The 57,671-nt window shown below is 30.4% G+C and carries 54 protein-coding genes and 1 riboswitch (1 of these 55 only partly in view); of the genes, 30 read left to right on the forward strand and 24 right to left on the reverse strand.

Features of this window, described 5'->3' with window-relative positions; translation table 11 throughout:
• Positions 1-2,396, forward strand: the 3' portion of a protein-coding gene (locus ACIQ16_RS01010) for a glycosyl hydrolase 2 galactose-binding domain-containing protein (protein ID WP_396148150.1). The gene continues 76 nt to the left of window position 1, outside the view; 2,396 of the gene's 2,472 nt are visible here — the last part of the coding sequence; the start codon falls outside the window, past its left edge; the stop codon is at positions 2,394-2,396.
• A 37-nt stretch (positions 2,397-2,433) separates the two neighbouring features.
• On the opposite strand, the gene ACIQ16_RS01015 is transcribed toward ACIQ16_RS01010, so the two are convergent.
• Both ACIQ16_RS01015 and ACIQ16_RS01020 read right to left on the reverse strand, forming a co-directional pair.
• On the reverse strand, positions 2,434-3,048 hold the full coding sequence (locus ACIQ16_RS01015) for a deoxynucleoside kinase (protein ID WP_396148151.1): 615 nt from the start codon (positions 3,046-3,048) through the stop codon (positions 2,434-2,436).
• 3 nt (positions 3,049-3,051) lie between these two features.
• Positions 3,052-3,813 (reverse strand): hypothetical protein, encoded by a 762-nt coding sequence (locus ACIQ16_RS01020; RefSeq protein ID WP_396148152.1) that lies wholly within the window; start codon positions 3,811-3,813, stop codon positions 3,052-3,054.
• An 87-nt stretch (positions 3,814-3,900) separates the two neighbouring features.
• On the opposite strand from ACIQ16_RS01020, the gene ACIQ16_RS01025 reads away from it, so the two are divergent.
• The 3 genes from ACIQ16_RS01025 to ACIQ16_RS01035 are packed head-to-tail and all read left to right on the forward strand — an operon-like array spanning position 3,901 to position 8,446.
• Positions 3,901-4,818 carry a GLPGLI family protein gene (locus ACIQ16_RS01025; protein ID WP_396148153.1) on the forward strand — a complete coding sequence of 306 codons (918 nt, stop codon included), beginning with the start codon at positions 3,901-3,903 and terminating at the stop codon, positions 4,816-4,818.
• A 30-nt stretch (positions 4,819-4,848) separates the two neighbouring features.
• On the forward strand, positions 4,849-5,721 hold the full coding sequence (locus ACIQ16_RS01030; protein WP_396148154.1) for a GLPGLI family protein: 873 nt from the start codon (positions 4,849-4,851) through the stop codon (positions 5,719-5,721).
• A 13-nt stretch (positions 5,722-5,734) separates the two neighbouring features.
• A complete protein-coding gene (locus ACIQ16_RS01035) occupies positions 5,735-8,446 on the forward strand; it encodes a carboxypeptidase regulatory-like domain-containing protein (RefSeq protein ID WP_396148155.1) in 2,712 nt (903 codons plus the stop codon).
• A 72-nt stretch (positions 8,447-8,518) separates the two neighbouring features.
• Here the strand turns inward: ACIQ16_RS01035 and ACIQ16_RS01040 are convergent, their stop codons facing one another.
• Complete coding sequence (locus ACIQ16_RS01040) at positions 8,519-9,769, reverse strand: ABC transporter permease (RefSeq protein WP_396148156.1); 1,251 nt, start codon at positions 9,767-9,769, stop codon at positions 8,519-8,521.
• 155 nt (positions 9,770-9,924) lie between these two features.
• Between ACIQ16_RS01040 and purH the strand changes: the two genes are divergently transcribed.
• The 6 genes from purH to rodA all read left to right on the forward strand — a co-directional run bounded on the left by purH (position 9,925) and on the right by rodA (position 17,372).
• Positions 9,925-11,451, forward strand: coding sequence for a bifunctional phosphoribosylaminoimidazolecarboxamide formyltransferase/IMP cyclohydrolase (gene purH, locus ACIQ16_RS01045; protein ID WP_396148157.1), 1,527 nt, complete (start codon positions 9,925-9,927; stop codon positions 11,449-11,451).
• A 141-nt stretch (positions 11,452-11,592) separates the two neighbouring features.
• Positions 11,593-12,621 carry a rod shape-determining protein gene (locus tag ACIQ16_RS01050; protein ID WP_291240904.1) on the forward strand — a complete coding sequence of 343 codons (1,029 nt, stop codon included), beginning with the start codon at positions 11,593-11,595 and terminating at the stop codon, positions 12,619-12,621.
• Between the two features lie 11 nt (positions 12,622-12,632).
• Positions 12,633-13,466: a rod shape-determining protein MreC gene (gene mreC, locus ACIQ16_RS01055; RefSeq protein WP_396148158.1), complete on the forward strand. Its 834-nt coding sequence runs from the start codon at positions 12,633-12,635 to the stop codon at positions 13,464-13,466.
• A 2-nt stretch (positions 13,467-13,468) separates the two neighbouring features.
• Entirely contained in the window at positions 13,469-13,975 is a 507-nt protein-coding gene (locus ACIQ16_RS01060; protein WP_396148159.1) for a rod shape-determining protein MreD, read from the forward strand.
• The gene (gene mrdA, locus ACIQ16_RS01065) at positions 13,972-15,924 is read left to right on the forward strand and encodes a penicillin-binding protein 2 (protein ID WP_396148160.1); all 1,953 of its coding nucleotides are present in this window, start codon (positions 13,972-13,974) and stop codon (positions 15,922-15,924) included. The genes ACIQ16_RS01060 and mrdA overlap by 4 nt, the downstream gene beginning before the upstream one ends.
• A 191-nt stretch (positions 15,925-16,115) precedes the next feature.
• Positions 16,116-17,372, forward strand: coding sequence for a rod shape-determining protein RodA (rodA, locus tag ACIQ16_RS01070; RefSeq protein ID WP_396148161.1), 1,257 nt, complete (start codon positions 16,116-16,118; stop codon positions 17,370-17,372).
• Positions 17,373-17,438: 66 nt separating this feature from the next.
• Here rodA and ACIQ16_RS01075 read toward each other — a convergent pair whose 3' ends face one another.
• A complete protein-coding gene (locus ACIQ16_RS01075; RefSeq protein WP_396148162.1) occupies positions 17,439-19,655 on the reverse strand; it encodes a carboxy terminal-processing peptidase in 2,217 nt (738 codons plus the stop codon).
• A 134-nt stretch (positions 19,656-19,789) separates the two neighbouring features.
• Between ACIQ16_RS01075 and surE the strand changes: the two genes are divergently transcribed.
• Positions 19,790-20,545 (forward strand): 5'/3'-nucleotidase SurE, encoded by a 756-nt coding sequence (surE, locus tag ACIQ16_RS01080; RefSeq protein ID WP_396148163.1) that lies wholly within the window; start codon positions 19,790-19,792, stop codon positions 20,543-20,545.
• A 44-nt stretch (positions 20,546-20,589) separates the two neighbouring features.
• Here surE and ACIQ16_RS01085 read toward each other — a convergent pair whose 3' ends face one another.
• Positions 20,590-21,624 (reverse strand): LacI family DNA-binding transcriptional regulator, encoded by a 1,035-nt coding sequence (locus tag ACIQ16_RS01085; protein WP_396148164.1) that lies wholly within the window; start codon positions 21,622-21,624, stop codon positions 20,590-20,592.
• A 211-nt stretch (positions 21,625-21,835) separates the two neighbouring features.
• On the opposite strand from ACIQ16_RS01085, the gene rplM reads away from it, so the two are divergent.
• The 5 genes from rplM (at position 21,836) to ACIQ16_RS01110 (ending at position 25,622) form a co-directional block, all read left to right on the forward strand.
• Complete coding sequence (gene rplM, locus ACIQ16_RS01090) at positions 21,836-22,291, forward strand: 50S ribosomal protein L13 (RefSeq protein WP_353150478.1); 456 nt, start codon at positions 21,836-21,838, stop codon at positions 22,289-22,291.
• Positions 22,291-22,677, forward strand: a complete 387-nt coding sequence (rpsI, locus tag ACIQ16_RS01095) for a 30S ribosomal protein S9 (protein WP_091310242.1) — start codon at positions 22,291-22,293, stop codon at positions 22,675-22,677. The genes rplM and rpsI overlap by 1 nt, the downstream gene beginning before the upstream one ends.
• A 247-nt stretch (positions 22,678-22,924) precedes the next feature.
• A complete protein-coding gene (gene rpsB / locus ACIQ16_RS01100) occupies positions 22,925-23,722 on the forward strand; it encodes a 30S ribosomal protein S2 (RefSeq protein WP_396148165.1) in 798 nt (265 codons plus the stop codon).
• A 115-nt stretch (positions 23,723-23,837) separates the two neighbouring features.
• Complete coding sequence (tsf, locus tag ACIQ16_RS01105; protein WP_396148166.1) at positions 23,838-24,662, forward strand: translation elongation factor Ts; 825 nt, start codon at positions 23,838-23,840, stop codon at positions 24,660-24,662.
• Between the two features lie 66 nt (positions 24,663-24,728).
• Entirely contained in the window at positions 24,729-25,622 is an 894-nt protein-coding gene (locus ACIQ16_RS01110; RefSeq protein WP_396148167.1) for a DMT family transporter, read from the forward strand.
• A gap of 2 nt (positions 25,623-25,624) precedes the next feature.
• On the opposite strand, the gene ACIQ16_RS01115 is transcribed toward ACIQ16_RS01110, so the two are convergent.
• The 3 genes from ACIQ16_RS01115 to ACIQ16_RS01125 form a co-directional block, all read right to left on the reverse strand.
• Positions 25,625-26,167, reverse strand: coding sequence for a hypothetical protein (locus ACIQ16_RS01115; protein ID WP_396148168.1), 543 nt, complete (start codon positions 26,165-26,167; stop codon positions 25,625-25,627).
• Between the two features lie 82 nt (positions 26,168-26,249).
• Positions 26,250-28,310, reverse strand: coding sequence for a M16 family metallopeptidase (locus ACIQ16_RS01120; protein ID WP_396148169.1), 2,061 nt, complete (start codon positions 28,308-28,310; stop codon positions 26,250-26,252).
• 7 nt (positions 28,311-28,317) lie between these two features.
• The gene (locus ACIQ16_RS01125) at positions 28,318-29,643 is read right to left on the reverse strand and encodes a pitrilysin family protein (protein ID WP_353078122.1); all 1,326 of its coding nucleotides are present in this window, start codon (positions 29,641-29,643) and stop codon (positions 28,318-28,320) included.
• Between the two features lie 179 nt (positions 29,644-29,822).
• Here ACIQ16_RS01125 and rplU point away from each other — a divergent pair, with 179 nt between their 5' ends.
• Both rplU and rpmA read left to right on the forward strand, forming a co-directional pair.
• Positions 29,823-30,275 carry a 50S ribosomal protein L21 gene (gene rplU, locus ACIQ16_RS01130; protein WP_396148170.1) on the forward strand — a complete coding sequence of 151 codons (453 nt, stop codon included), beginning with the start codon at positions 29,823-29,825 and terminating at the stop codon, positions 30,273-30,275.
• An 18-nt stretch (positions 30,276-30,293) separates the two neighbouring features.
• On the forward strand, positions 30,294-30,554 hold the full coding sequence (gene rpmA, locus ACIQ16_RS01135) for a 50S ribosomal protein L27 (protein WP_291242975.1): 261 nt from the start codon (positions 30,294-30,296) through the stop codon (positions 30,552-30,554).
• A gap of 147 nt (positions 30,555-30,701) precedes the next feature.
• Here the strand turns inward: rpmA and ACIQ16_RS01140 are convergent, their stop codons facing one another.
• The 3 genes from ACIQ16_RS01140 to ahcY all read right to left on the reverse strand — a co-directional run bounded on the left by ACIQ16_RS01140 (position 30,702) and on the right by ahcY (position 34,553).
• On the reverse strand, positions 30,702-32,711 hold the full coding sequence (locus ACIQ16_RS01140) for an N-acetylmuramoyl-L-alanine amidase (RefSeq protein WP_396148171.1): 2,010 nt from the start codon (positions 32,709-32,711) through the stop codon (positions 30,702-30,704).
• Positions 32,708-33,079: a BlaI/MecI/CopY family transcriptional regulator gene (locus tag ACIQ16_RS01145; RefSeq protein WP_396148172.1), complete on the reverse strand. Its 372-nt coding sequence runs from the start codon at positions 33,077-33,079 to the stop codon at positions 32,708-32,710. The genes ACIQ16_RS01140 and ACIQ16_RS01145 overlap by 4 nt, the downstream gene beginning before the upstream one ends.
• Positions 33,080-33,236: 157 nt before the next feature.
• The gene (gene ahcY, locus ACIQ16_RS01150; protein ID WP_396148173.1) at positions 33,237-34,553 is read right to left on the reverse strand and encodes an adenosylhomocysteinase; all 1,317 of its coding nucleotides are present in this window, start codon (positions 34,551-34,553) and stop codon (positions 33,237-33,239) included.
• A gap of 147 nt (positions 34,554-34,700) precedes the next feature.
• On the opposite strand from ahcY, the gene ACIQ16_RS01155 reads away from it, so the two are divergent.
• The 5 genes from ACIQ16_RS01155 to ACIQ16_RS01175 all read left to right on the forward strand — a co-directional run bounded on the left by ACIQ16_RS01155 (position 34,701) and on the right by ACIQ16_RS01175 (position 40,384).
• Positions 34,701-35,369 (forward strand): 4'-phosphopantetheinyl transferase family protein, encoded by a 669-nt coding sequence (locus tag ACIQ16_RS01155; RefSeq protein ID WP_396148174.1) that lies wholly within the window; start codon positions 34,701-34,703, stop codon positions 35,367-35,369.
• 2 nt (positions 35,370-35,371) lie between these two features.
• Complete coding sequence (pnuC, locus tag ACIQ16_RS01160; protein ID WP_396148175.1) at positions 35,372-35,977, forward strand: nicotinamide riboside transporter PnuC; 606 nt, start codon at positions 35,372-35,374, stop codon at positions 35,975-35,977.
• Positions 35,953-37,506, forward strand: coding sequence for a DUF4301 family protein (locus ACIQ16_RS01165; RefSeq protein WP_396148176.1), 1,554 nt, complete (start codon positions 35,953-35,955; stop codon positions 37,504-37,506). Before pnuC ends, ACIQ16_RS01165 begins: the two co-directional genes overlap by 25 nt.
• Entirely contained in the window at positions 37,506-37,907 is a 402-nt protein-coding gene (gene arfB / locus ACIQ16_RS01170; protein ID WP_396148177.1) for an alternative ribosome rescue aminoacyl-tRNA hydrolase ArfB, read from the forward strand. Before ACIQ16_RS01165 ends, arfB begins: the two co-directional genes overlap by 1 nt.
• 106 nt (positions 37,908-38,013) lie before the next feature.
• Positions 38,014-38,106, forward strand: a riboswitch (TPP riboswitch).
• A gap of 100 nt (positions 38,107-38,206) precedes the next feature.
• Positions 38,207-40,384 (forward strand): TonB-dependent receptor, encoded by a 2,178-nt coding sequence (locus tag ACIQ16_RS01175; RefSeq protein ID WP_396148178.1) that lies wholly within the window; start codon positions 38,207-38,209, stop codon positions 40,382-40,384.
• 103 nt (positions 40,385-40,487) lie between these two features.
• Here the strand turns inward: ACIQ16_RS01175 and ACIQ16_RS01180 are convergent, their stop codons facing one another.
• Positions 40,488-41,021, reverse strand: coding sequence for a glutathione peroxidase (locus ACIQ16_RS01180; RefSeq protein ID WP_396148179.1), 534 nt, complete (start codon positions 41,019-41,021; stop codon positions 40,488-40,490).
• Complete coding sequence (locus tag ACIQ16_RS01185; RefSeq protein ID WP_396148180.1) at positions 41,021-41,452, reverse strand: hypothetical protein; 432 nt, start codon at positions 41,450-41,452, stop codon at positions 41,021-41,023. Before ACIQ16_RS01185 ends, ACIQ16_RS01180 begins: the two co-directional genes overlap by 1 nt.
• A 149-nt stretch (positions 41,453-41,601) precedes the next feature.
• On the opposite strand from ACIQ16_RS01185, the gene greA reads away from it, so the two are divergent.
• Positions 41,602-42,078 carry a transcription elongation factor GreA gene (greA, locus tag ACIQ16_RS01190; protein WP_396148181.1) on the forward strand — a complete coding sequence of 159 codons (477 nt, stop codon included), beginning with the start codon at positions 41,602-41,604 and terminating at the stop codon, positions 42,076-42,078.
• 41 nt (positions 42,079-42,119) lie between these two features.
• Positions 42,120-42,509 carry an HIT family protein gene (locus ACIQ16_RS01195; RefSeq protein ID WP_396148182.1) on the forward strand — a complete coding sequence of 130 codons (390 nt, stop codon included), beginning with the start codon at positions 42,120-42,122 and terminating at the stop codon, positions 42,507-42,509.
• A 41-nt stretch (positions 42,510-42,550) separates the two neighbouring features.
• Here the strand turns inward: ACIQ16_RS01195 and ACIQ16_RS01200 are convergent, their stop codons facing one another.
• Positions 42,551-43,699: a sensor histidine kinase gene (locus ACIQ16_RS01200; protein WP_396148183.1), complete on the reverse strand. Its 1,149-nt coding sequence runs from the start codon at positions 43,697-43,699 to the stop codon at positions 42,551-42,553.
• Between the two features lie 276 nt (positions 43,700-43,975).
• Between ACIQ16_RS01200 and ACIQ16_RS01205 the strand changes: the two genes are divergently transcribed.
• The 3 genes from ACIQ16_RS01205 to aat all read left to right on the forward strand — a co-directional run bounded on the left by ACIQ16_RS01205 (position 43,976) and on the right by aat (position 45,992).
• Complete coding sequence (locus ACIQ16_RS01205; protein ID WP_396148184.1) at positions 43,976-44,851, forward strand: flavin reductase family protein; 876 nt, start codon at positions 43,976-43,978, stop codon at positions 44,849-44,851.
• A 12-nt stretch (positions 44,852-44,863) separates the two neighbouring features.
• Entirely contained in the window at positions 44,864-45,244 is a 381-nt protein-coding gene (locus ACIQ16_RS01210) for a DUF3127 domain-containing protein (RefSeq protein WP_353076799.1), read from the forward strand.
• Positions 45,245-45,356: 112 nt separating this feature from the next.
• Entirely contained in the window at positions 45,357-45,992 is a 636-nt protein-coding gene (gene aat, locus ACIQ16_RS01215; protein WP_396148185.1) for a leucyl/phenylalanyl-tRNA--protein transferase, read from the forward strand.
• Positions 45,993-46,078: 86 nt separating this feature from the next.
• Here aat and ACIQ16_RS01220 read toward each other — a convergent pair whose 3' ends face one another.
• The 9 genes from ACIQ16_RS01220 to mutY all read right to left on the reverse strand — a co-directional run bounded on the left by ACIQ16_RS01220 (position 46,079) and on the right by mutY (position 54,496).
• On the reverse strand, positions 46,079-46,300 hold the full coding sequence (locus ACIQ16_RS01220; protein WP_396148186.1) for a VF530 family DNA-binding protein: 222 nt from the start codon (positions 46,298-46,300) through the stop codon (positions 46,079-46,081).
• Between the two features lie 60 nt (positions 46,301-46,360).
• The gene (locus tag ACIQ16_RS01225) at positions 46,361-46,669 is read right to left on the reverse strand and encodes a GIY-YIG nuclease family protein (protein WP_396148187.1); all 309 of its coding nucleotides are present in this window, start codon (positions 46,667-46,669) and stop codon (positions 46,361-46,363) included.
• A 78-nt stretch (positions 46,670-46,747) separates the two neighbouring features.
• The gene (locus ACIQ16_RS01230; protein ID WP_396148188.1) at positions 46,748-47,221 is read right to left on the reverse strand and encodes a hypothetical protein; all 474 of its coding nucleotides are present in this window, start codon (positions 47,219-47,221) and stop codon (positions 46,748-46,750) included.
• Positions 47,222-47,330: 109 nt separating this feature from the next.
• A complete protein-coding gene (locus tag ACIQ16_RS01235; protein WP_396148189.1) occupies positions 47,331-47,888 on the reverse strand; it encodes a DNA-3-methyladenine glycosylase I in 558 nt (185 codons plus the stop codon).
• Entirely contained in the window at positions 47,881-48,549 is a 669-nt protein-coding gene (locus ACIQ16_RS01240) for a queuosine precursor transporter (protein WP_396148190.1), read from the reverse strand. Before ACIQ16_RS01240 ends, ACIQ16_RS01235 begins: the two co-directional genes overlap by 8 nt.
• Positions 48,550-52,326, reverse strand: a complete 3,777-nt coding sequence (locus ACIQ16_RS01245; protein ID WP_396148191.1) for a TraB/GumN family protein — start codon at positions 52,324-52,326, stop codon at positions 48,550-48,552. It lies immediately after the preceding gene.
• A gap of 81 nt (positions 52,327-52,407) precedes the next feature.
• Positions 52,408-52,959, reverse strand: a complete 552-nt coding sequence (gene gldD / locus ACIQ16_RS01250) for a gliding motility lipoprotein GldD (protein WP_396148192.1) — start codon at positions 52,957-52,959, stop codon at positions 52,408-52,410.
• Positions 52,960-53,017: 58 nt separating this feature from the next.
• Entirely contained in the window at positions 53,018-53,431 is a 414-nt protein-coding gene (locus ACIQ16_RS01255; protein WP_291242426.1) for a single-stranded DNA-binding protein, read from the reverse strand.
• Positions 53,432-53,467: 36 nt separating this feature from the next.
• On the reverse strand, positions 53,468-54,496 hold the full coding sequence (gene mutY, locus ACIQ16_RS01260) for an A/G-specific adenine glycosylase (protein WP_396148193.1): 1,029 nt from the start codon (positions 54,494-54,496) through the stop codon (positions 53,468-53,470).
• A gap of 133 nt (positions 54,497-54,629) precedes the next feature.
• Here mutY and ACIQ16_RS01265 point away from each other — a divergent pair, with 133 nt between their 5' ends.
• Positions 54,630-54,923 (forward strand): HU family DNA-binding protein, encoded by a 294-nt coding sequence (locus tag ACIQ16_RS01265; RefSeq protein ID WP_291242428.1) that lies wholly within the window; start codon positions 54,630-54,632, stop codon positions 54,921-54,923.
• A gap of 347 nt (positions 54,924-55,270) precedes the next feature.
• Positions 55,271-56,818 (forward strand): Rne/Rng family ribonuclease, encoded by a 1,548-nt coding sequence (locus ACIQ16_RS01270; protein ID WP_396148194.1) that lies wholly within the window; start codon positions 55,271-55,273, stop codon positions 56,816-56,818.
• A gap of 62 nt (positions 56,819-56,880) precedes the next feature.
• Here the strand turns inward: ACIQ16_RS01270 and ACIQ16_RS01275 are convergent, their stop codons facing one another.
• Complete coding sequence (locus ACIQ16_RS01275; RefSeq protein WP_396148195.1) at positions 56,881-57,648, reverse strand: SIMPL domain-containing protein; 768 nt, start codon at positions 57,646-57,648, stop codon at positions 56,881-56,883.
• Positions 57,649-57,671 lie beyond the last annotated feature (23 nt).

Consider the following 57,671-nt stretch of genomic DNA (forward strand, 5'->3'; position numbering starts at 1 on the left):
CAACTGAAAATTGGACATTCAATAAGCAAAACGAAACAAAAAAACACAAGGCATCTATTCCTGGAAACGTTCACACCGATTTATATGAAAACCAGTTAATTCCTGATCCATTTTACGGAGCCAATGAAAAACAATTACAATGGATTGAAAATGAAAATTGGGAATACGAATCCACATTTTCCTTATCTGAAAAAGAAATTTCCAATGAAAATATCGAATTAGAATTTGATGGTTTAGATACTTATGCTACTGTTTATATAAATGGAAAAATGGTTTTAGAAGCGGATAATATGTTTCGAAAATGGTTAATTTCAGCTAAAAATCATCTTAAAAAAGGAAAAAATCATCTAAAAATTGTATTTCTATCAGCCGTTCAAAAAGGAAAAGAAGAAGCCGCAAAATTACCTTATACCTTACCCGAAAAAGAACGTGTTTTTGTAAGAAAAGCACAATATCAGTTTGGTTGGGATTGGGGTCCACGATTTGTAACAGCAGGAATTTGGAAAAAAGTGCAATTGAAATTTTGGAATTCGGCTACAATCGAAAATATAAAATTCAGTCAAGTCGAATTGAATGACAAAAAAGCGATTTTAGAATTTACAACTGAAATTCGTGTTTCTGAAGTAAAAACAATTCAACTAAAAATTAATGAAAAATCAGAAACATTTCATCTTAAAAAAGGAACGAATACTGTAAAAATGCCATATGAAATTTCGAATCCAAAATTGTGGTGGTGCAACGGATTAGGATTTCCACATCAATATGAATTTCATTTTTCATTGAAACAAAATCGTGAAATTTTAGATAAAAAAGAACTAAAAATAGGTCTTCGAACCATTGAATTAATTCAAGATAAAGATGAATTTGGAACAAGCTTTTATTTCAAATTAAACGGCAAAACAGTTTTTTTGAAAGGGGCAAATTATATTCCGCCAGATAGTTTTATTCCAAAACAAACGCTATCAAGTTATCACGAGACAATTCAAAACGCCAGAAAAGCAAATATGAATATGCTTCGCGTTTGGGGTGGTGGCGTATATGCCGATGACGAATTTTACAATGCTTGTGATGCTAATGGAATTTTAGTTTGGCAAGATTTTATGTTTGCTTGCGCGATGTATCCAGGTGATGAAAAATTTTTAGAAAACGTAAAACAAGAAGTAATTGATAACGTAAATCGTCTTCAAAATCATCCAAGTATTGCGCTTTGGTGTGGCAATAACGAAAACGACGAAGGTTGGCACAATTGGGGCTGGCAAAAACAATTTAATTATTCAAAAGCAGATTCGACTCAAATTTGGAACGATTATAAAAAAGTATTTCAAGAACTCATTCCTCAAACATTAGATAGTATTTTATCCAAAGAAAAAAATCTGTATTGGCCTTCTTCTCCCTCTATTGGTTGGGGTAGAAAAGAAAGTTTAACTCAAGGCGATTCGCATTATTGGGGCGTTTGGTGGGGCAAAGAACCGTTTGAAATGTATAAGAAAAAAGTAGGCCGATTTATGAGTGAATATGGCTTTCAAGGGATGCCAAATTTAGAAACGTTGCAAAAAGTAATTGCTAAAGAAGATTTTAATTTTACTTCAGAAGCGTTTAAAAATCATCAAAAACATCCTACTGGTTTTGAAACTATTACAGAATATATGACCCGAGATTTTCCTGTGCCAACTTCTATGGAAAAATACAATTATGTCTCGCAATTACTGCAAGCTTATGGAATGAAAATCGCAATTGAAGCGCACCGATTAGCGAAACCATATTGTATGGGATCTTTATATTGGCAATTAAACGATTGTTGGCCTGTGACTTCTTGGAGCACTTTGGATTATTACGGCAATTGGAAAGCGGCGCATTACCAAGTCAAAGAAAGTTTTGCTCCGATACTTTTAGCAGTAACAGAAAATGCGGATGGATATTCAATTATTGGAAGTAACGATAATTTGGAAGTAAAAGAAGGATTGGTAACCGCTAAGTTACTTGATTTTTCTGGAAATGAACTTTGGACTGCTTCAAAGGAATGTGTTTTGAACGTTGAAAGAAATACAACTTGTATGCAGATTTTGAATACAGAATTGCCAAAATTTGTAAAAGAAAAAACAGTTTTGCAGATTGAATTTACTAGCAATCAGAAAAAAACTGTTGCGCATCATTACTTTGTAAAACCAAAAGAGTTACAACTAGAACAACCAACCATTGAAGTGAAAATTGTGGGTGAAACACTTATCGAGCTTAAAACAAATACACTTGCAAAAAACGTGTACTTACAAGCAAAAGATACTTTTTTTGAAGAAAATTATTTTGATTTACTTCCTGGAATCCCAAAGATAATTAAGACCGAAAAACCAACTCAAGAAACTAAGGTATTGTCTTTATTTGATGTTATGAATGAATAAAACATAAAATAACACCTCAATTGAGGCGTTTAAATTTTTAAAATAAACCGTTTATTTCGGCATCTATTCTATTTATGATGTTTCCTAAATCTTCAGGATTGTTTACAAAATCTATATCATCCACATCTATAATTAATAATTTTCCTTTTGTGTATGTAGTAACCCAAGCTTCGTAACGCTCATTCAATCTGCTTAAATAATCGATTGAAATTGAATTTTCATAATCCCTTCCGCGTTTATGAATTTGCCCTACTAAATTTGGTATTGAACTTCTTAAATATATAAGCAAATCTGGTGCTCCAACTAAACCTTCCATCAAATCAAAAAGTAATTTATAATTGGTATAATCTCTATTTGACATTAAACCCATCGCGTGTAAATTGGGTGCAAAAATAAAAGCATCTTCATAAATGGTTCTATCTTGTATGGTTTTTTTACCTGATTTTCTTATCTCTAAAATTTGTCTGAAACGACTATTTAAAAAATAAATTTGCAGATTAAAACTCCAACGCTCCATTGAATGATAAAAATCATCCAAATACGGATTATCATCTACATCTTCAAAATGCGGTTCCCATTTAAAATGTTTGGATAACAACTTTGTTAATGTAGTTTTTCCAGCGCCAATATTTCCTGCAATAGCTATATGCATATGTTATTTATTTATTTGAAAAGTACTTAATTGATAGTTTGTAAAAATAGAAAAAAATCCATCTGTATAACAAAAATTTTCAATCAATTTTTCATTAATATTAATTCTTGTTGATAACTGATTTTCAAAGGTATAATAATGTATTTTATCTTCAAAAAGATAAAACAAATCGGTTTGACTTAAAAAGAATACTTTTTCAAAAGGCATTATTTTACCCAAACTTTTTATTTTTCCAAATTTAGAAATCGAAAAGGTGTTGTTTTCATTATCAATCCAATACAAATAATTATAATCCGATTGCGAACACTTAATGTTTTTAATTGGGTTAGATAAAAATTTAAATATTTTAGAATTTAAATTATACAATCCTATTTGTTGACTTAAACTGTCATAAAACCACAATTCATTTTGAGAAGCGGGCTTTAAAAACTCGCAATTAATTTCCGAAAAAATAGCAGTCTTAATTTCGTTAAGCTGAGCATCTAACAAAACAAAAGCGTTATTTTCTTTATAAAAAACAAGCGTTTGTAACATATTAAACGTTTCTACACTTGAAATTTTTCCAAAGTTATTATTTGCGTAGTTTAACGTATCGGATTTACTAACTTTATATAATGTATTACTCTTTGAAAAAAAATGTTTACCTGAAAGGTCATTTCCCCAAAACACTTCATAATTAAATAGCTTTGATGCTATCTTAACTGACTCAATATTTTGAGCTGAAGAATAAAAAGTGATAAATAAAAAAAATAGTGAAATTCGCATATAATGAATATTAACACAAAAATAACAAATTATAATGTAACTAATAGCTATTTTTAGAGTCTAATAGTGAATAAAATTAACTAAAATATGAAAAAAATATTTTTAGCCGTATTGAGTTTAACAACTTTTATGGCCACTGCACAAAAAGATTTCCAAGGAATGGCGGTTTACGAATCTAAAACATCAACATCAGAATTTGCAAAAAACTTTGATGGAAACAAAGATATGACGCCAGAAATGAAAAATCAAATTATGGAAAGAATGAAAAAAATGTTTGAAAAAACATTCGTTCTTAATTTCGATAAATCGGCCTCGATATATAAAGAAGAAGAAAAACTTGATGCGCCTGGACAAGGAGGTGGCGGAAGAATGATGGCGTCTTTTATGGGCGGTGGGGGAACGTATTTTAAAAACGTTAAAGAAAAACAATACACGGTTGATAAAGAAGTATTTGGAAAAGAATTTTTAATTAAAGATTCCTTACCAAATTTAAAATGGGTACTAAGTGACGAATCTAAAAAAATTGGCGATTATACTTGTTTTAAAGCAACAGCAGTAAAAGAAGCTAGTAAAACGGATTTTAGAAATTTTAGAAGAAAAAAAGAAGAACCAAAAAAAGATACTGAAGAAGGCAAAACAGATGAAAAGGCTACCGAAGAGAAAAAAGAAGAAAAGAAAACCAACTTTTTTGCCGAAATAGATATGCCTAAAGAAGTTACTGTTACCGCTTGGTACTGTCCAGAAATTCCTGTAAACCAAGGTCCAGATGAATATTGGGGTTTACCAGGATTAATTATGGAAGTTAATGACGGAAAAACCATAATTATGTGTTCGAAATTAGTATTGAATGTGAAAGAAAAAATTGAAATTAAAGCGCCAACTGGTGGTGATAAAGTCACTCAAAAAGAATACGACGATATTATGATTAAAAAAATGAAAGAAATGAGTGAAATGGGCGGCGGACCTGGATCAAGAGGTGGTATGCAAATGAGATTTTCTAGATAAAATAGTAACTTTAATTAATACCCAAATAATATGAAAAACTTACCTAAATTCTGTTTATTACTTTTCTCTGCAACGCTTTTTGGGCAAGATTTTTATGGAAAAGTAGAATATCAAACCATTCAAAATAAATCTAAAAAAGAAGCTGTATCTATTTCAAAAGAATCTGAAAAAGATGCAGCGGAAGATGCTATAGTTGGTATAGATAAAGAAGCATTTGAAGAAGCTATGAAAAAAGCATTTCAAAAAAACTACCTTTTAACATTCAATAAAAACGAAGCGCTTTTTGAAGAAGTTGTAGCATTAGAAAAACCAAAACCAGGACAAGGCGGTGTGTCTTTTTCTGTTAGTGTTAGTATGTCTGGTGATGGAGATAAATATATGAATACAAAAGATAAAATTTCATACACTGAAGAAGATATTTTTGGTGATGAATTTGTGATAAAAGATTCGTTACCAAAAATTGCTTGGGAAATTTCTAACGAAACAAAAATAATTGGTGATTATAACTGCGTAAAAGCAACTTATACTGAACCCGTTTCTAAAAATGATTTAGAAGCATACGAACGTTATCAAGAAAAAACAAAGAACGGAAAATCTTCATTATTTGAAATGAAAAAACCCGAACCACAAACTATTACAGCTTGGTACACCAGTGAAATACCTGTTAGTTTTGGTCCAAATGGCGTATGGGGTTTGCCGGGATTAATTTTACAACTTGAAAATGAAAATTATATTTACTTTTGTACGAAAGTAAGCATAAAAAACAACGAAACAGTAAAAATAAAAATTCCAAATTCTGGTAAAGTCATTTCCAAAAAAGAATATGAAAAATACGAGAAAAAAATGCAAAAACAAATGGAAGACAATGGCGGCACAATTATGTTTCGTGAAACAAAAAATTAACAAACAGACTTAAATGAAAAAAATAATTTTAGTACTAAGCTTATTTCTTATCGGAATGAGTTACGCACAATCGGTAAAGGTTTCAGGGATACTGAAAGATAGCGACAATTTGGTTATAGAAACAGCCAATGTAATGGCTATTAACCAAGTTACAAAAGCGATGGATGCGTATAATATTACCAGTGAAAAAGGGGAATTTTCATTAAACTTAAAAGCCAATACAGAATATATTATCAAAGCCGGTTATATAGGTTATGCGCCTTTTGAACAAAAAATTACAACTACAAAAGAAAACCAAACTTTTAATATTGTTTTATCAAGTTCAAATACCATTGAAACCGTTGAGATTGTTCGAGAAATGCCTGTAAGAATTAGCGGTGACACCATTATTTATAACTCAGATTCGTTTACAAATGGTACCGAAAAAAAGTTAGAAGATGTTCTTAAAAAACTACCTGGCGTATCTGTTAACAAAGACGGTGAGATTTCTGTAGAAGGTAAAACGGCCCAAAAGTTAATGGTTAATGGAAAAGATTTTTTTGATGGCGATACGAAATTAGGTGTGAAAAATATACCTGCAGATGCTATTGATAAAGTACAAGTTTTAAGAAATTATAATGAGGTTTCTAATTTGAAAGGATTGGAAAATAATGAAGAAAATATTGCTATCAATATAAAATTAAAACAAGGTAAAACTAACTTTTGGTTTGGTGATGTGCTTGCTGGAGAAGGCATTATCGACTCGAAAAACAGAAGTATCGTGAATCCAAAATTATTTTATTATAGTCCAAAATACAGTGTTAATTTAATAGGTAATTTAAATAATATTGGTGAGTTACCGCTTACCACGCAAGACTATTTTAAATTTACAGGCGGATTTAGAAATATGATGCGAAAAGGGGGTTCTAGTTTTAATGTTTCTTCAAACGATTTGGGAATTGGGGGATTGAGAAACAATCGTGCAAAAAATATTGATACGAAATTTGGCGCGGCTAACTTTTCCTATAACCCATCGAAAGTATTGACAATTAGTGGATTTGGTATTTATTCGTACAATAAAACCGATTTACAAACCGATAATGTTTACAATCGTGTAGATAGATTGCCAAATGGATCAACCGTAAATATTACAGAAACACGTCAAGACATTTCTAGACAGAGAAACAATTTAGGATTGTTTAAATTAAGTAGTAGCTATGTGCCTTCTACTAAAATGCACCTGGATTACGATGCATTACTAAAAACATCTGATCAATTGGATAGACAAAATGTAGTATCAAGTTTACAAGGGAATATTTTAACCGAAAAAAACCAACAACCTATTTCATTAAATCAAAACTTAAACTACTATTATACGTACAACGACAAAAATGTATTTGCTTTTGAAATGCAAAATTTATTTCAACAAGAAGATCCGTTTTATAATGCCAATTTACAAATACAACCATTTATTTTGGCAGGATACAATAGTACTCAGTCAAGAAACAGCATCAATCAAAACCGATTTATTAAAACAAATAAAACGGATGCAAAATTTGATTACTATTATATGGTAACACCAAAAAGTAACATTAACGTTACCATTGGAAACACGTATTCGTATCAAAACTTTAACTCAAATATGTTTCAAATATTAGATAATGGCACACAAAATAATTTATCTGATAGTCAAAACACCAATAAAGTAAATTATGTATTTAACGATGCTTTTGTTGGCTTACATTATAAAATGTTGGTTGGGAAATTTACTTTTAATCCAGGAGTTACTTTACACCAATTTAATACCAGTGACACCCAATTGAACAGCGTAAATAATATGAGTTTCAATAGAGTTTTACCTGATTTCTTTGCCTTGTGGCAAATGAAAAAATCACAAACATTATCCTACAATTTCTCATTAACCAATAATTTTACAGATGTCGTAAAATTGGCACAAGGGTATGTGTTTTCAAATTATAACAGTTTATTTAGCGGAAATAGATTCTTAGAAAATTCAATTTCACAAGTACACTCTTTGCGTTTCTTTAAATTTAGTATGTTTAATATGGAAAATATTTCTGCTAATATTACCTATTCAAAACAAACTGAAATTATTACCAACCGTGCTTTATTAACAGGTATTAATCAAGTTTCAAGTTCGGTAAATATTAATTCAAATTTTCCAAATGAGTCGCTTTCAGGAAGAATTAATTATGGAAGATCTTTTGCAAGATATTTTAAAGCAGATGGAGGCGCAAGCATCAGCAGAAGTACAAATAACAATATTCGTGTAAATCCAGATAATTCTGAGTTTATTCAAAATACAAAATCGTTTACACAAAATTATAAAATTGGGTTTTCAACAAATTTTAAAAAAATCCCTAATATAGAATTGGCATATGATTATACGGTTAATGATTTTCAAAATCAGATAAATTATGTAGATAATCCATCGGTTACATTAGAATATTTCTTTTTAGATGCCTTTTCTTTTACGTCTGAATACAATTTTTATCACAATAGAGATAAAGCGAAAACTTTTGATACTGAATATGATTTCTTAACCGCATCCTTATCATATCAAAAAAGAGATAGTAAATTTGAGTATAAAGTAAGTGCAACCAATTTATTAAACACAACAGCACTAAACGACAATAGTTTTAATGCCTTAGGTGGTTCTACAAACTTTTCGAGTTTTTATGTACAACCTCGTTTTGTAGTTTTTAGCTTAAAATATGTGTTATAATTAATACAAGTATAAAACCCAAAAACCCGATTTGTATCAAAAACAAATCGGGTTTTTTATTGAATAAAAGAATTACATCCCTGTTCGTATGGCTTCTACAGGATCTAATCTTGAAGCTGAAATAGCAGGTAAAATTCCTGAAATTAATCCGATAATTATTGACAAACTTGAGCCTAATAAAATATTAAAAGAACTCAATACAAACTCAAAATCTAGAACGTTTGTTAAAACTAAGGCAATTAACCAAACCAAAACGATTCCAATTAATCCACCAAACATTGCCAAAATAACAGCTTCAAATAAAAATTGAAACAAGATAAATCGGTTTTTTGCCCCTAATGCTTTCTGAATTCCAATTAAATTGGTGCGTTCTTTAACAGAAACAAACATAATATTTGCAATTCCGAAACCACCAACTAAGAGAGAAAAAATACTAATTCCCCATCCCGCAAGATTCATTTTACCTATAATGTCATCAATAAAACCAGTAAATCCAGACAGAATATTTACAAAAAAACTGTTAATTTCACCTGCTCGTAAACCTCTACTATTTCTCATTTTATTGGTTAATTCTGCTTTAAATTCATCAATATCAACACCTGCTTTTGGTTTAATTAGAATAGCTGGTGTAAAATTTATACTGTTGTCACCATATAATTTTCTAATATTATTTACAGGTAAAAAAACCGCAACATCATTAGAATCTCCAAAGGCATTTTGCCCCATTTTTTTTAATACGCCTATTACAGTAAAACGTTGACCATATAACCGAATTTGCTTTCCAATTGGTTCGTTACCTTTAAATAAGCCATCTGCAACTTCACTACCAATTACAATTACGGAAGTTCCTGAATTGGATTCCGCTTCATTAAATAACCTTCCTTTATCTACTTTAAACGGTTCAATTTCAAAAAATTCATTTGTAGAAGGCTTCACTCTAATAGAATTTACCGTATTGTCGTCATATTTTATACTTTGATTTTTCGTAAAAAAATTAAATGATATTTTATCAATGTCGGCCATACTTTTTTGCAAATATTGATATTCATCATATTTTACGTGCGGAAATTGATCTCGCTTCCATTTTTCAACTTCCGTTGGTCCAAAAGAATATTTGAATAAATAAATGGTGTTTTTATCCATCCCATCTAAACTATCAACAATATTTTTCTTCAATGAATCAACTGCTGCTAAAACCGCAATAATAGAAAAAATACCAACTGTAACTCCAAGTAAAGAAAGAAACGTTCGTAATTTATTACTTCTCAGTGCATTAAAAGCAAAAGCAAAACTTTCTTTAAGTAAACGAATATATAGTATCATAAAATGTATATCTTAAATATTTGTAGTTAAAAAGGAATATTTGTTACAATTTTTAGACGAAAATTATTTAGAAATGTTTCTCATTTACAGTTTATAACTATTGGATTTTCTTAATCAAATTGTTACTTTTGCAGTTCAAAACAAACAACAACATAATGACTCACACAAAACAAATCAAATCGGCATTAATTTCTGTATTTGACAAAACTGGTTTAGAACCAATTATTAAAGCACTTCATCAAAATAATGTAACAATTTATTCTACAGGTGGTACCGAAGATTTTATTAAAAATTTACAAGTTCCTGTTGTAGCTGTAGAAGATGTAACTTCTTATCCTTCTATTTTAGGCGGTAGAGTAAAAACCTTACATCCAAAAATTTTTGGTGGAATTTTAAACCGTCAAGATCACGAAGGCGACGTAGCCCAAATGACAGAATTTGATATTCCTCAAATTGATTTGGTAATTGTAGATTTATATCCATTTGAAAAAACGGTTGCTTCAGGAGCAAGTGAAGCTGATAGTATCGAAAAAATTGATATCGGTGGGATATCATTAATTCGCGCTGCAGCGAAAAACTTTAAAGATACTGTGATTGTGGCATCTGTAGATGAATATGCTACTTTCTTAAATTTTTACACTGAAAATCAAGGCGCTACTTCTATTGAACAAAGAAAACATTTAGCGACAAAAGCGTTTCATACTTCATCAAACTACGATACGGCCATTTTTAATTATTTCAATACTGAAGACACGTATTTAAAAATTAGCGAAGAAAAAGGACAAATTTTACGTTATGGTGAAAACCCACATCAAAAAGGGTTTTTCTTTGGAGATTTCGATAAAATGTTTACGAAATTACACGGAAAAGAATTGTCTTATAATAATTTATTAGATGTTGATGCCTCTGTAAATTTAATAAATGAGTTTAAACATAACGATCCCACTTTTGCTATTTTAAAACACAATAACGCGTGTGGTTTGGCTACAAGAGCTACGATGAAAGAAGCCTATTTAGATGCATTAGCAGGTGATCCTACTTCAGCATTTGGTGGCGTGCTTATTGCAAATGGAAACATTGATGTAGCAACAGCTGAAGAAATAAACAAACTATTTTGCGAAGTGGTTATCGCACCTTCATACGACCAAGAAGCAATTGATATTTTAGAAGAAAAAAAGAACCGTATTATATTAGTAATTAATGATGTTGCGTTACCTGCAAAAAATGTTCGTACGTGTTTAAATGGAATATTAGTTCAAGATAAAGACAATATTACCGATTCAGTTGAAATATTGAAAACAGCCACAAAAACAGCTCCTACAGCAGAAGAAATTGAAGATTTATTATTCGCGTCAAAAATTTGTAAACACACCAAATCAAACACAATTGTTTTTGCAAAAAATCGCCAACTTTGTGCTTCTGGAACAGGACAAACCTCAAGAGTTGATGCCTTAAATCAAGCCATTGAAAAAGCCAAAACATTTGATTTTGATTTAACTGGAGCAGTTATGGCAAGTGATGCTTTTTTCCCATTTCCTGATTGTGTAGAAATCGCAAATAAAGCAGGAATTACAGCAATTATACAACCTGGAGGGTCTATAAAAGACGAATTAAGTATAGATTATTGTAACGCTAATAATGTGGCGATGGTGATGACTGGAGTACGTCATTTTAAACATTAAAAAACGCTAAAAAATATCGCTATTTTAAAACGCATTAAAAAATATTTTTTTAATGCGTTTTTATTTTAAATAATTCCAATTTATTTTTATACTTTTGTTAGTTGAATAGATTTACACAAAATACTAAACCCTTCAATAAATATGGGATTTTTTGACTTTATGACTGAGGACATAGCAATTGACCTTGGTACCGCAAATACACTAATAATTCACAACGATAAAGTTGTTATAGACTGTCCTTCAATTGTTGCGAGAGACAGAATAACTGGAAAAATAATTGCTGTTGGTAAAGAAGCCAATATGATGCAAGGAAAAACCCACGAAAATATAAAAACAATTCGTCCACTAAAAGACGGAGTAATTGCCGATTTTGATGCGTCTGAAAAAATGCTTCAAATGTTAATTAAAAGCATTCCAGCATTAAAGAAAAAACTTTTTACACCGGCATTGCGTTTAGTAATTTGTATTCCTTCTGGAATTACAGAAGTGGAAATGCGAGCTGTAAAAGAATCTGCAGAGCGTGTTAACGGAAAAGAAGTATATTTAATTCACGAACCGATGGCAGCTGCAATTGGTATTGGAATTGATATTATGCAACCAAAAGGAAATATGATTGTCGATATCGGTGGTGGAACTACAGAAATTGCAGTAATAGCATTAGCAGGAATTGTTTGTGATAAATCTGTAAAAATTGCTGGTGACGTGTTTACGAACGACATCATTTACTATATGAGAACACAACACAATTTATTTGTAGGAGAAACTACTGCAGAAAAAATTAAAATACAAATTGGTGCTGCGATTGAAGACTTAGAAAGTCCTCCTGAAGATATGTCGGTTCAAGGGCGTGATTTGTTAACTGGAAAACCAAAACAAGTTGATGTTTCTTATAGAGAAATTGCTAAAGCATTAGATAAATCGATTCAAAGAATTGAAGATGCTATTATGGAAACGTTATCTCAAACACCACCAGAATTAGCAGCAGATATTTACAATACAGGTATCTATTTAGCCGGTGGAGGTTCTATGTTAAGAGGTTTAGATAAACGAATTTCATTAAAAACAGATTTACCAGTTTATATCGCCGAAGACCCTTTAAGAGCGGTAGTAAGAGGAACTGGAATGACACTTAAAAACTTAGCGAAGTACAAAAATATTTTAATTAAATAAGCTCGTAATACATGCAGCAAATTATAATTTTTCTTATAAAAAACAGCTATAAATTGCTGTTTTTGCTGCTTTTGGGTATTTCATTAACGCTTACAATTAAATCACATTCTTATCATAGAAGCCAGTATATTAATTCTTCAAATGCGTTTTCAGGTTACACGTATAGCCAAATTAATAGCGTTAAAGAATATTTTGGCCTGCAACAAAAAAATGAAGATTTAGCGAGAGAAAACGCACGTTTAAAAGAAATTTTATTCAATAAAAAAGACACTGTTTTAGAAAGTAAAATTGTAGTGCCAAATATTTTATCGGATTTTGTAGTGAGACAAGCAAAAGTGATAAAAAATTCTTACACCAAACAAGAAAATTTTTTAACGTTAAGTAAAGGTTCGTTTGAAGGTCTGAAAACCGATATGGCTGTGATTAGCGATAAAGGTGTGGTTGGAATTATTGAAAAAACATCAAAAAACTTTGCTACAGTAATCAGTATTCTTCATACTAAAAACCCATTAAACGGAAAAATAAAAAATTCAGATCATTTTGGTTCAATAACTTGGGATGGAAAAAATGCAGGTTATGTACAACTTATTGATGTGCCAAAATTAGCCACATTAAAAAAAGGCGATACTATTGTAACTGGGGCACAATCTGCCATATTTCCTGAAAACATTCCAATTGGAAAAATCGAACAAATTTTTGCAGAAAAAACCAGTAACAAATTTGTTATCAATGTAAGACTTTTCAACGATATGACGTCACTTGGTTATGTGTACGTTATTGAAAATAAAAAGAAAAAAGAAAAAGAAGCGCTGGAAGAAGCAACAGAAAAAGATCCAACTAAGTAATAATGAACAGTAACTTCATTTTAAATTTAATCCGTTTTATTGTTTTGCTAACAATACAAATTGTTGTGCTTGAACAAGTGAAATTAGGCGGTTGGATTAATCCTTATTTGTATGTGCTTTTTATAATTTTATATCCAATTAACTCTAATAAATCTGGTTTTTTAGCCGCAAGTTTTTGTTTGGGATTAATTATGGATTTATTTTGTGATAGCGGCGGTGTTCACGCAACTGCTTCTTTACTTTTAGCCTATTTTAGACCTTTTTTCTTAAAGTTTGCTTTCGGATTAAGTTACGAATACCAAACCATCAGAATAGCTGATAAACTATCTGTAGACCGATTTACGTTTATCATGTCTGCAATCGTTTTTCATCATTTAATACTTTTTAGTTTAGAATTATATAGAATCGATTTGTTTTTTGAAATTATCACACGTACAATTCTGAGCACTATTTTTACATTTGCAATTTGTATCATTAGTATTTATTTAATAAAACCAAATAAACGATGAGAAAGACTTTATTACCAACCCTTATCATTATATCCGCTATCCTGTTATTGGTTCGTCTTTTTTATTTACAGATTATTGATGATACTTTAAAAATAAAATCAGAAAACAATGCCATTAAAATAAAATTCGATTTTCCAGAACGTGGTTATATTTACGATAGAAACGGTAAACTTTTAGTTGCCAATCAGCCATCATATGACATTATGGTTGTTCCAAAAGAAGTGAAAGAAATTGACACTCTTGAATTTTGTACTATTCTTCAAATCACAAAAGAAGAATTTATTGAGAAAATAGAGAAAGCAAAAATTTATAGTCCAAGATTACCTTCTCTTTTTCTTTCCCAATTAAATAAAATGGAATTCGCTGGGTTTCAAGAAAAAATAAGAAAATACACTGGTTTTTATATTCAAAAACGTTCTTTAAGAGAATATCAAACCATTCATGGTGCCAATATTTTTGGATTCATAACACAAGTAAACGATGCTATAATTAAAGACAATCCTTATTATAAAAGTGGTGATTTAATTGGTCGTCAAGGAGTTGAAGAAGCTTATGAAGAAATTTTACGGGGTGTAAAAGGAGTAAAATATATTCTAAAAGACAAACACAATAGAGAAATTGGCTCATACAAAGAAGGAAAATTTGATACCATTGCAAAACAAGGTAGCGATGTAACCCTTTCTATAGATGGAGAATTGCAAAAATATGGCGAAGAATTAATGGTTAATAAGCGCGGTGGAATTGTAGCAATTGAACCCAGTACAGGTGAAATTTTAGCTTTAGTTACTGCGCCCTCATACGATCCGGCTTTACTAGTTGGTAGACAACGTTCAAAAAATTACACGAAATTATACAACGATTCAATTGCAAAACCTTTATTTGATAGGGGTTTATTAGGTGAATTTCCTCCAGGATCTCCTTTTAAAATTCTTACCGGTTTAGTTGGATTACAAGAAGGCGTTATTAATACCCAAACATCATTTACGTGTAATCATGGATTTTCATATGGACGTGGTGCGTTTATGCGATGCCACTGCCCAGGTGGTGTGGTGCAGTTAAATTTTGGAATTTATAAATCTTGTAACACCTATTTTGCAAATGTTTACAAGCGCACAATTGATAAATACAAAAGACCAAAAGATGGTGTAGATGCCTGGTCTAATCACTTAAAAAGTTTTGGTTTAGGGAAATTTATGGGTTATGATTTGCCTCCTGGGAGAAAAGGACATATTCCAACTTCAAAATTCTATGAGCATTTTTATCCAAATGGTGGTTGGCGATCTACTACAATTATTTCAAATTCAATTGGTCAAGGGGAAGTTTCAATGACACCTATTCAATTGGCAAATATGATGGCGACTATTGCAAATAGAGGTTATTACTATACGCCTCATATCATAAAAACAATAAAAGGCAAAAAAATAGATTCAAAATATACTACAAAACATGTTACAACTATTGATAGAAGACATTTTGATCCTGTCGTAAATGGTTTATTTGATGTTTACAACAGAGGAACTGCTTTTGGTTTAGGAGTAGATGGTTTGGAAATTTGTGGAAAAACAGGTACTGCTGAAAATTTTGCCAAAATAAATGGAAAACGCGTTCAGCTTGAAGACCACTCTGAGTTTGTAGCTTTTGCGCCAAGAATTCGACCAAAAATTGCCATTGCAGTGATTGTAGAAAATGGACATTTTGGAAACACTTGGGCAGGACCCATAGCCACATTAATGATTGAAAAATATTTAAATAAGAAAATTACTCGTACAGATTTAGAAAAACGAATGTTAGAAGGGAATTTAAATTATCAATATCGAAAATTATATCCAAGTAAAGATTCCATTCACAAACCTAAGTTAGTCAAAGCAGATTCGCTTCGTATGAAATTAAAATCGAAAAAAGAAACGGACGCAGAAAAGAAGAAAAAAGAAGCAGAAAAGAAAAAATAATTTTTTATTTTTAACATCCTCCGCTCCTAGAAGTCTCCTGACTTCTAGGATGTGTTTTTCGGTCTCGAACCGAATACTAAAGTTCGGAGAACTTTCACCAACACCACGAAGTTAGAAACTTCGTAGAGCAGAAAGTAATCATTAAAATATTATATCTAAAATTCAAAAATAAAAAAGGAAAATTAAGTCAAATGAAAAACCAAGATATAAGTAATTCCATCGATTGGATAAGCATTTTGTTGTACTTCATACTCGTTGTTTTTGGATGGATGACTATTTATTCCGTAACGGTTCCTGCAAATCAAGAATACACATTTGATTTTAGCCTGAATTATGGAAGACAAATGATTTTTATGCTTATTTCTATACCCATAATATTTTCGATTTTATTTATAGATTCTAAAATATTTGAACGATTTTCTCCTGTGTTTTATGGAATTGGAATTGCACTACTTTTAGGTTTATTCGTATTTGGAGTAAGTAAAAAAGGACAAACCAACTGGTACCAATTTGGAGGATTTGGTTTTCAGCCTTCCGAGTTTGTAAAAACCGCTGTAGCCTTGCTTTTATCTAAATTTTTAAGTGATGCGCAAGTAAACTTAGCTAAAAAGAATTTTCAATATATAGCTTTTGCTATTATTGGGCTTCCTGTTATACTCATCTTATTACAACCCGATACTGGAAGTGCAATGATTTTTTTATCCTTAATTTTTGTCTTATTTAGAGAAGGATTACCAGGTTGGTATTTATGGACTGGAGCCATTTCAATCGCTACTTTCCTTTTAGCGCTTATCATTAAACCCATATATTTAATTTCATTTATTGGAATATTTATGGTGATTCATTTTATATTTAATCGACTGATTTCTCGGAATCCTATTGTTTACGGATTAATTTTTATCGCAATTTCACTTTTTTCCTTTTCGGTTAGTTATGTATATGATAAAGTTTTAGAACCCCACCAAAAAGATCGTATTAATGTGCTTTTAGGAAAAGATGTAAATATGAAAGCCGAAGGATACAATTTAAATCAATCTATGATTGCCATTGGTTCAGGTGGATTTTTTGGCAAAGGCTATTTAGAAGGCACTCAGACAAAAGGTGGCTTTGTACCTGAGCAACACACCGATTATATTTTTACTACAGTAGGTGAAGAATGGGGTTTTGTAGGCAATGTATTAGTTATTGGATTATTTGTAAGTTTATTTTTACGAATATTATTCCTTGCAGAACGACAAAAAACAAGATTTAGTAGAGTGTATGGCTATTGTGTCGCCACGTATTTATTTACCCACTTTTTTGTAAATATCGCTATGCTTATACGATTGTTCCCAACTATTGGAGTACCACTACCCTTTTTCTCATATGGTGGTTCCAGTTTATGGGCGTTTACCATTATGCTATTTATTTTTATAAAATTAGATGCGAATAAAGTTAATGAGTGGTAACATTCGCTTATAACATAATAAGAAAGCCATTCAAATTGAATGGCTTTCTTATTATAAATCTTTAAACTATTTTGAAGCTAATTTTTCTTTTACTTTTTTATCTTTTTTAGTTTTAACAACAGATTTGTTTATATCTAAAACGGTTAAATCAGTAAGTACATTTAAGGTCTCAGTCATATAAATATCTTTAACTAATTCCGCATGCCATCTTTCACGCTTTTCTTTCAGTAATTCGTCATTTGCCATCAATTCTAATTCGTAGGGTAACGAAGTAAAATTAAGGTTGTTTTTATATTTTTCAAGACTCTTGAATTTTTTAGTTTGCGATTCAATATCTGCAATTTCTTTTTTATACGCAGCATAATTTAAACTTATAGAATTGTCTTCTTTTCTATCATTAATCCATTTTGCATTTTCAGAAATTAAATTAAAGTTATCATTAGTCGCAATTCTTTTTTTACTATTTGCAATTACTTTTTCAAAGTTTAGATCTAAAGGTGTATAAATCGCTGGCTCAATTTTATCCCAAGGTAAAGCACTTTTTTCATCTTTTTCACCTGTTTCCATAAAACTAAAACGATCTGGCATTATAATATCACTTTTCACACCTTCTAATTGTGTAGAACCACCACTAACTCTATAAAATTTTTGAGTAGTAGTTTTTAAAGCTCCTAAATCACCATATTGATTTCCACGAACAAACTCGTTTAATTCAAATACATTCTGAACGGTTCCTTTTCCGTATGATTGTTTACTTCCAATAATAATTCCTCTATTATAATCCTGAATTGCAGCTGCAAATATTTCTGAAGCTGAAGCTGAATAATTATTAATCATTACTACTAAAGGGCCATCCCATTGAACTTTAGGATCTGAATCTGGTAAAATTTGAGCCTTACCACCGGCTGGTTTTACTTGAACTACAGGACCTTTATCAATAAATAAACCTGTCATTTTAACTACCGTTTCTAATGAACCTCCTCCATTGTCACGTAAATCCATTACAATACCCTCCACGTTCATAGCTTTTAATCTTTCCACTTCAATGGCTACATCTTTAAAAGCATCTCTGTTTAATTTGTTTTCAAAAGACTGATAAAATTTCGGTAAATATATCACCCCAAATAACTTCCCGTCTTTATTAACTACAGAAGATTTAGCAAATGTCTCTTCCGTTTCTACTTCATTTCTTATAATTGGCACTACTTTTACAGTACCATCTACTTTTTTAACAGTAAGTTTTACCAAAGTCCCTTTAGGTCCTTTTATTTTTTTAATCACATCATCTAAGCGCATTCCAGCAATATCTATTGGTTCCTCGTTAGCTTGAGCAACTTTAATAATAATATCGCCTTGTTCCAATAATTTTCCTCGCCAAGCAGGACCTCCGCTTATTAGTTCTGACACCTCAATGCCTTCATTTTTCTTTTGTAAACGCGCACCAATTCCTTCATATTTTCCACTCATACTTACATCAAATTTTTCTTTATCTTCAGGAGAAAAATAATACGTATGTGGGTCGTATTGCGTTACAATTGCATTGATATATACCGTAAACCAATCTTCACGTGTTAACTCGGCAATAAAACTAAAATTATTATTCAAATTACTTTCAGTAGTTTTTCTTGCGGTTATCTCTAATTCTTCAAAAGATTTTGGTTCGGTTTTTTCAGTCGGTTTTTCTTCTTTAGTAGCACTCGATTCATCTATAATTCCAGACTTTAAGGCGTCTTGAATGTCTTCTTTATCTGTAATATCACTCAAAGCAGCAAGTTCTAATTGCTTTCTCCAACGCTGATCTAAATCTTTCATAGTCGCAGCATACGGCAGTTTTTCATAATCTACATTGATGGTTTCATTGTCGTTTAAATCCAAAGGTTTTGAAAGAATACTTGTGTAAATTACTTTCGATTCTTTCATTCTTTGCATTAATCGTTTATATGTTAAATCAAAAAATGATAAATCTTTGCTACGAATCATATCATCAATAGCCAATTCATATTTTTGAAATTCAGAAATATCTGATTGAATAAAAAAACGTTTCGTAGGGTCTAATGATTCAATATAAGAAGCATACGCCTTTTTTGAAAATTCATCATTTAATTCAATAGGTGAAAAATGGCCTTTTTCTAACACAAAAGACAACAGTTCAATTAACATTTTATCTTTATCGTCGCCAGTTACTTTTTTAGAAGGAATAAAGCTCCACAATCCAGCAACTACTATCCCAACAACCAATAAAACTTTATAATTTCTTTTCATAAATTCTATACTTTTTTTCATTTTTAACTTCTAAAATCGTGCCAAATAATTACTGTATTACTTGTTACAAAAACAAGATAACAAATTTAATATTTTAATCTGCAAATAAATCATAATTTATAATAAATTAGCAAATAATTTAACACAATTTTAAAATGAAAAAAATTCTGGTTACGAATGACGATGGAATTGCTGCTCCAGGTATAAAAGCATTAACAGAAGTCATGCATGAATTAGGTGAAATTTATATCATTGCTCCAGATAGTGCTCAAAGTGGAATGGGTCACGCCATAACCATAAATAGCACATTAGAATTGAAACATATTCCTAATTTTTTAGGTACAAATAACGCTTATAGCTGTTCTGGAACACCTGTAGATTGTGTAAAAATGGGCGTACATGAAGTGATGAAAAGCAAACCTGATTTGTGCGTTTCTGGTGTCAATCATGGATCCAATTCTTCTATAAATGTAATTTATTCTGGTACGATGAGTGCTGCTGTAGAAGGCGGTATTGAAGGCATTCCGTCTATCGGATTTTCTTTATGCGATTACAGTTGGGATGCAAATTTTGAATACATCAAACCTTTTATTAAAAAAATTGTTTTAGAGGTTTTAGAAAACGGTTTGCCTGAAGGTGTGGTTTTAAATGTAAACTTTCCAAAAACAGACCAAATTAAAGGAATAAAAATTTGTCGTCAAGCGAAAGCCACTTGGGAAGAAGAATTCGACAAGCGCACCAACCCAATGGGTAAAGAATATTACTGGTTAACCGGGAAATTTGTAAACCACGACAATGGTGAAGATACGGACGAATGGGCATTAGCTAATGATTATATTTCCATAGTTCCCGTTCATTTTGATTTGACTGCATACCACGCAATTCAACAATTAAATAGTTGGGATTTATAGTTTCTAAACAAGTTTTCTAAAAAAAATTCTACGATTCTATAGGATTAAGAAAGTTTTCTAACCGATTCTCTTTTTCTTAATTCCGTTTTAATAACCACGGTTTCGAATATTTTTTCAGATTCAGAATCTGGAATTTCTTCAATGCGTTTGATAATTAATTCGGCTGTTTTTTGACCAATTTCTGGTGCGTGTTGACTAACTGTAGATAAGCTTGGCGTCATTCTTCTTGACCATAATCCATCTGCAAAACCAATAATTGAAATATCATTTGGGACGTGAAAACCATTTTTTAAACAAAATTTCATCGCAGCAACAGAAGCATATTCATCAACTGCAAAAATAGCATCTGGTTTTTTATTTAAAATAAGTTTGCCCATTTTTTCATCAAAGCCTTCATCTGAATCGGTCAATAAAGCTAAAGTTGCATCAAATTTTTTGTTATTTTTTTGCAATGCTTCTTTGTATCCGTTTTCTCTTAATTTCCCTACGCTCAAATTATTAATTGTAGATAATAATGCAATTTTTTTACAATTGGTATCAATTAAATATTGCGTCGCATCTACTGCTGAATCAAAATCATCAACAATAACTTTATCGCATTTTAGTTCTGGAGCAATTCTATCAAAAAGAACTACTGGAGTACCATCACGCAATACATTATATATATGTGTAAAATTATTTTCTTTTTGCGTTTCTTCCGCCAAAGCTAAAATAAAACCATCAATGGCTCCGTTGTCTAACATTTCAAGCATCTGTTTCTCTTTTTCAAGAGATTCATTAGAAGTACAAGTAATTAAATTATATCCTTTTTCGTTAGCATATAATTCAATTCCAGAAAATACCTTTGCAAAAAAAGGATTTAAAATATTTGGTAAAATCACACCTATAGTATAAGAACGCTGATTTTTTAAATTTTTAGCAATACTATTTGGCTTGTAGTTTTTCAGCAGTGCAAACTCTTTAATTTTTATTTTAGTTTGCTCGCTAATTTCTGGGCTGTTACTTAATGCTTTAGAAACTGTAGATGTAGAAACACCTAATTCTTTGGCTAACTCTTTTAATGTGGCTTTAGATTTCATTTTATATCCTATTTCAAAATCAAAAATATAAAAAATAGCGGAAAATAGCCCTATAAAAAAAATAAAATTTAGCAATAGGAGTAATGAGTTCAAAATCAATAGAAAAGAATTTTAGTTTAGAGTTTGTAATTTTAATAAATAATTGTACTTTTGCACCCCTAATCCCTAAGTTTGGGAATAGGAATGGAATGTTTAATTAAAAATTAGTATTGTGAACACATTAAGCTACAAGACAATTTCGGCAAACAAAGCTACTGCAGACAAGCAGTGGATTGTTGTAGATGCTGAAGGTCATAACTTAGGTCGTTTTGCTTCTAAAGTAGCTATGCTATTAAGAGGTAAGTACAAGCCAAGTTATACGCCGCATGTTGACTGTGGAGATAACGTAATTGTTATTAACGCAGAAAAAATCAATCTTACTGGAAACAAATTGGATGAAAAAACATACATCCGTCACACAGGTTATCCAGGAGGACAAAGAAGTCTAACTGCAAAAGTAATGCAACAAAAAAATCCTGCATTATTAGTAGAAAAAGCAGTTAAAGGAATGTTGCCTAAAAACAAATTAGGAGCGCAATTATTCCGTAATTTAAATGTTAACGTAGGAGATGCACACAAACATGCTGCACAAACTCCTAAAGCTGTTAACCTAAACGATCTTAAGTAATGGGAGTAATTCACAAAATCGGAAGAAGAAAATGTGCAGTAGCACGTGTTTATGTTTCAGAAGGAACTGGTAACATTACAGTTAACAAAAGAGAATTTGCTGTATACTTTCCAACTGCTACATTGCAGTACAAAGTAAAACAAGCCTTAACATTAACTAACAACGAAAATAATTTTGATGTTAAAATTAATGTATATGGTGGTGGAGCAACTGGTCAAGCTGAAGCTGTAAGAATGGCAATTGCAAGAGCAATGTGCGAAGTAGAAGCTGAAAACAGATTGGTATTAAAACCAGAAGGATTACTAACAAGAGATCCAAGAATGGTAGAACGTAAAAAATTCGGTCAGAAGAAAGCACGTAAGAGATTCCAATTCTCGAAACGTTAATATTCGATATTTATCAGAATATATTTTCAAAAACCTTTTTACAATTAAATTAGAATTTAAAAACAAGTTGTCGATATTTCTTTTTATTGAAAAAGAAATTAGTTTAGCATCTAAATGAAGCCGAGAAAATTAAAATGATTAAAAAATTAAAAGATTAAAAAATTACAATAATCTTTAAATCTTAAATTTTTAAATCTTAAAATTAAAACGGAACATTGCTAGAACACGGAACGTAAACTATTACAAAATGGCAAACAAAATTGACGTTAAAGAGTTACTAGAGGCTGGTGTACATTTCGGACACATGACTCGTAAATGGGACCCAAATATGGCTCCTTACATTTATATGGAACGTAATGGTATTCATATCATTAACCTATATAAAACAGCTGCAAAAATTGAAGAAGCAAATGATGCTTTGAAAAGCATTGCAGCATCTGGTAGAAAAATACTTTTCGTAGCTACCAAAAAACAAGCAAAAGATATTGTTGCTGAAAAAGCAGCAGCTTGTAACATGCCTTACATCACTGAAAGATGGCCTGGTGGAATGTTAACTAACTTTATCACTATCAGAAAAGCGATTAAAAAAATGGCTTCTATTGATAGAATGAAAAAAGATGGTACTTTCATGACACTTTCAAAAAAGGAGCGTTTACAAGTAGATCGTTTAAGAGCAAAATTAGACAAGAACTTAGGTTCAATTGCTGACATGTCTAGAATTCCTGCTGCATTATTCGTAGTAGATATTAAAGCTGAACATATCGCAGTAAAAGAAGCAAAAAAATTAAACATTCCAGTTTTCGCAATGGTTGATACAAACTCAGATCCTCGTTTGGTTGAGTATGTTATTCCTGCAAATGATGATGCTTCTAAATCAATCGATAAAATTTTATCTTTAGTAACTGCTTCTATTACAGAAGGTTTATCTGAAAGAAAAACAGACAAAGAAGAAACTTCAACTGAAGAAGTTAAAGCTGAAGAAACTCCAACTGAAGCAGCTCCAGTAGCTGAAACTGAGGCTGAAGAAACTTCAACTGAAGCATAACAAATAAAAATTCCAAAAATTAATTTCCAAATTCCAATGTATAGCTTTGGAATTTGGTTTTTAGTAATTGGAATTTCATTTTTAAAAAGTATTATAAATTATAAAATTAAATAAAATGTCAAATATAACTGCTGCTGAAGTTAACAAATTAAGAACTACAACCGGTGCTGGTATGATGGATTGCAAAAAAGCTTTAGTTGAAGCTGAAGGTGATTTTGAATTAGCTATTGAAATTTTAAGAAAAAAAGGTCAAAAAGTTGCGGCAAACCGTTCGGATAGAGAATCTACAGAAGGTGCTGTTATTGCTGTTGTAAATAGCGATAATACTGCTGGTGTTGTAATTTCTTTAAATTGTGAAACAGACTTCGTAGGAAAAAATGAAGGTTTCGTAAAATTAGCAAATGATTTTGCAAACTTAGCTTTAAATTTTACTGATAAAGACGCTTTTTTAGCTGCTGATTTTGGCGGAATTACTGTTGCTGAAAAATTAATTGAGCAAACAGGTGTTATTGGTGAAAAAATTGAAATTGGTGCTTTCGAAAGATTAGAAGGTGCATTTATCAATTCATATATTCACGCAGGAAACGGAATTGCTACATTAGTAGCCTTATCAGCAAATGTTGATGGTGGTGCTGAAGCAGCAAGAAACGTAGCTATGCAAGCTGCTGCAATGGCACCAATCGCTTTAGATGAAGCAGGTGTTGATGCGGATACGATTGCTAAAGAAATAGAAATTGCTAAAGATATGTTACGCCAAGAAGGAAAACCAGAAGCTATGATTGAAAATATCGCTAAAGGAAAATTAGGACGTTTCTTTAAAGACAATACTTTAGTAAATCAAGATTACATCAAAGATAGCTCAATGAGTGTGGCTGCTTATATTAAATCTGTAAACGCAGATTTAAAAGTAACAGGTTTCAAAAGAGCTGCTTTAGGATAATATCTTAAAAATAATCATACCTTTAAGGCTGTCAAATTTGACAGCCTTATTTTTTTAAACCTATTTATGAGAGAAAAAAATTCAAAATGGATTATCTTGTTACTATTAGCACTAGTTTGGGGAAGTTCATTTATCCTAATGAAAAAAGGATTAGATGGCGGTATGAATCCGTTTCAATTAGGTGCTTATCGAATTTTGTTTACTTCTGTCTTTCTACTAATTATAGCAGGAAAAGAACTATTTAAAATAGAAAAAAAGAAAATAAAGTACATTATTATAGCCGGACTATTAGGTAACTTCTTCCCTATTTTCCTTTTTGCCTTAGCACAAACGCAAATAAGTAGCTCTATTAGTTCGACTTTAAACTCGTTTACACCATTAAATACATTGATTATTGGGAGTGTGTTTTTCGGACTCACTTTTAAAAAGAAACAAATTTACGGATTACTAATAGGAATTATTGGTTGTTTGATATTAGTTTACGCAGGAGCTTCAGGAAATCCTTCAAAAAATTATTGGTTTGCATTGTTGGTAATTATTGCTTCTTGGTGTTATGCCGCTAACATTAATATGGTGAAAAAATATTTATTTGATGTATCGCCAATTGGCATTACTGTTGGAAATTTTGCTTTTCTTCTTATTCCTGCTTTGTTAATTTTATCTTTTACGGGTTATGATTTTCATACCATTCAAAACGCCACAGAAGGCATTGGTATTACTGATACTATTCATCCTTTAATTTATGTAGCGATTTTAGGAATAGTTGGTACGGGGTTAGCAAATATTTATTTTTACAAACTTATACAAATGGCGTCTCCTATTTTTGCCTCTAATGTAACGTATTTGATACCTGTTGTGGCTACAATTTGGAGTATAATTTTTAACGAAGGCGTTACTTTATTACAAGTTTTAGGAACTATTATTATTTTATTTGGGGTATATATAACGAATAGGAAGTAGGCTTATTTTAGCTCTATAAATTTATTATTCTCAATTTTATATTTAGTTATTAAACTATCAATTTCAAAAAAAGCTTTATCTTCAACTTCATTATACTTATATCTACGATATAACGATTTGACGACATATATGTCTTTTTCCAATTTTGTTCTGCTTACAACTGGATCACTACTATGAATCTTTAATTTTGAAACTATTTTATTATTGTCTACATCATAAAGACACAGAAAATCATCGTGCCAATTCCATAAATTAAAAGTTGGCTTATAAAGTGGAATATATTTTACGCAATAAGTAATTAAATAATATTTTGAATTCAATTTTTTCTTAAATCCATAATAAAATTTTTGATTTGAATTTACCACAAAACTATTAACAATTAAACATTCTTGTAAAATTACCAAATCTTCATTTTTAACTAATTTCGAATAACCACCCTTTATCTTTAAAACATCAGCTGTATCTGTAAATTTGCCAAGAAAAACTGTATTTGAGTTATCACAACTAAAAAATATAACCATAAAAAGCAAACAATATAATCTCATAATTAATCTTCTTTAAAAATCAAATATAGCAAATAAAAAAAGGATTGCTTTCGCAATCCTTTTTCATTTTAAAAATAAAAATTTATTCGAAATCTTTATCTGTAACGCCTTCGTTTATTTTTACATCTTGTGTAATGAATTCTAAAGGCATTCCAACATCCATAGTAGTTTTGTATGGGAATTTCACTCCTTTAACATCCACATAATCAGCATAATATGTCATTGTCTTGCGTTTTTGAGCACCTTCACCTGATTCGTTTTCAGAAGCCACTCTTAATCCTGTTTTTACATCGTAAAAATATTTGGCTGTACCAACTTGAACTGCGTAAGCATCTTGACCATTAAGTGATTCTATTCCGCTTAAAACAATCGTTTTATCTGATAAAAAGCTTAATTCCACAAAAGGAACCGCGTCTTTTTTCTCTTTTACTAATTCTTCACCTTCAATAGCTTTTTTCTGACCTTGAATAGTTTGATATCCAGATTTATCACCAATAACTTGTTTCATCATAGACATTCCACCCATTGAAATATCAGAAGTTGACATTCCCTTGTTTGAAAATTTAGAAACCATATCTAATGAACGACCTTGAATAGTTCCTTTAGCAGTAACTAAAACGGTTTTAACTGCTTTTAAAGCTTTTTCACCACCAATAGCATCAATATAGTTTTTAACAACTGATTGAGCCGTTACGCCAGCAGGAATATCTTTTTTCACCACTGGTTTGTCTACTTTACTTCCGTATTTATCAAAATAGAAAATTGGCATTTTTTCTTTTGCACTCATCGCTTCTAAACCTGGTAACACATCTGCAGCTTTTCCTACAATTACTACTCTTGTGTTATCTGCTAAGAAATATTTTTTAGCTGCGTTTCTAACATCTTCTGGAGTTACTGCATTGATATTTTTTACATAATTTTCGTAAAAATCTTCTGGTAAACCTAATGTCTTAATGTTTAAAGCATAACGAGCAATAGTTGCTGGTTTTTCAATTTGCATTACAAAGTTTCCAATGTATTTTGCTTTAGCATTTTTTAAATCTTCTTCAGAAACTAAATCCGTTCTAATTTTTCTCAATTCATTAAAAATTTCTACAACAGCACTATCTGTAACAGCATTTCTAACTGAAGCAGTAGAAGAAAATTTAGAAATATATTTACTTGCTCCTAAATTAGAATACGAACCGTATGTCCAACCGTGTTTTTCTCTTAAGTTTAAGAACAAACGACCTTCTCCACCACCACCAAGAATTTGGTTGGCTAAAATAGCAGCGAAGTAATCTTTATCCGTCATTTTTAATTTTGATAAGTTGATCATTGCAATTTCAGATTGAACTGCGTTTGGCACATCTACAAAATTAATTTGAGAATATTGTAAATCTTTTGGATCATTATAAGTTAAATTTGGTGCTGTAGCTGTTTTCCATACATCAGCTCCAAATAATTCTTCTACTTTTTTCTTTACGTCTTTAGTTTTTACATCACCAATTACTACTAAATAGGCATTAGCTGGAACGAAATACGTGTTGTAATGATTGATTACATCTTGTAATGTTACATTTTTTAAGGTTTCTTCCGAAGTAAATTCACCATTATAATGTTCTTTTCCGTAGGTTAAAACATTTTGAACACGACCTGCAATTGCAGAAGCGCTTTTTTCATCAGATTTTAATCCTTCTATTAATTTTGCTCTTTCGGCATCAAAATCTTCTTGTGTAAACAATGGATTTAAGGCGCCATCAGCCAATAATTCTAAAATTCTAGCCGAATATCTTGATAAACCATTTGCAGAAGCACCTGATTCGTAAAAATTAATATTAGCTCCTAAGAAGTCAATTTCTTCGTTAAATTTATCTTTAGAAATAGATTCAGTAGCATTTCCAATCATAGAACTTACTAAATCTGTCACTCCTTTTTTACTTCCTTCAGCAAAAGGTGTATTGTCTAAAGTTAAATTATAAGAAACGCGTGGTAATTTATTGTTTTCAACAACTAATACTTTTAAACCATTTTCTAACACGAATGTTACTGGCTTTTTAATATTAATTGATGGAGCTGGGCCTTGTTTAGGCATTGGTCTGTCTTGTGCTTGCATAGTTATTGTTAGTAATAAACTGGCTGCGATATATAAATACTTTTTCATGGTAAGATTATTTAGCGGTTTTTTCTTTTGCAGGACCATAATTTAAAATCAAACGTTGGTTTGGATTTAAATATTTTTTTGCAACTTCTTTAATATCTTCTCTTGTAATAGAACGGTAAATTTCAATTTCAGTATTCACTAAATTAATATCACCATATAATAAATAGTATGAAGCTAAATTTTCTGCTATACCTTCTACAGTTGCATTTGAACTTACATAGTTGTTTTCAAATTTATTTTGAAGTTTTTGAAAATCGTTTTCAGAAATTAAATTAGTTTGCATATTTACAATTTCTTCATCAATTTCTTTTAATAAACTTTCTGAAGAAACATCACCTAAAGGTAAACTGTAAATAATATATTGTCCGTAATCTTCTTGAGAATTACTAAACGCCCCTACTTGAAGTGCTACTTTTTTATCATCTACCATTTTTTTGTATAATTTAGAACTTTTACCATCCGATAAATAAGTAGAAATCATATCTAAAACACGCGCATCTTTCGTTTTCATTGAAGGTGTTCTGTACGCTGCTAAAGTCATTGGTAATTGAACGTTTGGATCTTCCCAAGTAGCATTAATAGTCGTAGTAATTGGAGCTTCTTCAAATTTTTGTCTTGCAACAGGTGCGCCTTTTGGAATAGCACCAAAATATTTTTTAATCCATTCTTTGGCTTGAGTAGGGTCAAACTGACCTGCAACTACTAAAACTGCGTTGTTTGGTACATAAAACTTTTTATTAAACGCTTGAAATTCTTCTAAAGTAGCAGAATCTAAATGTTCCATTTCACCAATTGTAGTCCATCTATAAGGATGATTTTTAAATAGATTTTGTTTAATCGCTTTAAAAATATTTCCGTAAGGTTGGTTATCAATTCGTAAACGTTTTTCTTCTTTAACTACTTCATTTTGCGTATCAACACCAATTTGATTAATTACAGGATGCATTAATCTTTCCGATTCCATCCAAATGGCTAGTTCCAAATTATTTGATGGAAAAACTTCATAATAATACGTTCTATCATCTGAAGTGTTGGCATTGTTTTGTCCACCATTAGCCGTAACAATTTTAAACCATTCTCCTCTTTCGATGTTTTTGGTACCTTCAAACAACAAATGTTCGAAAAAGTGAGCAAAACCCGTACGATTTGGTTGTTCATCTTTTGCACCTACGTGATACATTACAGATGTAATAATAACTGGCGCCGAATTATCTTGATGAAGAACCACGTGCAAACCGTTATCCAAATCAAATTCTTCAAATGCTACTTTCTGAGCATTTGCTGTGCTTCCTAACATTGCTATTGTTCCTAAAGCCATTAATGTTTTTTTCATAATTAATCTTTAATAATAAATGATAAGTATTGGTAGGCGAAAGATATGAATTGTTACACAGAAAATAAAAAATATTACAAATTTTATTTTTTCGAATAAAAAAGAAAAAGTAATGTTGCAGGTTTAATAAATAGTTATATATTTGCAAACTGAAAAAATAATAATTTAAACACATTGTTATGTACGCAATCGTAGAGATAGCAGGGCAACAATTTAAAGTAAGCAAAGACCAAAGGTTATTTGTTCACCGTTTAGCAAATGATGTAGACGCAAAAGTTTCTTTTGAAAAAGTCTTATTAATTGACAACGGCGGAGCATTAACATTAGGCGCCCCAGCTATAGAAGGAGCTTCTGTTGAAGCCAAAGTATTAAAACACCTTAAAGGTGATAAAGTAATCGTCTTCAAAAAGAAAAGAAGAAAAGGTTACAAAAAGAAAAACGGTCACAGACAATCATTTACTCAAATTATCATTGAGAACATCGTTGCATCTGGAACTGGAAAAAAGGAAGCGGCTCCGAAAAAAGAAGCAGCTCCAAAAGCAACAAAGAAAGCTGATGTTGAAGTAGAAACGGCTACTGAAGAAGTAAAGCCTAAAGCTACAAGAGCAAAAAAACCAAAAACTGAAGAATAACATTTAAAATATAACGTCATGGCTCATAAAAAAGGTGTCGGTAGTTCGAAGAATGGTAGAGAATCAGAATCAAAACGTTTAGGCGTTAAGATTTATGGTGGTCAAGCTGCTATTGCAGGAAATATCATTGTTAGACAAAGAGGTTCAAAACACAACCCAGGTGAAAACGTTTACATGGGAAAAGACCATACTTTACATGCTAAAGTAGATGGAGTTGTAAAATTCCAGAAAAAAGGTGAAAACAAATCTTGGGTTTCTATACTTCCATTCGAAGCATAACAAACCAAACACAAATATAAAATCCCAAATTCCAATATGGTTTTTGGGATTTTTTTTGTGAAAAATAAGCACAAAAAAATCCCCAATCAATTGAATGGGGATTTTTGTAAGTTATAACTAATTTAAATTATTCGTTTTTATAAAGTACTATTCTCGTAATAATTTTAAGATGTTTTTTGCGATTTCATCTTTTCCGCTTTCACTTGTAATATATGCTTTGTCATTTTCATTAGATAAATAGCCAACTTCTAACAATATAGCAGGGCATTTTGAATTTTTAATAATGTAAAGATTAGCATCTTTTACTCCGCCTTTGGTTAAATTATTATTTGAAATATTCTCAATTAATTTATTTGCTTTGTCTAATGACTTTTCATAAAATCCATTTTGACTAGAAATAAAAGCATTTACCCCTTTTTCATTTGGGTTTTTTGAAGCGTTTAAATGTAATGAAATTAGCATATCTGGATTAATTTGATTTATTTTATTTACTCTATCGCTTAAACTAAGAAAACTATCATCTTCACGAAGTAAAATAATTTTTAAATCTTCACTGCTATTTAATGCTTTAATTTTTTTTGCAATACTTTCTACAATTTTACTTTCAAATTCTTCATCAATTTTTGCGCCAGGATCTTTTCCTCCATGACCCGCATCAATAACTATAATCATTTTTTCATTTTTTAGAAGTTTATTGTCTTTCATTTTACTTGAGCACATAACAATTGAATCTCCTCCATATCTACTTAACCATTTATCCATATTCTGAGCTTTATAGTATTTGTGAGTATAAAACCAATATTGAAAAGGTTGTGGATATTTTTTACTTCTAGCATTTTTTAAAATTACACTACCACTAAAACTTGCAAAATCTGAAGGCTTATATGAATTTAATTTTGAGTTATTTACATTTACACCATCTATCCAAATAGCATATTTATTTACATTAAGAAAATCATTTATCTCTTTTTTAGTCGGTGACTTTTTAATTCTCGGCTCTTGACGAAACTTTAAGTACTGCAACTTTTCTAATTCTTCTTTAGTTAAATCTTGATATTTTTTGGAAAAAAGCAGGTTTTTTACTGGCCATTTTTTATACTTATGTATACTCGGATCTATACCTTCATAATATACGCAGATAACATCTTTATAATATTCCTCGTCGGAAACTTTATAAGTTAGATATTTAACTTCACGCTCATTTGTAGTAATTTGATTTACAATATTCTTTTTAAGTTGCTTAACTTCAATAACTTTCTCCTGCGCTATAATTTCTATACAGAAAAAGTAAATTAAGCCTGCTAAGATTGGAATAGCTGCTACTTTTTTAAGTAGTGCTATTTTTTTCGAAGTGTTTTTTGTCATCATAAGTAACCGTTTTTTAGTGATTAAATAATTTAAATTGCTTGCTAAGTAAACTGTTGTATTGCCGTTGCTTTTATGTAACAATAGATTCTGATAATAAGGCACATTATTATAAGTGTTCACAATCTCTTCATCGGCAAGAAATTCGTGGTTTAATTGAATGGCTTTTTTATATAAATAGAAAAGTGGATGAAACCAAAATAGGGCTTTCAAAAACTCAATAAATAAAATATCTAAAGTATGTTTTTGGTTTACATGAACCATTTCGTGAGCAAATAATTCATCTTCAATATTTTTATTTTTAAAATCTTCAGAATTGACAAATATAAAATTCAAAAATGTGTGAGGAAGTATTTTTTCGTCTAACAAAATCAAATTCGCATTTTTATATTTTACACTTGGATTTATTTTTGATTTTACAATTAGTTTGAAATAATTTTTACCAAATCGAAATAAAAAAATTAAGCTTATTGATACATAAATACTCCAAAACACATAGGGTAAATAATCTATAGATTCTTGAGCAGTAATTACTTTCTCGATTGTCGGGTTTTGATTTAAAACTACCTTTGCTTTCTCAATATTTATTGGTTCATCATATTGAATAACTGGAGCAGTTTCAACAAATTCGATGAATTCAAAAGTGACAAATGGAATTATCAAAGAAATTAAAATAGATATTAAAAGATAAAATCTATTAAACTTATGGATTTTTTCTCGTTCTAATATCAAATAATAAAACCCAAGAAACACAATTAAACTAACAGCAGATTTTAATAAGAAGTCTATCATTTTTTCTTTTTTTGTAGTTCAACATCTATTATTTTTTTCAATTCTTCCAATTCAGATTCTGTTAAATTGGTTTCTCTTGTAAAAAAAGAAGCAAATTGCGAAGAAGAATCGTTGAAAAAATTTTTAATTAGTCCATTGACATGTTTCGAAAAATAATCTGTTTTTTTTACCAATGGATAGTATTCTCTTGAATTTCCATACTCTTTATACGCCACGAATTTTTTATCAATCATTCGTTTTAAAAGAGTAGCAACAGTTGTGGTGGCTGGTTTTGGTTCTGGATAAACTTCTAATAAGTCTTTCATAAAAGCTTTTTCAAGCTTCCATAGATGTTCCATTAATTGTTCTTCTGTGTTTGATAATGTCATTTTTTCTACAAATTTAGAATTAACTCTACAAACATAGAATGATTTTTTTACTCTACAAATGTAGAATTAAAAATTAACAAAAAATTAACAAAAAAACCCTCGCTTTTCAGCGAGGGTTTCTAATTATCTAAAAATCTAACTTTCTAAGAAGTCTAGATTAATATCTGTAATATTCTGGTTTAAATGGTCCTTGAACCTCAACACCAATATATTCTGCCTGATCTTGACGTAATGTTTCTAATTCTACTCCTAATTTAGAAAGATGTAAAGCCGCTACTTTTTCATCTAAATGTTTAGGCAACATATATACTTCATTTTTGTAATTAGCGCTATTTGCCCATAACTCTAATTGTGCTAAAGTTTGATTAGTAAATGAATTACTCATTACAAAACTTGGATGACCTGTTGCACAACCTAAGTTTACTAAACGTCCTTCGGCTAAAATAATAACTTCTTTCCCATTTACGGTATAAATATCAACTTGTGGTTTTACTTCGTTTTTAGTGTGACCAAAATTTCCGTTTAACCAAGCCATATCAATTTCATTGTCGAAATGCCCAATATTACAAACGATAGCTTTGTCTTTCATAGCTTCAAAATGACGACCTTGAACGATGTCTTTATTACCAGTTGTAGTAATTACAATATCTGCAGTAGCAACTACTGTATCTAATTTTTTAACTTCAAAACCGTCCATTGCAGCTTGTAAAGCACAAATTGGGTCAATTTCAGTAACTGTTACAATAGAACCTGCGCCACGGAAAGAAGCCGCAGTACCTTTACCTACATCTCCGTAACCACAAACTACTACTCTTTTTCCTGCTAACATAGTATCTGTTGCTCTACGAACCGCATCAACTGCAGATTCTTTACAACCATATTTGTTATCAAATTTAGATTTAGTTACCGAATCATTTACGTTAATTGCTGGCATATATAAAGTACCTGCTTTCATTCTTTCGTATAAACGGTGAACTCCTGTTGTAGTTTCTTCAGATAAACCTTTAATTCCTTTAACTAATTCTGTGTATTTATCAAAAACTAAATTTGTTAAATCACCACCATCATCTAAAATCATATTTAAAGGCGCACGTTCTTCACCAAAGAATAACGTTTGTTCAATACACCAATCAAATTCTTCTTCATTCATACCCTTCCATGCATAAACTGAAATTCCAGCAGCAGCAATTGCAGCAGCAGCATGATCTTGAGTAGAGAAAATATTACAAGAAGACCAAGTAACATCTGCACCTAAAGCCGCTAATGTTTCAATTAAAACAGCAGTTTGGATAGTCATATGTAGACATCCTGCAATACGAGCCCCTTTTAAAGGTTGACTTGCGCCAAACTCTTCTCTAAGCGCCATTAAACCTGGCATTTCAGCTTCTGCTAATAAAATTTCTTTTCTTCCCCATGCTGCTAAAGAAATATCTTTAACTTTGTATGGTACGTAAGGAATTGTTTTTGTACTCATTATATTTGTATATTTATTTTTTATTTACGAGTGCAAAGGTACAATATTAGTTTCAAATTAGAAATTAATTTTAACTATTTAAGTTTTGTTCAAACCCTTAAACAACTGAATCACAATAAAATAAAAATCATTAAATCAAAATAAAGCATGCCTTTTTATAAAGAAATTATCATAAACAAACACACTGTTGCTTATTTTTGGAAAATTACCGAAGATATTACATGGTTTAATGAAAAGTCAATACTAAATGATAATTCAAAATTAAGACTACAATCCATGCAGTCTGCATCGCATCAAAAGGGTTTTTTAGCAGTTAGAATGTTACTTCAACATATTGATTTAAACGATTTTGATTTGTTGTATGACGGATTCGGAAAACCGCACTTAGAAGAAAAAAGGAAAAAGGAAAAAGGAAAAAGTCTTGAGCTTGACATCAAAAAATACATCTCAATTTCCCATTCGCACGAATTTTCTTGTATCTGTATTAGCAATAAACCTGTAGGAATTGATATTGAAAAGTGTAAAGAAAAAACATTAAAAATTACATCAAAATATATGGATGTTTCTCATATTGAAAACTTATCCGTAACAGATAAAATAAAAAAAGCAACTATAATTTGGGGCATAAAAGAAAGTATATTTAAATTAAAAAATGAAAAAGGCATCAGTTTTCCAAACCATATTTTCGAAAGACCTTTTATATTAGAAGACAAAAAAGGTACCGCACAATTAATTTTTAATAACAATACCGAAGACTTTCAATTTGAGTTTGATATAATTGAAGAGTATGCTTTTGTTTGTGCTTTAACTATATAAATATGTTTGAAACCATCATTAATCAGTATCAAAGTATTCCGAATTGGCAAATTGGAATTGAAATTATCATTTTTATTTTTGGCGTTTTAAGTGTGTATTTTGCAAAAAAAGAAAATGTGTTAGTATATCCAACCGGGATTATTTGCACCATATTATCTGTATATATTATGTTTAATGCTAAATATTATGCCGATATGAGCATCAATATCTACTATTCCATCATGAGTGTTTATGGTTGGTTTCAGTGGAAAAAAATAACAAATGGCGAAGTGCTTTCTATTTCCAGAACCAATTTGAAAGAAAAAATTATCGGTTTAGTTTTATTTCTTATAACAGCTATAATTTGTATTTATATTTATAAATTTTTTGATTATAAATTACAGTTAAACAATTATTTAGATATTTTCACCACCTCATTATTTTTCACAGCAATGTGGTATATGGCTAAGAAAAAAATTGAAAATTGGACACTTTGGATTGTTGGAAATACGTTTGCCGTTTATATTTTTTTTGACCGACAACTGTACATAATAGCTATACAATACATAATTTTTACTATTTTAGCCATCTCAGCGTATATAGAATGGAAAAAATATTTAGCGAAATAGATTTACAACAAATAGTTAAAAGAGGGAATTCTTTAGAAAAAATTATGCAGCAATTGCATTATTTTAAAAATGGTATTCCAACTATTAACTTACTAAAAATCGCATCTATAAACGATGGAATTTTTCAATATTCGGAAAAAGAAATTTCTGAATATTGCAACTTTTTTGACACATATAAAGACAATTATTCTATTGAAAAATTTGTTCCGGCAAGTGGTGCTGCTACAAGAATGTTTAAATCGTTAAATGAATTTTTAACCAAATTTAATCCTGAAAAAGACACCGTAAATTCCTATGTAAACTTAAATAAAGAAAGAGATGTATCCTTATTTATTGTGGGTTTAAGAAGTTTTCCTTTTTATAACGAATTAAAAGAAAAAACTAAAACAATTTACACAGATTATCCTAACTACAATACGGATCAAAAAGTATATGCAATTGTAAAAACTTTGTTAACTGAAAAAGGATTAAATTTTGCCAATAAACCAAAAGGAATTTTACCGTTTCATATTGAAAATGATACAATTTTAACACCAATTGACGAACAGGTTTTTGAAACCGCTTTTTATAGAAAACCAAATGAAAAATCGAAAATACATTTTACGATTTCTAAAGAATTCCAAACCGATTTTTTAAGAATTACAAATAAATATGATGATGTAGAAATCTCATTTTCTTATCAAAATGAAACATCAGATACTATTGCGGTTAATGCCGACAATACCCCTTTTAGAACTTCTGAAAACGAATTATTTTTTAGACCTGGTGGACACGGCGCCTTGATTGAAAATTTAAATCAACTGCAATCTGATATAATTTTCATTAAGAATATAGATAATGTTTCTCAAAACAACAGAGAACTTAATTTAAAAAATAAAAAATTGTTAGGCGGTATTCTTTTATATCTAAAAAAAGAAGTGGATACTACATTGAAAAAGTTTCAAAAAAACGAAATCAACGAAAATAATATTAAAGAAATTATTCATTTCATTGAAACAAAAATGTCAATTTCTTTGCCTCAAGAATTTAAAATGTTTCAATTTGACTATCAAAAAGAATATTTGATTAAAATTTTGAACAGACCCATTCGTGTTTGTGGAATGGTGAAAAACGAAGGAGAGCCTGGCGGTGGACCGTTTTGGATTCAAGATGAAAAAGGTCGTCATAATTTACAAATAGTAGAATTATCGCAAATTGATTCAACAAACGAAAACCAACTAGCTATTTTTAAAAATTCTACACATTTTAATCCCGTTGATATTGTTTGCAGTATTAAAGATTTTGAAGGAAACAAATTTGACTTAAATCAATTTATTGATCCTAAAACAGCATTCATTACAGAGAAAACGAAAAACGAAAAAAAAATAAAAGCGTTTGAACTACCTGGTTTATGGAATGGTGCAATGGCAGAATGGAGCACTATTTTTGTAGAAGTTCCAATAGAAACGTTTAATCCAGTTAAAAAAGTAACTGATTTGTTAAAACCTGCACATCAACCAAATAATTTAGACATCAATTCTGGTTTATAATGAATGAAGTGATTATTACAACTGAATTAAATTTTAAAGCGATAAGAAGTAGTGGCGCTGGCGGGCAAAATGTAAATAAAGTATCTTCTAAAATAGTGTTGATTTTTGATGTGGCAACCTCTCAAGGTTTAAATGAGAACGAAAAATTACTACTTTATACCAAACTAAAAACAAAAATATCACAAGAAAATTTACTGATTCTAACTTGCGATGAAGATAGAAGTCAATTCAAAAATAAAAAAATCATCATCAAACGTTTTTTTGAAATGTTAGAAAAAGCTTTAGTACTACCAAAAGTCAGAAAAGTAACTAAAATTTCAAAAGGTGCGAATGAAAAGCGCATTCAAGAAAAGAAAAAAGCAAGTGAAATTAAAGCTGGAAGAAAAAAATTAGATTTTTAATTAACCAAAGTAAATACATTCAAACAACACAGATTAAAGAAATTTTAAAAATTATACTAATTTCTCAAATCTGTGTTCCAAATCAAAATTGTATTACTATATTTGCAACATCTCAAAGGGGTGCTTGTTTTTCAGGCTGAGATTATACCCATAGAACCTGGGCGGGTAATGCTGCCAAGGAAAATCGAGAACTACATATGTTTCTGAATTAGCTTCAGAATCGAAATTCTCAAAATTATTTTATTAATTATTTTTAACCAAGAGTAATTACCCCTTTTATTCGTATTAATTTACGAAGTATGAATGTATTTTTAAAAAGGCAAAAGGCAAAAGGCAAAAGGCAAAAGATTTATAAATTAAGTCTATTTTCTATTCTCTTTTCTCTATGTTCTTACAGTCAAGAACAACCAAAAGATTCTGTAAAATCAATTGAAGAAGTCTTAATTTATGGCGTACGAGCAAAAGACAAAAACCCAATTACATTTACAAATGTTTCTAAAGCACAAATTGCGCCCAGAAATTTAGGGCAAGACATTCCTGTTTTATTAAATTATTTACCTTCAGTTGTAACAACAACAGATGCCGGAGCAGGAATTGGTTATACCTATATGCGGGTTCGTGGATCCGATGGTTCAAGAATTAACGTAACTTTAAACGGTGTGCCATTTAATGATAGTGAAAGTCAAGGTACCTTCTTTGTTAACTTACCTGATTTTGCTTCTTCTTTAGAAAGCATTCAATTACAACGAGGTGTTGGAACCTCAACAAGTGGTGCTGGTGCTTTTGGTGCGAGTTTAAATTTACAAACCAAAGCTGCACAACAAAACAGTTATGCTGAAATAGCTAATTCCATTGGAAGTTTCGGAACCCGTAAACACACATTAGTGTTTGGAACAGGATTACATAATAATTTCGAAATGAACGCTCGAATTTCTAAAATAAAATCGGATGGTTTTATTGATAGGGCTTCATCTGATTTATTTGGATATTATTTTGATGCCAATTATATTACAAAAAATACAATTATTAAAGCAATTGCTTTTGGCGGAAAAGAAAAAACGTATCAGGCTTGGAATGGTTTGGAAGATGAAGAAAAACTAAAAAATGATAGAACATATAATTCGGCTGGTCAGTATACAGATGAATTTGGAAATACTCAATTTTACGATGATGAAACCGATAATTATTGGCAAAATCATTTTCAATTGCATTGGAATGAAAAACTAACTTCAAAATGGCAATCAAATCTTGCGTTGCACTATACTTTAGGAAAAGGCTATTTTGAACAATATAAAGAAGACGAATTGTTTTCAGATTATGTATTGCCTGACTTTAATGGTAATACAAGTACTGATTTGGTCAGAAAACGTTGGTTAGACAATGCTTTTTTTGGAACCACTTTTTCTTTAAATTATAAAACTGAAAAAACAGATGTTATAATTGGTGGAGCGGCAAATAAATATCAAGGAAAACATTTTGGCGAAGTAGTTTGGACACAATATTATGTGCCAAATTCCAACAAATACTATGACAATTTTGGAAATAAAAACGATGTGAATTTCTACTCGAAAGCATCGCAACAATTTGGAAAATTCAATGTTTTTGCTGATTTACAATATCGTATGGTTTTCTATCAAGCGAATAGTATAAAATTTAATGACGTGAATGATACGTTCCGTTTCTTCAATCCAAAAGCCGGAATTACATATACATTAAATACAGAAAGTTCTATTTATGGTTATTTCGGAATTGCAAACAAAGAACCTCGTAGAGATGATTATGAAAGTGGAAGCATCAAACCTGAACGTTTACAAGATTATGAATTGGGATATAAATTTAAAAATAAAAAAACCAGTTTGAATATTAATGCCTTTTATATGAGATATAAAAATCAATTGGTAGCGACTGGCGCCTTAAATGATGTGGGTAGTCCTGTTTTTGAAAATAGTGGAAAAAGTATGCGAGCTGGTATTGAAATAGAAGCGGCTTTACAACTTGCTTCTAAATTTGTTTTACAACCAAACATCACTTTAAGTACAAATAAAAACAAAGATTTCTATTTTGAACGAGATGGCGTTTTAACCAATTTAGGAAATACAAATATTGCTTATTCACCAAATATGGTAATAGGAAACGCACTAACATATTCCCCAATTAACACGTTACAAATTTCGTTATTAACCAAATATGTTGGTAAACAATATATGGGAAATATTGATGCTGAAAAATCAATTTTACCCGATTATAACACATCAGATTTAAACATAAACTACGAATGGAAAATCAACAAAGGCATAAAATCGATTGTGTTTTCAGGTTTAATTAATAATATTTTCGATAGAACGTATGAATCGAACGGCTATTTTTACACATATAATGATAATTGGAGCGGACCAGGAATTTCAACAATTGAAGGCGTTGGTTTTTATCCGCAAGCGGGAATCAATTTCTTAGTTGGAATGAACTTGAAGTTTTAATAAAAATAACCCCGACGTTTGTCACCCTGAAGGGTCTCTTGTTAAACAACACTGTTGAAAAAATGCAAAGAGATGCTTTCAGCAATACAAACGTTGTGGTGATTTATTTTCCTTCAATCCAAGCTGTAATGCTTCTGTCGTCTGGTTGGGTATTTGGTGAAATTACTTTTTCTAATTCTCCTTTTTCGTTAAGAAGAAATTTTTGAAAATTCCATTTTACGGCAGCGTCTTTCACGCCATTTTTTGATTTCTTTGTTAAGAATTCATAAATGGGATGCATATTTTTTCCATTTACTGAGATTTTTTCCATCATAGGAAATGTTACACCATAATTTACACTGCAAAAACTTTCAATGTCTGATGCGCTGCCTGGTTCTTGCCATAAAAAATTATTGGCTGGAAAACCGATGATTTCAAAGTTTTTATTTTTATATTTTTCGTAAATCTTCTGTAATTTTTCGTATTGAGGTGTTAAGCCACATTTTGATGCGGTATTAACTACCATTATTTTTTTACCTTTTAAAGTTGAAAAATCGAACTGGTTTCCTTTTAAATCGGTCACTATAAATGAATGAATTGAACCTTTTGGATAGGTTATTGTTTCTTTTTTTAAAAAAGAAAATAGGGATTGTAACATTAATTAAACACTTTTATGGTTGTTGCATCTATCATTTGTACACGATACGCTTTCATTGGAAATTGTTTTCCAGCCGCCAATCCTGTAAACAAACTGTATTCGGCATCGTCACACGGACATTTTGCATTAATCCCATTAATTGTCATCGTAGAGCAATCGGTTAAAGGCTGATTTGGGCAAGCGGCATCATAAGCTAAAAAATTACCACTTCCTGCATTAAAAACAATTAAACCTCTTATTCCTGCACCAGCAGAATTTACATAAACCGCATTAGACGGAAATGCTAAACTTGAATATTGTGGAAAACTCGTATTTAGTATCACTTCAAAGGAATAATTTGGCAAATATGGATTATTATTATCGGTCTGTGTATCTCTATCACAAGACAAAAAGACGGTAAACAAAATAAGAAAGTAAAAAATTCTTTTCATTTTTTATATTTATTTGATTTATCAAAATTAATTTATTTATATTTGACAAACTAATATAGTAAACGAAAAATAGTTAAATAAATTATATCTTTGCAAAAAGGGAATCCCATAGTTGTGGGATTTTTTCTATTTTATAAATTAATGAAGTTATGAGCACAGTATCTTATTACACAGCAGAAGGATTAAAACATTTAAAAGACGAGTTAGATCAACTTAAATCTATAGAGCGCCCTAAAGCGTCACAAGCTATTGCAGAAGCAAGAGACAAAGGAGATTTGTCTGAAAACGCAGAATATGACGCAGCTAAAGAAGCGCAAGGTTTATTAGAAATGCGTATTTCTAAAATGGAAGAATTAGTATCAAACGCAAGAATTATTGATGAATCTACTTTAGATGTGTCGAAAGCTTTGGTATTGTCTAATGTAAAAATCAAAAATCAATCTAACGGAATGGAACTGCAATACAAATTAGTTGCAGAAAGTGAAGCGGATTTAAAAACAGGAAAAATATCTGTTACTTCTCCTATTGGAAAAGGATTATTAGGGAAAAAAGTAGGCGAAATTGCAGAAATTAATGTGCCAAACGGCATATTAAAATTTGAAGTTTTAGAAATTACACGTGACTAATTTCTGAAATTCCAAAGTTAGAAATTCCAAAATCCAAAAAAATGAGTTCTATTTTTACCAAAATAATAAACGGAGAAATTCCTTGTTATAAAATTACAGAAAACGATGATTTTATTGCTTTTTTAGACGTAAATCCGAATGCGAAAGGCCATACGTTATGTGTTCCAAAGCAAGAAATAAATAAAATTTTCGATATGGATGAAGATTTATATCTAAGATTAATGGCATTTTCAAGAAAAGTAGCCATTGCTTTGGAAAAAACAGTGCCTTGTAAACGAATTGGTGTGGCTGTTGTAGGTTTAGAAGTACCTCACACACACGTACACTTAATTCCGCTTCAAGATATGGACGATATGCGTTTTCAAAGAAAAACAACTTTGACTCCCGAAGAATTTTCAAAATTAGCACAAGATATTGCTGAGAATTTATAAAAACTATTTCCACAAATTTTAAATGAGTTTGTGGATTTTTTTTAACTTTCTTTCTTAAATATCATTTGCATAGTGGTGCCTTTACCAATTTCAGATTGCACTACTCTAATTTTTCCTTTGTGATATTCTTGCACAATACGTTTGGTTAGCGACAAGCCTAAGCCCCAACCTCTTTTTTTAGACGTATAACCCGGCTCAAAAATTGTTTTAAATTTATTCTTCGCAATTCCGCTACCAGTATCTGTAACCGTTATAAAAACGTTAGTATCGCCTTCTACTATTTCAATAGACAAATTACCTTTTCCTTTCATAGCATCAATAGCATTTTTTACTAAATTTTCAATTGTCCAACTATGTAACGTAGGATTTAGTAACACATAAAGTGGCTTTTCAGGTGCTCGGAAATCAAAAATTACTTGTTTTGAAACACGAGATTGCAAATACTCAAATGAAGATTTGGTTTCCTCGATTATATCTCTTTTTTCTAAGATAGGTTCGCTACCAATTTTAGAAAACCTGTCGGTAATAGTTTGTAACCTATTTATATCTTTTTCTATTTCTTCAATGGTAGTAGCTTCAACATTTTCCAACTTCAATAACTCCAACCAACCAATTAATGAAGATAAAGGCGTACCTATTTGATGCGCGGTTTCTTTAGCCATTCCTGCCCAAAGTTTATTTTGGGTTGCCATTTTTGTTGCTCGATAAAAATTATACACTACGCCGCCAAACAAAAACGCTACTAATAATAAGGCAATTGGATAATATTTTAGTTTGTTTAATATGGGAGAATCCCCATAATATACCAAATGATAATCGTCTTTAGCAAATTGGACTTTTATTGGAGCATTTTGACTTTTAATTTTATTTAAAAACGCTTTAACCTTAAGAGTATCAGTTTCAATTTCACCTAAATTCAAATTACTTAAAATTTTACCTTCTTTATCAGTAAGAATTAATGGAATGTTTTTGTTGTTTTCAATAATAAACGTTGGTAATTGAATATCGGCATTAACATCGGCATTTCTTAAATTCTTCAAAGCAGTTGCCCAAAGTTCCATTTTATTGCGTTCTTCTTCTTTAAAAGTTTGAAAAAAAACATAGGTGTTCCATAAAATTAAGGAAGCAATTAAAAACGATGAAATAATAATAATCCATCGTGTAAGATTTCTTTTTTCAGAAAACTGCATAAAAAGTATTTTGAGTAAAAATAAGAAAAAGTGAATAGTAATTAGAAATAAGTTAATAGTTTTTTGGTTTTTTTAATCCAACCACGAATTCTCGAATTAAAAATATAAAAAAGGTTCGAATCGACTTTGTCGATAATTAATTCGAATCAAAATTTATAAATACATTTTTCAGTAAAGTAAATTCGGAAATTCGTGGCAAAAAAATTGCTAACATTTGTAAAAAGAAATATCATTTCAATTGATTGATTTGCTTTATATTTGTAAAAAATACAATTTATGTTAAGCATTAATCCAAAAGATATATCGCCAGTAAAACTGCAAAGTTATTTACAAACTGCTGTGTCGCCAAGACCAATAGCGTTTGCGAGCACTATGGACGAAGATGGAAATCCGAATTTATCGCCATTTAGTTTTTTTAATGTATTTAGCAGCAACCCTCCTATTTTAATTTTTTCGCCTGCCAGACGGGTTCGAAACAATACTATAAAACATACTTTGATAAACGCACAAGACACACGTGAAGTCGTTATTAATATCGTAAATTACGATATGGTGCAACAAATGAGTTTATCAAGTACCGAATATCCAGATGGAATCAACGAATTTGAAAAAGCAGGGTTTACTATGTTGCCATCAGATAGTGTTGCTCCATTTAGAGTGGCAGAAAGTCCGGTGCAATTTGAATGTAAAGTAAACGACATTATTGCATTAGGCACAGAAGGTGGTGCAGGAAATTTAGTCATTTGTGAAGTGGTAAAAATTCACATTCACGAAAGTGTTCTTGACGAAAACCAAATGATTGATCAACACAAAATTGATGTCGTTTCACGTTTAGGTGGGAATTGGTATAGTCGAGCTAACGCAGGATTATTTGAAGTGGAAAAACCATTAACTACTTTAGGAATTGGCGTAGATATGATACCCGATTTCATTAAAGAAAGTGGTTATTTTAACGGAAATGATTTAGGAAAATTAGGAAATATAGAAGCTATTCCAAATGACGAAGAAATTACTATATTTGTAAAAGAAAATTTTGAAGTAAAAGCGGTTTTAAGTTCAGACGATTTTAATACAAAATTTAAAAAAGCAAAAGAATATTTAGACAATAATCAGGTTTTAAACGCTTGGAAATTGTTATTAGCACAAAAATAAATTATTAGAGTTATGGAAGTTATTGGAAAAATTAAAGTAATTGGAGCTACACAAGATGTAAGCGCTTCATTTAAAAAAAGAGAATTAGTTGTTACTACTGAAGAGCAGTATCCACAACATATTTCGGTTGAATTTCAACAAGCAAAAGTGGACGATTTAAATTCGTACCAAGTTGGCGAGCAAGTAAAAGTATCAATCAATTTAAGAGGTAGAGAATGGACGTCTCCACAAGGAGAAGTAAAACATTTTAATACCATTACAGGTTGGAGAATAGAAAGATTATCAAATCCTGCGCCTGCAAGTGCTCCAGATATGCCTCCAATGCCTGCTGCTGAAGCATTTGCACCAGCAACAGACTTTAAAGAAGAAGAACACGACGATTTACCTTTTTAATCTTCGATTAAAAGTAAATTCTAAAATTTAAATTCCAAATTCCAATTGTTTTCATTTTGGAATTTGGAATTTTTATTGCACTTTGAAATCTAAAAAATTGGAATTTCTTATTATGTATTTTTTAACACCCGAACTTTATTTTCCTCCAGCTTCTGAAGCTTCACCCGAAGGTATTATTGCTGTGGGTGGTGATTTGTCTCCAGAACGACTTTTATTGGCCTATCAAAACGGAATTTTTCCTTGGTATGATGCTGATGAACCAAAACTTTGGTGGTGCCCAAACGAAAGAATGGTGTTGTTTTTCGAAAATTTACGAATTACGAAAAGTATGAGAAAAATACTGCTCAAAAAAGAATTTGAGGTTACTTTTAATACAAATTTTGAAGCTGTTATTACCAATTGTCAAAAATCACCAAGAAAAGACCAAAATGGAACTTGGATTTCGGATGAAATAATAGCTGCTTATTGTAAACTAAATGAATTAGGTTATGCAAAAAGCGTAGAAGTTTGGCAAAATAACGAATTAGTAGGCGGTTTATACGGAATTGATTTAGGCGATGTGTTTTGTGGTGAAAGTATGTTTTCAAAAGTGCCTAATGCGAGTAAAGTTGCGTTTATTCATTTAGCAAAACAATTAGAATTGGCTAACTATAAACTTTTAGATTGCCAAGTACATAATAATCATTTAGAAAGTTTGGGTTGTATAGAAATTGAAAGAGAAGAGTTTTTAGCGATTTTGAAAAGTTAGTTGTTACGCAGAGATTCGCAAAGGAACGCAGAGAATCGCAAAGGTTTCTTTATTTTGAGTACAGATTCTAACAAATTTACACAGATTTACTTCGCATCAAATTTCTTCAAACTTCTTACATATAACTCTTCCACTTTTTTTCGTGCCCATTCTGTTTTTCGTAAAAAAGTTAAACTAGAATTAATAGTCGGATTTTCATTAAAACATTTTATTTTTATCAATTCGCCAAGCGTATCAAAACCATAATACTCGACTAATTTTTCGAGTATTGCTTTTAACGTTATGCCGTGAAGTGGATCGTTGCTCATTTTCTGTATATTTTATTTTTTTATTCTAATTTTTTGTCATTCTGACGTAGGAAGAATCTCTTAAATCTCGTTATTTAAAAAATTCAAATTTGGATTGAATTCTTTAATTAAATCTTCCTTTTTAATCCTTGTCCAACCTTTTATTTGTTTTTCTCTATCAATTGCAAAATTAACATCTTCAAATCTTTCATAATAAATTAAAAAAAAACATTTATATTTTGCTGTAAACGCTTTGCTATTTGCTTCAGGATTGCAATAATAATATAATCTTTCTTTTAACTCATTAGTAACACCAGTATATAAAACTGTCTTTTTTTGATTCGTTAAGATGTAAACATAATAATTATGTGTCCCAAATGTTTTATACATACCTAAGATTTAAATAGATTCTTCCTACGTCAGAATGACAAAGATTGCGTTTATTTTTGTTAATCGATACAATTTACTTTAATCAAAATTAATTTTATGAACTGTTATATTTCTTTTCTCAAAGTATTTTATCAATTCTTTCCAAGTATTCTGTGTTAAACTACTTGCTTGATAAACTTTATTAGAATCTGTAGTTATTATTCTCAATCTTATTGAAGACCGAGAAGGCATATCAATCACAACTTCTTTAATATCTTCAAAATCATAAACGTGCTGTTGTAAAAGCCAAATACTGTTTTTTACAACAAGATATTTACTACTTACAACAAAATAATTCATTGTGTAACTAAATATACCAAAAAGAACTAAAGCTGTTACAATTCCAAAAAATGGCTTTTCAGGAGCGCTATGAAATAATGAAATATCTTTAAAAATCATAACTATAAATATGATTAAAAATGCATACATCATTATTCCATTTGCTGAAAAATAATGCTTGTTATTAAAAATTTCCTTATCAGTTAATTGACTTTCGTCTATAAATTTTTTCATAATTCAAATATAAAAGAGACGCTTTCAGCGTGACAAACTTGGCGTGTAAAACAAATTTCTAAATTCTGCGACGAAAACTGCGACTGCGACTGTTCACTGCGACTGATCACTAATTCCTCACCCAACAATCTGCAACGTGGTCGTTTACCATTCCTGTGGCTTGCATATGTGCATAAACAACGGTAGAACCTACAAATTTGAAACCGCGTTTTTTTAAGTCTTTGCTTAACTTATCCGAAATTTCTGATGTTGCAGGTACTTCACTTAATGTTTTTGGTTTGTTATCAATTGGTTTGTTGTCTACAAAAGCCCAAATATAGTTAGAAAAACTTCCGAATTCTTCTTGCACTTTTATAAAAGCTTGAGCATTTGTTACTGAAGCTTTAATTTTTAACTTGTTCCTAATTATTCCAGCATCTTCCGCTAAAACTTGCAATTTTTCATCGGTAAATTTAGCTACTTTTTGCACATCAAAACCTGCAAATACTTTTCTGAAATTATCTCGTTTTACTAAAACCGTATACCAACTTAGTCCCGCTTGAAACGTTTCTAATATTAAAAACTCAAATAATGTGGCATCATCATAAACAGGTCTTCCCCATTCGTTATCGTGATAGTCTTTGTATAAATCGGTTTTTTCGCACCAAGCACAACGTTTCTTAGTCATTTACTATTGGTTTTTCGTTGTTATGAATGTAGGTTTCAATTAAAAAATGACCAAAATAAATTAACGGTGTCAAGCAAATTGCAATGATTAATTTAAAAGAATATCCAGTTAAAGAATATTCTACATATTGTTTGGTATTCCAAATTCCTGGTAAATAAAAGGCAATTCCGCCTACAATGAAAGAATCAATTAATTGTGAAATGACTGTAGAACCTGTACTTCGTAACCAAATCATTTTTTCTCCGGTTTTCTTTTTAAAATAACTAAAAAGCGTGACGTCTAAAAACTGTGCGACTAAAAACGCAAGAATCGAACCTACAATAATTAAATTACTTTGTCCAAATACAGCCGTAAATTGAGCATTTGAAACGGGACTGATGCCTTTTGCTTCTGGAATTTTCATCGAAAAAAACAAAATTACAAAACAGTAGGCAATTAAACCTGCTGTGATGTAACTCAGCCTTTTCACACCTTGTTTTCCGAAATATTCATTAATTAAATCGGTAGTAATAAATACGATAGGCCAAGGTAAAATACCCATACTTAATACAAAAGGGCCAATTTGAATTAATTTTCCCCCAATAAGTTCTGCAGTTATGGCATTTGTAATAAAAATACCTGCCAAAATAATATATACTATTTCTTTTTTGGTTTTTAACATTTATTCGTCGTAATATTCCTCTTCTTCGTAACTTTCATCCGTTGGATTACTTGAAAAATTTACTCGCAAATGATTGTCATTTAGCGATTCATTAATCATAGTTTTCATTTTCTGATCAATTTCTTTATCATCAATAATTTTTTCAGCATCAAATCGTCTAAAAGCTTTCAGATTTAATTGATTTTTTTCATCATAAACAAAAGCAATAGCGGTTAACTTTTCAGTATTTTTACCATACGAATCAGCTTCTATATTAATTTTCTTATAAAAGAAATACGATATTTTTTTGTCGTTATGTGTAACTATTTTTTCATCTAATAACACAATAGAATCATTTTTTTTATCAAAATCTTCATAATAATGAATGGCATTCATCACAATACTATCTTTACTAAACGCAGCTAATTCTTCCGTTTGTTTGTTGTGATACAGCATTTGCATCGCCGTAAATTTTGTTTTTGGATTGCTAATTAATTTATCTAATACACGTTTATCCAGCTTTTTATTTCTTGCCAATTCACGATTAGCAATAGCCACATTTAAATCGTCAATATTTAATTTTTCTGCTTTCTCATACAATTGGCGCATATCTTTTTCATTTTTGTATGAATATAAAATAGATAAATAGCTATTTAAAGCTTCCACAGGCGCGACATTTTCATCATCATAATTATATTCGTCATCATCATCACTGGCTTCATCTTCAAATTTCCAACTTACCAATCGTTTGTATTCTAATTTCGCATTGGTAAGTAGCATTTTTTTGTATGATTTTAGTTTTTTTGATGATACTTTTTCAGAATTTAATAGCACTTGCACAAACTCAACTATTGGCTCGTGAAATTCATTAATACTATAATATTCTAAAATATTTGGATATAAAACTTGAGCATTTTCGAGGTCTGCCATAAATAAATTAAACAATCCAGAAATTACATATCTTTCTGAAATAGGTAAATCATAATCTAATAATTCGGCAATTTTTTTATATGCCACTTTGCTTTTTTGTAAAGCCAAAGCACGTAAAATTGAAAATTGTGTTTGTGTTGAAACGTCTTGTTTTTTATACGCTTGTTCTAAAAACGGAAGTACTTCTGAAGATTTTAAAGATCCAATGCTTTCAAATAATTCACCTTTAAAATCCATTTCTTCTTTTCTAAATTCGAAATTTTCTAACAGGTTTTTAATTTTTGAAAAATCAGATTCTTCAATCGTTAAATTGTTAAATGATTTTATTGCCGAATAGCGTATACTATCGTGTTCGCTATTTAAATCTTCTTCAAAAATGCTGAATTTATTTTCAAAAAAGGTTCTTGATGTTATGGAAGCATCATCTACTTTAAACGAATTGAATACTTTTTCAATAAAAGGATTATCGTTATTGTAATTTTTATCAACTAAAGTTGTGAGCGTATAATATTCGCCTTTTTTGAGCACAATTTTATATTTAATAGCTTGTGTGCTTTTAGGTTTTGTAGCCAAAACTTCGTAAACATAAAAATCATTAACTGGATCTTTAGTAAATTTTTCATTAACCAAATCTAACTTTTGATTCGATGTTAATGCCAATGTTTTATCCCAAGTAGTTGATTTGTAATCTAACGGATTAAATTTATCCTTATCATTTGTATCAATAGTGTTTGCTACAGAATTAAAGCTAACGGCTTCTGTTGCTACAGAATCGACTTCAACGGAACTGTCAGAATAATTAAATTCATTGCTGTCGGTATAATTTTTAAATTCAAAATCTACTGAAATGTTTTTCTTAATTTGATTAAAAAGCGAATCTAAAACGGCATAACTTTCGTACCTATGTGGTTGCGAATACGTAATTTGTATATTGCTTTTGTTTGGCGAAAAAATATCAAAAGATTTGTATTTTACTTCAAAATGATTGGTTTTATTATCTTCTTTATACCTGTTTTTTCTTTCAAATTTAAAATCTAAATATTCGTTTTCTTGTTTCGGAATTTCTACAGAAAAATGAGCTGTAGAATCTTTAAATGTTTTATAAACAATATCCTCTTTTGCTTTTGTAATTTCGAATGAGTTTAAAAAAGCATCTACCTTATTTTTTGAGGCATTTACAGTTCCCAATAAATAATATTTATTTCCCTTTAAGGCCGATTTTAGATATATATTTTTATCTTTTAATTTTGTTTGCGATGTAACTTCAAATTTATTTTTATCAAAGCTTGTTTGCATAGAATCCAACTCGTGAACCGCATAAAATTCATAATGCATTCTTTTCAATTCATATTCAGAATCCTCTAAATTTTCATAATCCATCATCGTACTTTCTATAACAAAATAATGTGCGTTTTCTTGCTCGTCAAAGGCATAAATTTCTGTATCTTCCAGTCTTTTATTGTCTTTTTTATTTCCTACTGTTGTGTAATAAGAAGGTAACGTAACTTTAAAATTTTGCTTGTTTGGTACTACTGTTGTCAACTCTTGTTTGTACGATTTAATTTTAATATTATTATACACCTCATCTTCATATTTTCTAACATAATCGCCTTCTCCACTCATAATTACAGAAATAATTTCAAGTGGTGTTATATAATATCTATAGCGTTCGTTTTTCCCTGTTTTAGTTTTGCTTTTGATATCATACACAAAATTATTTTTTTCTTGATATGTCTTTTTCTCTAAAATTTCACCTGGAATATTTTCAAAAAACAAACTATCAAGCGTTTTATGGTTGAATTTTTCGTCTTTTTTGCTAATAAAATCCTTCAGCAACATACGTTTTACATTAATATAGCCACCGTTTCCTAAATCTGGAGATTCTAAATTTTCGCCATTTTTTAAAACCAAAGGAAACAAAGGCAAAGAAATCATTTCATCCGCTGTTGTATTTATTTCAAAAACAGGCTTTACAAAATATTCTTCAATTTGTTTCTTTATTTTTTTTCCTTTTTCAGTATAATCAGAAAATATTGGCGTTACGGTATATCCTTTTCTTCGTAACATTTCAATCATTCCGTTTTTTCCAGGTAAATGTGCGGCACCAACTGCAGCAAACAGACTTCCTGTTTTCATAATAGAATCCATACTTGTAGACATAATTTCATTTCTATCAAAAAGCATGGCTTTGTTGTATAATTTTGGAGAGGAAAGCATGTTTAGCGTATCCAATAAATCTAAATCTTTTTCGCGATATGCATCTCTTAAAACCTCAGCATAAGAACGTTTTTTTAATAGTTTTAAAATAGCTTGTTTGTTTTCATCTACTTCACTTCTATCCATTTCCGCCTCGGCTTTTTCGATATTTAATGTAGTAGATTTAACGTTTTCTAACCCCAATGTCTTTTTACCATATTTTCTTCCGGTTCTATAAATGAACATATCTAAATAGGTTTCCTCTTGAAATTCTTGATTGGCTTGATTGGTTCGAGATAACAATCCAATTAAGTTGTAATTTGAACCTCTGAAAAGAGAATATAAATAGTCTTTTTCTATTGGTGAAGTATAGAAATTAGTGTAGAAATTTTTTCTTGTTTGAGTAGATTGATAAAATCCATACAAATCGTATAATTCTGTCCAAGTATTTGGTTCGCTTTCGTTAGCAATAAAATCTGAAGCCATTAATTTTTCAAAAAACGAATCAGACAAATGAAAAGAAACCTTGTCGGAAACATGCATCGTGCCATACATATAGGATTTTTTGGTTAATCCGTTACCAGAAATTTCCCAAAATAAACTTTGGTATTTTTTTTCTTGTGCAAATGTAGAAAGGGATAAAAATGTAAGTAAAAATAAAATCTTTTTCAAAGGGATAATTATTAAGTTAAGTTGTCCCAAATATAATAAATTGAAAAGATTTTTAATATGAATTTTTACAAAAAATAAAAACTATTTCCATTTAATAGATTCTATAATTTTTCTCATATCATTTTTAATATAATCCGCTGCTGGAAGTATAGAATCAAAATTTGGTTTAGAGTAAAAATACATACTTGCAGTAACAAAATTTTTAGTACTATCCGTAGCGTAAAATTGAGCATTTGTAGCGGCATTCCCACCTACTTGATAAAACATACCGTATACTTTACTATCTGGGTTTATGTAAGGTTGCTCTGCAATATCGTTTGCTTTTATAGCGTGTTCGTACGTTAATTTTTGAGCATCAATTAGTAATTTATCTAAGTTATTTTTAACAGGTTTGTACGTTAAATATACCGTTGCTTTCATTTTTGGATAATGAATTTCCAGTCCACAATTTGATGTGGCTTTCACCTCTGCCAATTCATTTTTATCGAAATCGAAACCGCAAGAATTTGAAAATTTCATATATTTTGCTTGTGGATATTCCAAGCTTAATTGTCCTGTTGGTTTGGGCATTTTATCATCTCCACAAGAAAGTAAAGAAAGACAAAGTAAGCTAAAAATAAGGCGGATTTTCATTTATGTTTGTTTAAGAAAAGTACAATCTATTTTCTATATTCTATTCTCTATAGAAGATTTAATCTAACGAATCAAAATCCACATCTTTTGAGCTTGGCGGATTTGAAGTTGGTGCTTTAGATAAATCTGAATCTTTTTTAGTATTTAAGAATGTAAATTCTGTAACTTGTATTTCGGTAGTATATTTTGTTGTGCCATCTTCAGCTGTCCATTGACGTGATTTTATTCTACCTTCGATATAAATTTTATCTCCTTTTGAAAGGTATTTTTCACATAACTCTGCTGCTTTATTTCGCACTACTATATTATGCCATTCTGTAGAAGTGATTTTTTCACCTGTAGATTTGTTAATATACACTTCATTTGTTGCTAATGGAAATCTTCCAATACAACTTTGAGCATCAAAATAATGCATTTTTACCTCGTCACCTAAGTGTCCGATTAAAATAACCTTGTTTAAAGTACCGTTCATGGCTTATATGTTTTTATCAAAAATACTAAATATTATTTATATACCAATTTTTTCTATAAAATTATGTAATACAATTGGAACAGGCAATTGTTTTAATTCAGAAAAAGTATAGCTGTTTTTCAATGTTTCTTCGGTTTCTACTCTATAAAATTTAATGTTTAAATGCTGATGCGATAACTTATGCAATACATCAAAAGCATCATAATATTGAAAATTTTTAATGTTATATATTTCTTTTAATTGAAGAAACAAATTCTGTTCATCCAATTCATTTTCAGATTCCACACAAGGAAATTCATATAAATTTCTCCAAATTCCGTTTTCAGTTCTCTTATTCATTATGTAATTTCCAGAAGCATCGTGAATTAAAACGTAATTCAAAAATCGCTTCGTTATTTTATTTTTTTTCAATTTTACCGGTAATTCCGAAACAATTTTGAGTTTATAAGCTTCACAACTGTCACTAAAAACACAATCTAAACAATTTGGACTTTTAGGCACACATTGTAACGCACCAAATTCCATTATTGCCTGATTGTGAAGATTAGGATTTGTTGAAGAAAGTAATTTTTGAGCCAGTTCTATAAAATATTTTTTTGATGAATTTTGAGAAATATCATAATCAACATTAAAAACACGCGACAATACTCTAAAAACATTGCCATCTACAACCGCAACCGCCTCGTTTGCAGAAAAAGAGGCAATAGCAGCAGCAGTATAAGTTCCAATTCCTTTTAGTTTTATTAATTCGTCGTAAGTAGTTGGGAAAATGCCATTATGTTTTTCTACAACTAATTTAGCAGTAAAATGTAAATTTCTGGCACGAGAATAGTATCCAAGTCCTTGCCAAAGCTTCAAAACTTGTTGTTCATCGGCATTTGCTAAATCATTTACTGTAGGAAAAGCAGTTACAAAATTTATGTAATACGGCAATCCTTGACTCACTCGTGTTTGCTGCAAAATAATTTCTGAAAGCCAAATTTTGTAGGCATCATTGGTATTTCGCCAAGGCAAGTCTCTATAATTTTGTTGATACCAACTGATTATTTTAGTTGAAAAATTCATATGAATAATTAAAGTTGTAAAAATAAATCATTTATCTGGTTAAATTTTAGTTCATTATGTTTGAATTTGTATTTTTTTAATTCATATATTTGCACACTCAAAAAAATACACATAAAATTTAACACGCAAGAAAATGACGAAAGCAGATATCGTAGCAAAAATTTCAGAAAAATTAGGTCTTGAAAAAGGTGACGTTCAAGCTACTGTAGAATCATTCATGGAAGAAGTAAAAAACTCATTAGAAACTGGTGATAATGTTTACTTAAGAGGATTTGGTAGTTTTATTGTTAAAACAAGAGCTGAAAAAACAGGAAGAAACATTTCAAAAAACACAACCATCAAAATACCAGCTCACAACATTCCAGCATTTAAACCTGCTAAAATATTTGTTGAAAGCGTTAAAGAAAAGACAGAAGTAACTGTATAATATTATTTATTAATCAAAAAAAACTACACATTATGCCAAGTGGTAAAAAAAGAAAAAGACATAAGGTAGCTACTCACAAGCGTAAAAAAAGAGCGAGAGCTAACCGTCACAAAAAGAAAAAGTAGTCTAATAACTACTTTTCTTTGTTTTAAAAAACAAGTTACGTTCATTGAATTTTAAATTATTTTATATATTGAAGTTTTCAAATATATCATAGTTTTATTGGGTATTTTACCTAAATTGTTTAATCCATCCTAGCAATAAGTTGCTAGTTGCTAGTTGTTTCGTACCTTTGGTATAAACAATCAACAACCGACAACAAAATGTTCGGATAAAAAAGATACAGCATGAACAAAGAATTAATCATTAGATCTGGTTCAGACGCAGTAGATTTTGCCTTATTAAAAGATGGAAAACTAATTGAATTACACAAAGAAAAAGAGGCTGGCGACAGCAATCAGTTTCAGGTTGGCGATATTTTTATTGCAAAAATAAGAAAGCCTGTTGCTGGACTAAACGCCGCATTTGTACATTTAGGCCATGAAAAAGATGCGTTTTTGCATTATCATGACTTAGGTCCAAACTTAGGTTCTTTGATGAAATTTATTAAACTTGTAAGCGCAGGTAAAATAAAAGATTATTCACTCAAAAATTTCCCTTTTGAACCAGAAATTAGCAAAGATGGCACTATAATGGACACATTAAGCGCCAATCAGTCAATTTTAGTTCAAGTAGTTAAAGAACCAATCTCCACAAAAGGACCTAGAATTAGTTCTGAGATTTCTTTAGCAGGAAGATATGTAGTTTTAGTTCCTTTTTCAGACCGTGTATCCATTTCGCAAAAAATTGGAGACCGAGCAGAAAAAGATCGTCTAAAAAAATTACTACAATCTATAAAACCAAAGGGATTTGGTGTTATTGTGAGAACAGTAGCCGAAGGCAGAAAAACAACTGAGATTGAAAAAGATGTAGAAACACTGTTAGACCGTTGGACTAGCATGTGCAAAAAACTACAAACCGCCCATCATCCCTCAAAAGTATTAGGAGAATTAACAAAATCTTCTTCGATGCTTAGAGATATTTTTAACGATACTTTTACGAGTATTCAAGTAGATGATGAAGATTTGTATTTAAAAACGAAGGAGTATTTGCAAGAAATAGCTCCGGATAAAGCGTCTATCGTAAAACACTATCAGTCGAAAGATTTACCTCTATTTGAGAAGTATAATATAGAAAGACAAATAAAAACCTCTTTTGGAAAATCAGTTTCTATGAGTAAAGGGGCCTATTTAATTATTGAACATACAGAAGCATTACACGTTATTGATGTAAATTCTGGCAATAGATCAAATAAAGCCACCAACCAAGAAGATACTGCCATGGAAGTAAATATGATTGCTGCAGCTGAAATTGCACGTCAATTACGACTAAGAGATATGGGAGGAATTATTGTTGTCGATTTTATAGATTTACAAAATCCAGACAATAGAAAAATATTATTCGATTTCTTACGAGAAGAAATGAGTGACGATAAGGCGAAGCATAAAATCTTGCCTCCTAGTAAATTTGGACTGGTTCAAATTACTAGACAAAGAGTTAGACCTGAAGTTAATATTGAAACAAACGAAGAAAACCCGAACGAAAACGGACAGGTTGAAGCAGCAATTTTAATTATTGACAAAATAGAAGCTAATCTTGAAAGCATTATTAAAGACCATAAAAAAGTAGTACTTAACGTACACCCATTTGTGGCCGCATACCTTACAAAAGGTTTTCCATCCTTACGTTCAAAATGGTTTTTTGAACATAAGAAATGGGTGAAAATTATACCTCGTGACGCTTACACGTACTTAGAATATCATTTCTTTGATAACCAAGGAAAAGAAATTCTATAAAAAACAAAACCGCTACTCGAAAGAATAGCGGTTTTTTTTATTTTCTTAATTTATATATCGAACTACTCCAACTCATATTCCAACCTAACCGTAATTCTTGCGGTTTTGTTTTTACTAAATGTATCATTGTTTCCACCGTAACTGTCTTCTTCCGTAGAACCTTGTCCTGTAATTTGGAAAACACCCATACTTGCCGTTTTTAGTTTTCCTAAATCGCCATCAGCGGTTTTTACAATTTTTTCAGCACGTTCGTAAGCGTCTTTTGTGGCTTTTTCAATAAGTTGGTGCTTTAAACTTGGTAAATCTGAGTAAGTATATTGAATGGAATTTGAAGACAATTCAATTCCAGAATTAATTAATTCCGAAGTTTTACTAGAAACAGCTTCAATTCGTTTCATTAAATCCGGGTTTTTCTTCGCAGAAAAAGTAATGGTCTGTGAGGCTTCATAGCCGTCAAAAACTTGTTCGTATTTCGTATTATACTGGTTTTCGACATCTTCTATTCGTACTTCTCTAAATTTTTTATTGAATTGCACTGCACCAAAACTGAACTCACTGGCTTTAAAACCTTTCCCTAAAAAGAAATTAGACACAATTTTCTGATCTGCAATCATTTTATTGTAGGCTTCTTTAATATCATAACTTCTAGTTGTAAAACTTCCACTCCACAAGATTTCATCAGAAACAAAGTCTTTCGTCCCTAAACCAATAACGGAAATCGAATCTAAATTTTCGTTTCGTTTTTTAAAAGCGGTACCTAATATAAATGCAGTTGCCACAATAGCAATTCCAATAATTGCCGAAGATTTCATTTTGTCTGTAATTTTCATAGTAATTGTTTAAAGGTTGATTT

Origin of the sequence: Flavobacterium sp., from assembly GCF_044360715.1 — a bacterium.
Taxonomy (GTDB): domain Bacteria; phylum Bacteroidota; class Bacteroidia; order Flavobacteriales; family Flavobacteriaceae; genus Flavobacterium.

Bases quoted from the DNA above. Each gene is read 5' to 3' on its own strand.
- ACIQ16_RS01220 (WP_396148186.1), bottom strand. From the start codon at position 46,300: ATGAGCAACGATCCACTTCACGGCATAACGTTAAAAGCAATACTCGAA.
- purH (WP_396148157.1), top strand. From the start codon at position 9,925: ATGACTCACACAAAACAAATCAAATCGGCATTAATTTCTGTATTTGAC.
- rpmA (WP_291242975.1), top strand. From the start codon at position 30,294: ATGGCTCATAAAAAAGGTGTCGGTAGTTCGAAGAATGGTAGAGAATCA.
- ACIQ16_RS01015 (WP_396148151.1), bottom strand. From the start codon at position 3,048: ATGCATATAGCTATTGCAGGAAATATTGGCGCTGGAAAAACTACATTA.
- ACIQ16_RS01210 (WP_353076799.1), top strand. From the start codon at position 44,864: ATGGAAGTTATTGGAAAAATTAAAGTAATTGGAGCTACACAAGATGTA.
- ACIQ16_RS01255 (WP_291242426.1), bottom strand. From the start codon at position 53,431: ATGAACGGTACTTTAAACAAGGTTATTTTAATCGGACACTTAGGTGAC.
- ACIQ16_RS01180 (WP_396148179.1), bottom strand. From the start codon at position 41,021: ATGTTACAATCCCTATTTTCTTTTTTAAAAAAAGAAACAATAACCTAT.
- ACIQ16_RS01205 (WP_396148184.1), top strand. From the start codon at position 43,976: ATGTTAAGCATTAATCCAAAAGATATATCGCCAGTAAAACTGCAAAGT.
- ACIQ16_RS01175 (WP_396148178.1), top strand. From the start codon at position 38,207: ATGAATGTATTTTTAAAAAGGCAAAAGGCAAAAGGCAAAAGGCAAAAG.
- ACIQ16_RS01235 (WP_396148189.1), bottom strand. From the start codon at position 47,888: ATGACTAAGAAACGTTGTGCTTGGTGCGAAAAAACCGATTTATACAAA.
- ACIQ16_RS01185 (WP_396148180.1), bottom strand. From the start codon at position 41,452: ATGAAAAGAATTTTTTACTTTCTTATTTTGTTTACCGTCTTTTTGTCT.
- rodA (WP_396148161.1), top strand. From the start codon at position 16,116: ATGAAAAACCAAGATATAAGTAATTCCATCGATTGGATAAGCATTTTG.
- ACIQ16_RS01035 (WP_396148155.1), top strand. From the start codon at position 5,735: ATGAAAAAAATAATTTTAGTACTAAGCTTATTTCTTATCGGAATGAGT.
- tsf (WP_396148166.1), top strand. From the start codon at position 23,838: ATGTCAAATATAACTGCTGCTGAAGTTAACAAATTAAGAACTACAACC.
- ACIQ16_RS01025 (WP_396148153.1), top strand. From the start codon at position 3,901: ATGAAAAAAATATTTTTAGCCGTATTGAGTTTAACAACTTTTATGGCC.
- surE (WP_396148163.1), top strand. From the start codon at position 19,790: ATGAAAAAAATTCTGGTTACGAATGACGATGGAATTGCTGCTCCAGGT.
- ACIQ16_RS01230 (WP_396148188.1), bottom strand. From the start codon at position 47,221: ATGAAAAAATTTATAGACGAAAGTCAATTAACTGATAAGGAAATTTTT.
- ahcY (WP_396148173.1), bottom strand. From the start codon at position 34,553: ATGAGTACAAAAACAATTCCTTACGTACCATACAAAGTTAAAGATATT.
- ACIQ16_RS01085 (WP_396148164.1), bottom strand. From the start codon at position 21,624: ATGAAATCTAAAGCCACATTAAAAGAGTTAGCCAAAGAATTAGGTGTT.
- rplU (WP_396148170.1), top strand. From the start codon at position 29,823: ATGTACGCAATCGTAGAGATAGCAGGGCAACAATTTAAAGTAAGCAAA.
- ACIQ16_RS01145 (WP_396148172.1), bottom strand. From the start codon at position 33,079: ATGACATTATCAAACACAGAAGAACAATTAATGGAACATCTATGGAAG.
- ACIQ16_RS01110 (WP_396148167.1), top strand. From the start codon at position 24,729: ATGAGAGAAAAAAATTCAAAATGGATTATCTTGTTACTATTAGCACTA.
- ACIQ16_RS01030 (WP_396148154.1), top strand. From the start codon at position 4,849: ATGAAAAACTTACCTAAATTCTGTTTATTACTTTTCTCTGCAACGCTT.
- pnuC (WP_396148175.1), top strand. From the start codon at position 35,372: ATGTTTGAAACCATCATTAATCAGTATCAAAGTATTCCGAATTGGCAA.
- arfB (WP_396148177.1), top strand. From the start codon at position 37,506: ATGAATGAAGTGATTATTACAACTGAATTAAATTTTAAAGCGATAAGA.
- mreC (WP_396148158.1), top strand. From the start codon at position 12,633: ATGCAGCAAATTATAATTTTTCTTATAAAAAACAGCTATAAATTGCTG.
- ACIQ16_RS01050 (WP_291240904.1), top strand. From the start codon at position 11,593: ATGGGATTTTTTGACTTTATGACTGAGGACATAGCAATTGACCTTGGT.
- ACIQ16_RS01270 (WP_396148194.1), top strand. From the start codon at position 55,271: ATGAACAAAGAATTAATCATTAGATCTGGTTCAGACGCAGTAGATTTT.
- ACIQ16_RS01140 (WP_396148171.1), bottom strand. From the start codon at position 32,711: ATGATAGACTTCTTATTAAAATCTGCTGTTAGTTTAATTGTGTTTCTT.
- ACIQ16_RS01200 (WP_396148183.1), bottom strand. From the start codon at position 43,699: ATGCAGTTTTCTGAAAAAAGAAATCTTACACGATGGATTATTATTATT.
- ACIQ16_RS01075 (WP_396148162.1), bottom strand. From the start codon at position 19,655: ATGAAAAAAAGTATAGAATTTATGAAAAGAAATTATAAAGTTTTATTG.
- gldD (WP_396148192.1), bottom strand. From the start codon at position 52,959: ATGAAAATCCGCCTTATTTTTAGCTTACTTTGTCTTTCTTTACTTTCT.
- aat (WP_396148185.1), top strand. From the start codon at position 45,357: ATGTATTTTTTAACACCCGAACTTTATTTTCCTCCAGCTTCTGAAGCT.
- ACIQ16_RS01225 (WP_396148187.1), bottom strand. From the start codon at position 46,669: ATGTATAAAACATTTGGGACACATAATTATTATGTTTACATCTTAACG.
- ACIQ16_RS01115 (WP_396148168.1), bottom strand. From the start codon at position 26,167: ATGAGATTATATTGTTTGCTTTTTATGGTTATATTTTTTAGTTGTGAT.
- rpsI (WP_091310242.1), top strand. From the start codon at position 22,291: ATGGGAGTAATTCACAAAATCGGAAGAAGAAAATGTGCAGTAGCACGT.
- greA (WP_396148181.1), top strand. From the start codon at position 41,602: ATGAGCACAGTATCTTATTACACAGCAGAAGGATTAAAACATTTAAAA.
- ACIQ16_RS01040 (WP_396148156.1), bottom strand. From the start codon at position 9,769: ATGATACTATATATTCGTTTACTTAAAGAAAGTTTTGCTTTTGCTTTT.
- mrdA (WP_396148160.1), top strand. From the start codon at position 13,972: ATGAGAAAGACTTTATTACCAACCCTTATCATTATATCCGCTATCCTG.
- ACIQ16_RS01240 (WP_396148190.1), bottom strand. From the start codon at position 48,549: ATGTTAAAAACCAAAAAAGAAATAGTATATATTATTTTGGCAGGTATT.
- ACIQ16_RS01265 (WP_291242428.1), top strand. From the start codon at position 54,630: ATGACGAAAGCAGATATCGTAGCAAAAATTTCAGAAAAATTAGGTCTT.
- ACIQ16_RS01020 (WP_396148152.1), bottom strand. From the start codon at position 3,813: ATGCGAATTTCACTATTTTTTTTATTTATCACTTTTTATTCTTCAGCT.
- ACIQ16_RS01165 (WP_396148176.1), top strand. From the start codon at position 35,953: ATGGAAAAAATATTTAGCGAAATAGATTTACAACAAATAGTTAAAAGA.
- ACIQ16_RS01155 (WP_396148174.1), top strand. From the start codon at position 34,701: ATGCCTTTTTATAAAGAAATTATCATAAACAAACACACTGTTGCTTAT.
- ACIQ16_RS01060 (WP_396148159.1), top strand. From the start codon at position 13,469: ATGAACAGTAACTTCATTTTAAATTTAATCCGTTTTATTGTTTTGCTA.
- mutY (WP_396148193.1), bottom strand. From the start codon at position 54,496: ATGAATTTTTCAACTAAAATAATCAGTTGGTATCAACAAAATTATAGA.
- ACIQ16_RS01125 (WP_353078122.1), bottom strand. From the start codon at position 29,643: ATGAAAAAAACATTAATGGCTTTAGGAACAATAGCAATGTTAGGAAGC.
- ACIQ16_RS01195 (WP_396148182.1), top strand. From the start codon at position 42,120: ATGAGTTCTATTTTTACCAAAATAATAAACGGAGAAATTCCTTGTTAT.
- rpsB (WP_396148165.1), top strand. From the start codon at position 22,925: ATGGCAAACAAAATTGACGTTAAAGAGTTACTAGAGGCTGGTGTACAT.
- ACIQ16_RS01120 (WP_396148169.1), bottom strand. From the start codon at position 28,310: ATGAAAAAGTATTTATATATCGCAGCCAGTTTATTACTAACAATAACT.
- ACIQ16_RS01275 (WP_396148195.1), bottom strand. From the start codon at position 57,648: ATGAAAATTACAGACAAAATGAAATCTTCGGCAATTATTGGAATTGCT.